Genomic DNA, 57,388 nt, shown 5'->3' with positions numbered 1-57,388 from the left:
CTCAGAAGTGAAACATCGTAGCGCCAATGGTAGTGTGGATTCGTCCATGTGAGAGTAGGTCATCGTCAGCTCTCTATACTTGAAAAGCCCCCAACGTTAATTCGTTGGGGGTTTTGTTTGTCTGTCTTTTTTATTCCTAATATAGTCATTTCATTAGCTAATGCTACCTAATCACTTTCTCTATCCATATTTCGTGTCATTGTGTCTCTTGTTTTTTAAGTTTGTTCTTTACCTAGTTTTAATTATTTATTATTAAATAATTATCAGACTACATTCTACTTTTATATTTAGATTGTTGCTCAGTCATATTAGTGTTAAATTTACTCAACAATAAGTGGTTATTTAAAAGAGTAAAAAGATGAGTACTGACAAACTCCCTCCCAATGTTAGTGTTTTAGATAAAGTCATTCTTTTCGATGGTGTCTGTAAGCTATGTAAGCTATGTAAGCTATGTAACGTATGGAGTAATTTTATCCTCAAGTATGATAGTAAGCAGCTCTTCAAATTGTGTAGTGTGCAGTGTGCAGTCAGAGGAAGGCCAAGAAATACTGCTTTATTTTGGGCTACCTACCGACTCTTATGAAACAATGCTTTATGTAGGAGGTAACCAGTCCTTCCAAAAAAGTGATGCTTTTTTCCAAGTAATGGCAAAATTAGGCTACCCATGGAAAGGAGTTTGTATTTTCAAGATTATTCCAACACCTGTACGAGATTGGATATATGACCGTATCGCATTAAATCGTTATCGTCTATTCGGTAAATATGACTACTGTGCTCTACCATTACCAGGGAATGAGGCGTGTTTTTTAGATGCAAAAAGATAAGCTCACTCATGTTTCGTTGATTAGTAGGGTGCTATTGGGATTTTTGTTTATATACCATGGTTTGGTGCCCAAAATATTGTGGTTGAGTGCGGTCGAAGTACATTTGGTCTCTACTAGTGGTCTTGGTGTGCCTGCTAAGATAGCCTCACCCTTAGTGGGTATTGTTGAAATAGTTTTGGGTTGCGCAATCATATTTCTCAATAAGTCTAATATTCCTGTCTATATAGCCGTAGCCATTCTACTTTTACTATTACTCTCTGTAGCTGTAGCAAGTCCAATGTATTCGATAGGTGCATTCAATCCTATTACGACCAATATTCTAGGTCTGGGTTTTTGCTATCTGATTCTATTTGTAGATAAAGCATGAATGGTAACCAAAATAGGTGAAAATTTATTCGAAATTTCATACGTTGAAAAGACATGTCAATATACAGCACACGTTGTATCCTATAATTCAGTCTAATTGAAGTAATACTATAAAAAGAGAATGAAATGAATATCGAGCAAGAATTTTCAGAGAAAGTTCAAGAACATCTACAAGCACTCACTGCTAGTATGAAGCCAGTTTTAAAAGAATTAATCGGATATGATTATCCAAAAGAAGTGGTCAGTCTAGAGTTTGAAATATTTGCCGATGGATTCACACAAGGGTTCCCAGTTAGAGCTTTTTTTATGGATTCAAATGATTCTGAGTACTTTGTTTATATCAATGGTGAAGCTCAATATCCGTCGCCTGTTGAGCCAGAATTGTTAAAGATAGAGTATGTCTACCCTTATGAGCTTGAAGAGAAATATACTAATCAGGATGAAGATTTTGACCCATGGAGTATCGCCATTAATGAGCTTATTCAGTGGTTTTCGGAGTGCTGGAGAGAGATGGGTGGAGAGTCGTTTCAGTTAAAGGCAAACATTGCTCCTCATGATAATGATCAGGCGTATAACCTTGTAGACAGTAAGTGGGAAGAAAGATAGAAGTATAAGAGGGTATTCTATCAGGCAGAAGGTTACGAACGCTAATGTTGATGCTATAGTAAATACGGCCAAACTCTCATTGACAAGCGGTAGCGGTGTTGATGGTGCTATACATAAAGCTGCTGGGTCGAGTGTGCTCAAAGAGTTTTCAGCTTTGACAGACGTTTAAGGGTTAGCGAAGATTTGTTTAAAAATTATATACTTGAAAAATTGTATATAAATGAATTATGTAATCATACCTTAGGAGTAATAATGTCCATATTAAAAGAGTATAAAGAACCTAAGGATATGTTAGAGAAGTTATTACGTGAAGGTGAAAGAACGTGGAAATCTGAAGATCTACAGGAAAAATCCGATCACTTTTTTAATTTTTGCGTAACCTCTGTATCTCTTCGAGATTGGTGTATTGCATACTTGAATTTAGATAGTGTTGAACAGTCAAAGTTTTATAAGATGCATTCTAAAAATGAGTGGCTGAATTATTGTGCTTCGATTGCAAACTTGTCAAAGCATTTTAAATTACGTGAAGGACGCAAGTCATCTGTTTTATCAGTTAATTCTAAAGTGTCAACGTTAGTAGCATTAGGTGCTGATGGTAAGATAATTGAAGGATTGAAAAAAAAGAGAGTCTCCTTTGATGTTCAAAATTCAAATAGTGATATAAAAGACTTAATGCTAGTACTGATTAACTGTCTATCCCAATGGGAAAAAATATTTTCCGACTACAGGATACCTGCACCTAATTCGGACTTGAAAATTCGAGCATTTCTTGAAGAATATTATCCTGAAAATACTGAGTAACTATTATTTAATTTAGAAGATTATTAAAGATATAAGCTATATTTTAACAACCATTAAAGAGAACCCCATGACCACATCAAAAGTAACCTACCAAGGCAATTTACGCACCACAGCCATTCATTTGCAATCAAACAATGAAATAATTACCGATGCGCCTATCGATAATCAGGGTAAGGGTGAAGCCTTTTCACCGACTGATTTATTGGCGACCAGCTTAGCCAGTTGTATGTTGACCATTATCGGTATCAAAGCTCGTGATATGGATATCGATATTTCAGGTACTACCGCTGACGTAACTAAAGTAATGGCTGCCAAACCAAGGCGGGTGAGTGAAATACACGTTGTGGTCAATTTTTCGAAGGCATTGGATGAGAGTACCTTAAAGCGATTTTATAAAACAGCGTTGACATGCCCAGTAGGCAATAGCTTAGATCCTGCTATTACTCAAAATCTAGTATTTAACAATGGCACAGAAGCCTGATATGTCTACTAAGACCTTACTCATCGTGGCTCATGCGCCATCGCCCAATACTCAGAAATTAGCGCAGGCAGCCTATGACGGTGCCAATCATCCTGATATAGATATCACTGTCATTTTGAAATCTCCGCAGGATACGCAGCCTGAAGACGTGCTGGCTGCTGATGCATTACTGCTAGGCACAACGGAAAATCTAGCGTATATGGCAGGGCTGACCAAGGATTTCTTTGATCGCTGCTACTATCCTGTGTTAGAAGAGAAGCAGGGCATGCCATTTGCGGTATATATACGGGCAGGGCATGATGGTACAGGTACCAAGCTTGCGCTCAAAACGATTACAACGGGTCTACGTTGGTCATGGATTCAAGAGGCGCTGATACTACAAGGCGATTGGCAAGACAGCTTTGCTGAGCAAGTAGAAGAGCTTGCTATGACGCTTGCTGCTGGGGTAGAGGCAGGTATCTACTAGTAGTCAGTTGTTTGGTAGTCAGGTAGTATTAGACAGCGCTTGTTAATCTACTGCTATCAATACTGAGAGCATAATAGACGGTTTGGGAGGATAGTGATGCATGACGATAATTTGGAGAGTGATAATCCAAATAATAAAGTAGATATTTCTGCATTGCCGTTTTCTCAAGCGTGTGAGAATAATAAACAGCCTATTTTAGAATTACTTCAAACAGAGCTACAAGGCTTTAATCATGTATTAGAGATTGGTTCTGGGACAGGTCAGCATAGTGTCTACTTTGCGCCTCATTTGTCACATTTAAAATGGCAAACTAGTGATGTCACTGGTAATCATCGCCATATAATCTCTTGGCACAATGCGTATCCTGCACCCAATCTATATTCGCCATTAGCGTTTGATTTGGCGCATGACTCAGTACCTGTTAGTAGTCATTTAGATAACAGTCATTTAAATAGCAGTCATGTAGACAAACCTTATGATGTGATATTTACAGCCAATACTTTGCATATCATTAGCTGGGCTTTGGTGGAGCGGTTATTTACATTGGTTAGTGATGCGCTACCTGTTGACGGTAAGCTGATTATATATGGCCCATTTAACGAAGATGGCAAATATACTAGTGAGGGGAATCAGCGATTTGATGCGATGTTGAGAGCAGGTAATCCTGATAGCGGCATTTGCGATAAAGAAGATGTCGTTAGTTTAGCAAATGCTCATCATTTACAACTTTCTAAAACGTATGCGATGCCTGCTAATAATCAACTATTGGTATTTCAGAAGCGCTAATTTTTTAAAGCGTCAGCAAAAACTAAATAAATAAAAAGACACCTTAATGGATCATTATTAGATCTTAATTGAGGTGTCTTTTTGTTTGGGCTTGCTTATATTATTACTTATTCAACTTGTGCTGCTAGGTTATTTATATTCTTCTGCTAAAAAATCTAAGTAACGTTTCCAAGAGCGCTCATCGGCGCGGGCGTCATATCTATCGCTGCCAAATACGCTAAAGGCATGTGGTGCGCCGCTATAGGTAACCATCTCATGAGGTACTTTGGCTGCTTCTAAGGTTTTGCCCAAAGTCGCAAAGCTCTCTAGCGAGACAGATTGGTCAGCAGAGCCATGGAATACTAGGATTTCTCCCGTAGTTTTGTCATAGCTTTGACCGGTTGGAATGTCAAAGGCACCGTGGAAGGGTACAAAGGCTTTTTGCTCAAAGCCTGAGCGTGCTAGCTCTAATGCGACCGTACCGCCAAAACAATAGCCCATAGTCGTGCCTTTACGCACATCATTGCCTTGTAGTTGTCCAGCTGTTAATGCCCCTGCCAATATGCGTCGCATTTTATTACGATCATCATATAGCTCCCCAGTTAGGCGTTTGTTTTCTTCGATAGAAGTAGGGCGAATGCCTTGTCCAAACATATCGGCTGCCAATACGTTGTAGCCTTCAGCCGCTAACATGTCAGCACGTTTGCGCTCATAGTCAGTTAGACCGTCCCAATCGTGAATTAATAAGATAAAAGGTGCGTTTGGCTTATCTGCTTTGGCGTAATAGCCTTCGTACGCTTTATCATCGACCGTATAAGTTACGTTTTTGGTCGTGATAGCAGCAGCCGTTTGACTGAACGTTAATGCCATTAGACCCATTGACGCGCCTACTAGTAACGAGTGATAAGGTTTTTTAGTCGGGGAGCTTAGAGTTGGTAACATAGTAAGTAGCCTTATAGTTATATAAAAAATAGTCGCATCGTCAAACCCATATAAACCCGCTACATCGTCATCCTCGCTAACCATACTAATGTATAGCTTGCGCTCGGTTTTCTTGTATCGAAATTATCTAAATTCAACGATATAAAAAAGATAAATATAAGGCTAAAACCCTGCCAATTTATTTATCAATAGTCTCTGATACTTCATAAAAAGCATACATTAAAGAATAACTACATTACAAGATTCTATTGTTAACGTTTATGCGCCTTTAAGACCATCTAAAGCAGCTGGTTTATAGCGTCTATAGACCTTAACCAAACATCAACAAGGTTTACTATATACGCAACTATATTTGACTTATTTTTTGGGTAGTATAACTCCTAAGCCTATTATTCCTTTACGAATTTTAGTGCGGTATCAATTTAACGCTCGGCAATGCTGAAAACACAGACAAATAAATGACAGATGAAGTCACCACTATTTCAAAGGATATCAAACCTGTGTAGGCACTCTTTTAGTGATTTAAAAGAGCACTCTCAATCTATTAGCTAGGATTTTTTATGAATAATAATATCGATCATACGGACCCCGCCAAAGACATGAATACTGAACGTGGCAATGGTGGTGAAACCCATCAACGCGCAGGCGATGACACCAAAGTATTGACCACGCAACAAGGTGTGGCTATCGCTGATAATCAAAACTCTCTAAAAGCAGGCTCACGTGGGCCGACGTTATTAGAAGATTTCGTGCTACGTGAAAAAATCAATCATTTTGACCATGAGCGTATCCCTGAGCGTATCGTCCATGCTCGTGGTAGCGCAGCACACGGTTATTTTGAGCTGACAGAGTCACTAGAAGAATATACGACTGCGAAAGTGTTGACCGAAACAGGCAAGCAAACACCATTATTTACGCGTTTCTCAACGGTAGCAGGTAACAAAGGCTCAAAAGATACGCCACGTGATGTGCGCGGCTTTGCTGTGAAAATGTATACAGAAGAAGGTAACTGGGACATCGTTGGTAACAACATGCCAATCTTCTTTATTCAGGACGCGATGAAGTTTCCAGATTTGATTCACGCTGTAAAACCAGAACCAGATCGTGGCTTCCCGCAAGCGGCGTCTGCTCATGATACCTTTTGGGATTTTGTCTCACTAAGTCCTGAAACCATGCACAACCTAATCTGGCTGATGAGTGACCGTGGTCTGCCACGTAGCCTACGCATGATGGAAGGTTTTGGTATTCATAGCTATCGCTTGATTAATAAAGATGGCAAAAGTACCTTTGTACGTTTCCATTGGAAACCAGTACTGGGCGTACAGTCGACCACATGGGATGAAGCCGTGAAAATCTCAGGCGCTGATCCTGATTATCATCGCCGCGATTTGTTTGAATCAATCAACAACGGCGATTATCCTGAGTGGGAGTTTGGCGTACAGTTATTTACTGAAGAAGAAGCCAACGAATTCCCATTTGATCATCTCGATGCGACCAAACTGATTCCAGAAGAATTGGTGCCAGTAAAAGTCGTGGGTAAGATGGTATTGAACCGCTATCCAGATAACTTCTTTGCAGAAACTGAGCAAGTAGCGTTCTGCCCATCGCATCTGCCACCGGGTGTTGATTTTAGTAATGACCCATTATTACAAGGTCGTTTGTTCAGTTACTTAGACACGCAGCTATCGCGTCTCGGGTCACCGAACTTTGCACAGATTCCTATTAATGCGCCAAAATGTCCGTTTGCTAACAATCAGCAAGATGGTCATATGCAGATGCAAGTGCCTAAGACGCGTGTACTCTATGAGCCACAAAGCCTAGATCCAACTCGTCCGCGTGAAAGCGCTAAACGTGGCTTTAATTCGTTCCATGAGCAGTTAGATGATGGTGTAAAAGGTCGCGTACGTGATGAGAGCTTCGCTGATCATTACAGCCAGCCACGTATGTTCTACCGTAGTCAGACGGCTATTGAGCAAGCGCATATTGCTTCTGCTTATGCGTTTGAGCTGGGCAAAGTAGATACGGCGCATGTACGCACTCGTATGCTGAGTCATTTGATTCATATCGATGAAGATTTGGCCAATCGTGTAGCAACGGCGCTGGGTATGGAATTGCCAGAGCCTGCTGATGCCGCTGCACCTGTACAGGATATGGGAACGTCTAAAGCGGTACAAACGATTGGTCTAACGCCTGATACGCTAAAAGGTCGTATGATCGGTATTTTAGTTGCAGAAGGTTCTAACAGCAGTGAAGTCAAAAAATTCGAAGATGCTGCTAAAGCGCAGGGTGCTAGCGTCAAAATCGTAGCGCCTAATAAAGAAGTCGTATTGGATGATGGTACACGCATACAAGCTGACGAGCGCCTCGCTGGTGGTCCGTCAGTGATGTTTGATGCCGTGGTTAGTATCATTATGCCAGAGCAGGCTAAGAAGCTAGCAAAAGACAGTGCAGCGCTAGATTGGTTCAATGATGCTTATGCTCATTGCAAAGCCATTGCTTATTGCGGTGCGACCGATGAATTTATCTTAAGCAAGCTGCCGATTGAGAAAGATGAATTTGTGACGCCATTGGCTGAATTAGATACCTTTATTACCAATGCCAAGTCTCGTCTATGGGAACGTGAGCCAAAGGTTCGTGACCTTGCATAATCAATAGGTAGGTAATCTAGACTACGATTTCTCTTAAATACCAAATGTTTCCTTAAACCCAGCCTAAGCGCTGGGTTTTTGCTTTTTGATAATAAAGTGAGAGTGACCATGGATAAAACTATGCATGCAGTTGTTAACCGTTATTTATTAATCGTTATTAACTGCATTGTCTCTGTATACTGCATTGCTTTTGTATATAGTCACGAGCGTTCACTCAAAGTCGTTTTTTTTGGACTGACGGACGTTATACTAAAGATTGTCTATAAAATTGAATAAAAGCCTCACAATAGTAACGATGAATGAGGTAGGGAATACCAATGAGTTTATGTGAAATCGTACGTTTAGAAGGCTATATCCAGAGTACCTACCTTGCGGTATATCCGGATAAAATCATGCTGCTAGATGGTGGCTGCCGTACTGATGTGACGATGGTGCTTGATTATATTAAAACGACGCTAAAGCGACCGATCACTGATCTAAAAGTAGTGGTGGTCACACACATGCACCCTGATCATGCAGGCGGGGCAAATAAATTTCGACAAGAGACCGGCTGTCTGATTGTCTCAGCGGACAAGAAAGATCAGTGGTATAGCGGTATTGGCGGGCGAGCGATGCACTTCGTAGATATAAACCTAGGATATTATGTGGCCAGACGTCAAGGTCGACCATTTAAAAACCTGTATTATTCTGCAAGCTTGAAACCAGATATTACGGTAAAAGATGGTGAGCTTGTGCCAAAGTTTGATGAATGGCAAGTTTTAGAAACGCCGGGACATACGGATCGTGATTTGTCTTTATTTCACCTGCCTAGCCGTCAAGTATACACAGCTGATTTGATTATCAAGCTACGCCATAAATTCGTTGCACCCTTTCCTGTCTATGACCCTAAAACATACATCCAGTCTTTACACAAGATAAGAGATTTGAAACCCTCAATGGTGATGATGGCGCATGGCCGAGAGCTGGCTATGGACACAGCAGATTTTGATCATTTTATTGCCCAAGCGCCTAAGCATCCACGTACGATTAAGGATACGATCAAGCATAAATTGCTATGGAGAAAAGGAGGTAGCTTTAGACGCTTCAAGCGTAGGCGTGATTGATATAGTCAGAGCACTTTTAAACCGCTACGGTGTTATCCGTCCTAGATGTACTCAGTGTACTATCTGCGGTCGGTTGCCTTGTAGCGATTCTAAAATTCCTTGACTATAGCTATCAACGCTCATAAAAAGACAGTCGAAAAAAAGCCCAATCACAAAATGACTGGGCTTTCTAAATATGGTGGGCTGTCCGCGACTCGAACGCGGGACCAATTGATTAAAAGTCAACTGCTCTACCAACTGAGCTAACAACCCTGAAGAGTGTATAAAAAGCATTTGCTTTTTAACTCTGCAAAAGAAAATCCTATGTAACGAACTTTCTAAAAACTAAACATCTTAACGATGTCTTTTAAACTTATCTTTATTGGTCTACTACCGGATAGGGCAGAACGATTAATAAAGAGCAAACTAAATATGGTGGGCTGTCCGCGACTCGAACGCGGGACCAATTGATTAAAAGTCAACTGCTCTACCAACTGAGCTAACAACCCTAACGTTTAAAGTGTTTGTATCCCTAAACGTGAGAGCACATTATATATATAATTAAGACAATTACAACCCCGTATTAGGAAAAAAGTGTAAATCTCTCGTAAAACTACATATTTCTTTGATTTTTTATCATCATTTCGATATTTCGTACTGAATATTTGGCCAAGACGCTCAGGTGTCTAGGTATTAATCCCGAGACAGTGCCTCTACAGGATCCAATTTGGCTGCATTGCGCGCGGGCAAGAAACCGAAAATAACACCAATCAGCGTCGAGCAGACAAAAGCGGCAATGATAGAGGTCGGTGAGTAAATGACTTTAAAGTTATCACCGCCAACACGATTGATCAGCTCACCAATAGCAAATGCTAAGCCAATGCCTAGCAAACCACCTAAAATACAAACCAAGATAGCTTCAATCAAAAACTGCTGCATGATGTCGTTTTGACGTGCTCCTACAGCCATACGTACACCAATCTCATTGGTGCGCTCGGTGACAGACACCAGCATGATGTTCATGACCCCAATACCGCCAACTATCAGTGAAATGACAGCAACAGATGATATCAATAGCGTCAAAGCACCAGTTGTCGATTCGATCGTTTGACGAATAGAGTCTGAATTACGTAACTCAAAGTCATCTTTGCCATGGCGACTCTCTATCAAGTCAGAAATGGCAGTCTCTGCGGCACTAGAGGAGATACTATCATCTAACAACGCCACAAAGCGGTCAATATTGGTGCTACCAGTAACACGCGACATCACTGTTGTATAAGGCATATAGATAGTAGGCGTCGTCACACTGGGACCAAAGCCGCCATCGCTCTCTTCGAGTACGCCAATCACACGTCCGGGCACGCTGCCAACCAATATTACTTCACCAATGGGGTTATCAATATCTGCAAAAAAGGTCTGTTTGGCATTGTCATCGATGATGATATCTTGACTACGTAATGTGATACTTTTTGCATCAAACCCTTGACCCAATACCAATGTCTCACCAGTGACGGTTAGATAGTCTTCACCAACGCCATTGACCGTGGCATCCTCTTGTATACTTCGATAACGGACACTAGAGTTGGCATTCACTTGAGGGCTAACGCTGATAATATATGGCTGATTGCCGACCGCTTCTGCGTCTTCTGGGGTCAGGTTGTCATCGTTGTAACGGCGTCTAGGGTCGCCTCTAGGGTAGCCATCATTGACAGTGATGGTATTAGTACCTAACGAGCTGATATTAGCCAAAATCTGCTGCTGAGAGCCTTGACCTAAGCCTACGATAGACACGACAGCAGCGATACCAATAATGATACCCAACATGGTCAACAAGGTACGCATTTTATGCGCACGCATAGCAAGCAATGACATCTTAAACGCTTCAAGCAGTCGATCAACAAAGCTACCAAAGGCACTTTTTCGATGTTCACCAAGGATAGACTCTGGTTTTTTGTCTGTGTGCTTGTAATGCTCAGTTTGATAGTCAGCGATGACATGGCCATCTTTTAGCTCAATCACACGCTCCGCTTGTGCCGCTAGCTTTGGATCATGAGTAACCATGATAATGGTATGACCTTGTGCGCTGAGGTCATGTAATATCGCCATGACATCTTCGCCAGACTTACTGTCTAGGGCACCAGTTGGCTCATCTGCCAAGATCACGTCACCACCATTCATCAGTGCACGAGCAACAGAAACACGCTGCTGCTGTCCACCTGAGAGCTGGTTAGGGCGGTTATTGACCTTATTGCCAAGGCCGAGGTCAGTTAGTAATTTCTCAGCACGATTGGTGCGTGCCTCGGTATCCATGCCAGCATATACGGCAGGAACTGCTACATTGTCTTTGGCGCTAATGTCACCAAGCAGATGATAACGCTGAAAAATAAAACCAAAGTGTTCACGGCGTAGTTCAGCGAGCTCGTCAGCATCAAGCTTGCGTGCTGACTTACCATATATTTTATAGTCGCCAGCCGTCGCCTGATCGAGACAGCCCAAGATATTCATCAAGGTGGACTTACCAGAGCCAGACTGCCCAATGATTGCCACCATTTCGCCTTGATTGATAGTTAGATTGATATCATGCAAGACGCGAATGGTTTGCTCACCAGCAGGGAACTCTCTGATAATTCCAGACAGCTCCATAATAGGCTTGCCTGATGCAGAGTGGTTAGCGGTCTTAGTTTTTGCCAAGTTATCTAAGTTATTTGAAGGGTTAGCAGTAGTGTGTGACTCTAAGTTTTGAGCCGTATTATTTTCAGAGTTATCTTCAGTCGGCGGTTTAGGAGATTGAGATATAGTCATAGCAGTGTCTTTAATAAAGGCTAATAAGCGTTATAGTGTTGTTATGAAAGGGCTACGATATTTGACAAGCCCTTTTTTATTCAACATAGTCAAAGAACAAGTTACATTCGAGGTCCACCAGGGATACGGCCGCTACCTGATTTCTTACCGCTTTCTTCACTGATGATGACTTCTTCCCCTTCTTTCAAACCACTTAGAATTTGCGCATTTACCCGGTTATCAATACCGACTTCTACAGTACGCTCTTCTACGGTTCCGTCATCTTTTAATACACGTACAAACTTGCCCGTGGCTGCTTTGCCTTTTTCTTTACCTTTAGCGCGCTTCTCTTGTATCACTGTTGACGGTACTAATAGCGCATTTTTGGCTTCATTGACGATGATATAAATCTGCGCCGTCATATCAATTCGAAACAAGCGGTCAGGGTTTGGTACTTCTACGTAGCCGACATAATAGATAGCAGCGTCTGTCGAGCTGGTACTACTGATTTGCTCTGGGGCAGGTTCGATAGCGGTTAATGTCGCATCATACTGCTTATCTGGATTACCAATGATATTGAAATAAGCGGGCATACCAGCATTGACGTTAATGACATCAGCTTCTGAGATTTGTGCATTGATACGTACGGTCGATAAATCTGCTAGCGTCACCAATGTTGGCGCCGTTTGGTTGGCATTCACGGTGGTGCCTTGTTCAGTCGTAATAGAAACGACAGTACCTGATATCGGCGCACGAATCGTGGTATAGCTCAGGTCTTCTTCAGCAGTACTCACATTGGTTCGTGATTTGCGTAACGCTGCTTGCTGACTATTGATATTGGCTTCAGTAGTCGCAATGGCTGCTTTTGCCGTATCAATAGCTGCAGCTGCATTAGCAACGGCTGCTTTTGCTGTCTCAACGCTGGTCGCTTGGGTGTCGTATTCTTGCTGCGAGATAGCGTCGATCGCGACTAAATTCTGCAAACGCGCAAAATCAGACTGGGCTTGTTTGAGCTCAGACTGACGGCTGGCAAGATCGGCATAGGCACTTTTTAGACTGGCTTGTTTGCTCAACGATTCCGCTTGGGCACTTTGTAGCGCCGCTTCGCTTTGCTCAAGGGTGGCTTGTTCATTACTCAGGCTATTCTTCTGAGTCACTTGATCAATCTGCGCAATCAAATCGCCTTGCTTCACTTCATCGCCGACTTCAACGTACAGGCGTTTTACTTCACCAGATACCTGTGCCCCTACATCGACGGTATTTAACGCTTTCACTTTACCCGATGCCATGACATTGTTTTCAATATCACCGACCTCAACGGTTGCGGTTAAGTAGTTAGGTGTGGTTTCTTCTGGTTTTAAAAAAGTATAGGCCAAAGCCCCTAATGCTACGATAATTAAGGTAATGACACCCCATTTGATAGCAGCCTTTTTGCTTATTTTGCGCATGACAACAATCCAATCACAATTAAATCAAGTGTAGATATAGTAGAGACTTCATCTATAAAAGGGAATGTTAATTAGTTTACGAAAGGTTAAGGTAGCTAAGCATAGAGATAGGTACAGAAAATAAACGCTTACTAAAAACAATAAGGCGAAAATTATAGGAGAACAAGATAGGGTAGTAAAATCTGGACTTATAGTGTTCAAACCTATAAGTCAGTAAGAGAGGAGATGGTTAACTGGTTAATAAGCGAAACAATAGAAGGTGGTGACAGACTAATTTTAGCGCATCGCAAATAAACGCTTACCTGCTAGCTCTAATGCTGCTTGTAGTAATAGCTCCCATGCGGGCTGGCGAATAAGCCCCTTAATCGCTTGATCACAACGATACAGCAGCGCAGGCCATTCAGCCGTTTGCACTTTTGCTTGGCGGCGGCAGGCTTGTTGATATAATCCTTGCTTGCTACGCCAAATACCCAGTGCTTGCGGATCTTGGCCATCCATTAATTGTATGATTTGGCGCATGTCTTTGCTGATTGCCCACAGTACCAAGGTCGTCGGCTCATCAGTGGCTTTCAGCTGAAAAATGATTTTTGCCACTTGTGCGCTATTGCCTGTCAGCATCGCATCGGACAGATCAAAGACACTGAATTGGGCGTCGCTGACCAAGGCGGCTTGAAGATCCTTGATATCCAATGCTACGTTTGGCGCGGTCGTTGTAGACTGATTACTGCCTTCGTGAGTTGAGTCATGACTACTAGCATCCAACTGCGGCGCAAATAAATAAGACAGCCGCCATAAGGTTTGATAGGCGCTTAACAGGTGATGCTCGGTGTGTGACATGAGCAATTGCCACGCTTCTTGCGACAGCCTGAGTCCAAACTGCTGGGCTTGAATCTGCAACAGCTGCTGGCGTTGCTGTTCATTGTATAAATTGCAATCAATGACGTGACCGTACTGGGCAAATGGCGCAAACCACTTGCTGCTTTGCGCTCGTTTGTCTTGTTTGGGCGTCAACCATAATAAACTATGACTGTGCGCCCCTGTTTGTGCCTCAACGGCAAAGCGCTCAAGCTCAGCGATAACCGATTTGTCTGGTTTATGATTGCCGGTCACGATCAGCGCGCTAGCATCATCAAATAGAGATTGACTGCCAAGCTCTGACAGTACTTCTTGCCAGCTCTTAACTGATATCAGTTCTATACGTTTAATCGCGTAATTTTGTGCACGCCAATGCGGACGCAAGGCGTCAATCAGCCACTGACTTAGTAAGGGCTCATCTCCATGTGCCAGCCACAAGCCAGCTACTGCCACGGATGACTGTAGTAGTTTGGGATAGGCTTGTATAAAAGTATCTTGCATAGACTAATGAGAACACAGGTTTATGAGGATGGATGTGCAGAATGCCGTACGCTAAATATTAAGGGTTTGGTGCGTTTGGTACGATAACTGCCGTAGATGCTGACCCTATTTGTGATGGTGTATTGGCGCTGGTAGGGGCGACTCTAGGCAGAGCAATGGCGACATACTGATCAGTGATACGGCGTGCCAAGCTGTCATAGAGCCAGTCACGAACTTGGTCGCCTTGCTGGTCATCGGTACTGACCGATGCTTCATTATACTGGTAGCTGCGCTCAACTTGGATGGGGTTGGTCAGCGTCACAACTTTGCCGTTTTGTAAGGCTTGGTAGCTGACATCTGCTGATATTACCAAGCGAATTTCTGTCAAAACGCCGACCAATTCATAACGCTTAAAGCGTATATTATTGACGCTAATCGCGGCAATGGGTTCCGCTGTAGCGTTTTTATTGTTATTGGTGACATCAGCCGAGGTCATATTATCAGTCACCTCGACACCCAAGGCCTCTAGGCGTCGTGTCAATGGTAACTTTAGTGGGAAGGAGGTACGATTGTCTTCGATAATGACTGCTGTTTTAGCAACATCAAATAGCATCGGCGTGTCATAACCTCGTAGCTGAAAGCCACAGCCGCTAAGCGCTGCTGTCGATCCAAGCACAGCAAACAGTGGCAAGCTTGTGAGTAATGCTGTCGCTAGCTTCTGTCCACTAGACTTTTTTGCCATATTGCATTGCCCACTTGGCTTACTTAATTTTGTTTGAGATGACTGCACAGCTCGATGCTTATACGACATAATCGCTATCCTTATGTTGATAAAAAGGCTTAAAACACTAAGTTTAAAAAGGTCTAGCCTGCAACCACGATATTGACCAGTTTATTCGGTACGACGATTTCTTTTTTGATTTCACCGGTCAAGAATTTTGCCACACTGTCCATCGCGCGTGCTTGCGCTTTTAGTTGTTCAGGGTCGCTGTTCGGCGCGACATCCATCTTACCGCGCATTTTACCATTGACCTGTACCACCATCGTGATCATATCCTGTACTAGCGCACTTTCATCCACGGTTGGGTAGTTTAGGGTTAATGTATCGAGCCCTAGCTGCTCAAGTAAATGCTCGCCTGCATGCGGCGCATAGACTGATAGCATAATGAGCAAATCAATCAGCGCTTCGTGCTGGACTTGTAGATTTTGTTCACTATCGGCTTTAAAGCTCGAAAGTTCGTTGGCAAGTTCCATGAGGCTTGATACGGGGGTGTTTAGCGCCAGACGATCGCCTAAATCACTATCAATCTTGGCAATAGTTTCATGGGTCTTACGGCGTAAGTTTTTCGCTTCTTTACTTAAGCCATCCGTATTAAAGGCGGCATTGTTTAGCGTCTCAAAGCTTAGGTTTGCTTCGGTGAGCGCTTGCATATGCTCAGTAGCAATGCGCCATACTTTTTTAACGAAATTATAAGGGCCTTTTAGCGCGTCATCTGACCATTCTAGCGTTTGATCGGCAGGCGCAGTAAATAGGGTATAAAGGCGAACCGTATCAGCGCCATACTTATCAATGGTGATTTGTGGGTCAACACCATTGTTCTTTGACTTAGACATTTTTTCAATTTTGCCAATGGTCACTGGCTGACCATCTAATTTTAAAATGGCTTTAATCGGTTGACCACGTTCGTTGTAGTCAATATCAATATCTTCTGCAAAATAATAGGTCGTGCTGCCATCGGCATTAACACGGTAAAAAGTACCGGCAAGCACCATGCCTTGAGTCATAAGGTTGGCAAATGGCTCATCGCCTGACACCAGTGACTCATCGCGCATGAGCTTATGGAAGAAACGTGCATATAGTAAATGCATGACCGCGTGCTCTACACCGCCAACATATTGATCGACCGGCAGCCATTTATTAGCAGCAGACTTGTTGACCATGTTTTGTGCATCATTCGGACTGGCAAAACGCGCATAGTACCAGCTTGACTCCACAAAGGTATCAAAGGTATCGGTTTCGCGCTCAGCAGGGTTGCCACATTTCGGGCAAGTGGTATTCACAAATTCTGGAATGTTTTTGAGTGGGTTACCGCGCCCATCAGGGACGACGTCAGTCGGCAATACTACTGGCAAATCTTGCTCTTCGACTGGTACGGTGCCGCAATGTTCACAGTTGACCATTGGAATAGGACAACCCCAATAGCGCTGGCGAGAGACGCCCCAATCGCGGAGACGATATTGGATCTTTTTCTTCGCAAGTTCCTGTGGTTCAAGTTTGGCTAGTATCGCTTCAAACGCTTGCTCAAAGTTCAAGCCGTCAAATTCACCTGAATTGATCAAAATATTGCGCTCAGTATAGGCAAGATTTGGCTCAGAACCATCTGTTTTGGCTTCGGCGACAACAGACTCAGTATGACCAACAGGAGACTGGATAACTTGTTTGATAGGCAAGTCATATTTAACGGCAAACTCATAATCGCGTTCGTCATGTGCCGGTACTGCCATGACTGCGCCAGAGCCGTAGCTCATCAGCACATAGTTGGCAACCCAAACAGGCACTTCTTCGCCAGTCAGTGGATGCGTCACGGTGAGACCAGTGTCCATACCGATTTTTTCTGCTTTGGCTAGGTCTGCTTCCGCGACTGAACCCTTTTTGCAAAGCGCACAAAACGCAGCAATCGTTTCATCGTGCTCAGCCGCATACTGCGCCAATGGGTGCTCTGCGGCAACCGCTACATAAGTGACGCCCATCAAAGTATCGGGACGGGTAGTAAAGACGTCTAAGCTATTGGCTTGGCCGGCAAGCTCATAAGGGAAGTGTACTTCCATACCCGCACTACGACCAATCCAGTTGCGCTGCATGGTCAGTACTTCTGATGGCCAGTGACCTTCTAATTGATCCAAATCATCAAGCAATTCATCAGCATAATCGGTGATATTAAAGTAATACATCGGGATGTCGCGTTTTTCGACCGCAGCGCCACTACGCCAGCCTTTACCATCGATGACTTGCTCGTTGGCTAAAACTGTATTATCAATCGGATCCCAATTGACCGTCGCCAGCTTCTTATAGACCAAGCCTTTTTTGTATAACTGTAAAAACAACCACTGCTCCCATTGATAATACTCAGGGCTACAAGTGGCAAATTCACGCGACCAGTCAATAGACAAGCCAAGCAATTTTAGCTGCGCGCGCATGCTATCAATATTAGCGAACGTCCATTTTGCAGGCGGCGTCTGATTGGCAATCGCGGCATTTTCAGCGGGCAAGCCAAAACCGTCCCAGCCCATTGGCTGCATGACTTCATAGCCTTTGAGGCGATAGTAACGGCTCAGCACATCTGAGATGGTATAGTTACGCACGTGACCCATGTGCAGCTTGCCGCTTGGGTAAGGGAACATCGACAGCATATAGCGACTTGGCTTATCGCTAGGCTCGTTGCCCACTTCATAACGCTTATCCGTTGCCCATTTGGCTTGTTGCGCGGCTTCAATTAGCTGCGGCTGATAGTAGGTGCTGTCATTGGTATGATTAGTATTAGAAGGTTCTGCTGTCACGGCGTTGCTCATAGTCGGCTCGAAATTGATTAATACGAATAAATTGGGTGAAATTTCACAATGCCATAGCATAGCGTAATTTGGCAAAAATTGCGACGATATGATGGTGCGCTTGCTCGATATGTTTGATGTTTTAAAAACTAACGATGGCTAAGTTTCCGCTCTCATGCTCGGTAGTGTTCGGTATAATAAAGACAATAATGATAATTGACTTGGAGCTTATATGACCATCACCATTTACGGTATCAAATCTTGTAGCACGATGAAAAAAGCTTTTACTAAGCTTGATGAGCTGAATGTAGGTTATGATTTTCATGATTATAAAAAACAAGGCATCGATAGAGAGAGCGTCCAGCGTTGGGTAAAAGAGTTAGGTATTGATAAAGTGCTCAACAAGCGCGGCACCACATGGCGCAAACTAACCGATGAGCAAAAGCAAGCTGCTGATGATAATGTAAATAATGCTATTGATTTACTTGTCGAAAATACCAGTATGATTAAACGTCCAATTGTAGAAGGTCAGATCGACGATAAAAATCAAGCTCAGCAAATACTATTATGCGGCTTTGATGCCACTGAATTTGAGGCAAATTTTCAATAAAAAGCTATCACTTTGGTGAATTATAAACTATGCTACTTATTAGTAGAATTAAGTTTGTTCGTTTGTAATAATCAAGGATAAGATTATGAAAAATTTATTGTTAATGGCAGCGTTGGCGGTGAGCCCTTTAATGGTTACAAGTGTGCAAGCAGCTGACTCGTCTACCAAAATTACCTTTGCAGATAATAGCTATTGCGGCAGTTTTACCGGTAATATTAAAAATGGTAAAGTGTTTCGCTTGTGGCTCATGCCAGATCAAAATCTGGTCATTCACAATGTGGGTGACGATCGTATCAATGTTGCTTATGTCACAGGGCCAAATGGTCGCCTCGATGGTGACCGTTACGAAGATAGCACTTCTTATTTTACCGAGCGTAAAGGCAATCACCATATGAAAGTATACGGGAATAGTAGTTATAGTTCCGTAGAGTTCTGCGCTTATTAGGGTCCGTTTAGCAATCAGCAGTCCTAATATTTGAATGTTCAACAGACCCGAAAATTATTTGGCTATGATTTGATTTCATAGCATTCAATCAATAAAGCCCGAACTTAGCATTGTCTAGGTTCGGGCTTCGTTTTTCATATATCTGATTTGGTTAGTTGCTTGTTAGATCACCGTAGAATCTATCTCACGACTAATCAGCGTGCCGACACCTTCGTTGGTGAAAATCTCTAACAGCGTCGCATGAGGCACACGACCATCAACGATAACCGCACTTTTTACGCCACTGCGCACTGCATTTAGCGCACATTGAATTTTCGGAATCATACCACCTGAGATAGTGCCGTCTTCAATCAAACTGTCCACTTTCTTTGGCGTTAGTCCGGTGACGACCTCGCCGTCACGACCCAATACCCCTTTGATATTGGTCAATAGCATGAGCTTTTCTGCTTGCAAAAATTCAGCAACTTTACCCGCGACCAAATCGGCATTGATATTATAGGTATTGCCTTCGCTGTCGACCCCAAGTGGCGCAATCACAGGAATGAAATCAGACGCAATTAGCATATTAATCACATCTTTATTGACGCTGACCACATCACCGACAAACCCTAAATCGACAGGCACAGCGATACCATCTGCACCAATTTTTTCCATCATTAGTTTTTTGGCTAAGATTAAGTTGGCATCTTTACCCGTCAGACCAATCGCGCGGCCACCGTGCTTATTGATTAAGCTGACGATAGATTTATTGACGCTACCGCCCAATACCATCTCGACGATATCCATCGTGCTCTTGTCCGTAACGCGCATCCCATCGATACGGTTGGACTGGCGACCGAGCTCTTTTAGTAGATTGTCTACCTGTGGGCCACCGCCATGTACGACGACAGGGTGTATACCGACGGTTTTTAGCAAAACGATATCACGAGCAAATGAGCTCTCAAGCTCAGGGTCGGTCATGGCGTTACCACCGTATTTGACCACAATGAGCTTATCCACAAAGCGCTGGATATAAGGCAGTGCTGTGGTTAATACTTCAGCGGTATTTTTGGCTTCATCCAAATTAAGCGTCATGACAAGCTCCTAAAATTTAGTTCTAAAAGAGATGGGTTTAAAAAGTTGGTTTATTACGGCTGACTATCGTTAGACAGGCTTATCTTAGGGCGTGTTGAACATTCACAAATAGGCACTGCTGATTGCGAAAACTGTTCTAGACAAGGCGTAAAACGACGGTAATGCTCATGCCTTAACTAGGTTTACAACGCAGCATAGGGCAGTTTTCGCATCAGCTCGAAGAGATAGGTCTATTTTTTGCCATTTCATGGTTAAAAATAGACGCTTAGAATGACTAAACTTACTGTTTTAACGTCGAACTGTCTAAAAAATAGTCTCTGTCAGTGCCATGGTCGAATGTTCAACACGCCCTAATTATTCTCAGATATGCTTGTCTTTATAATGATAAAAAACAATTTATACAAGGATTGGTAGCGAGATTTTATGTCAGCGGCTAGGCAATGATGATAATGAAACAAGTTAATTCAATCAAAGTCAGCTTGAAGAGCTATTCAGAGAGAAGTGCTGCAATCTGCTCTGCCAAGTGTTTATCAAATGGGCGACATAGCGCGACGAAGCGGGCTTGTATGTCTTTCAAATCTGTAAGGCTGTCACCAGCAAAGCGCACGGTCAAATGATGACTGGTGTTTGATTGGCGTAATACACCAAAACCATGAGCAAAATCTAAGCGCACGCCATCAATACAGGTCAGCTGCGTGCCGCTCGGTAATAACTGCTTTGCTTGTGCTAAGGTTGTGTGCTTGACGCTCGACGATACACAAGCGCATTGTGATGAGACATAAGCCGCAGTCAAGGCGCTGTCGAGGTCATCAGAAGACGCGGCAACCAAACACTGCAAATAACAACAAAATTCTGCCAATTGTTGCACGACTGGGCACTGCAAAGGCGCTCTACTGGGTAAAGGTAAATAATGATCTGCTGTACTGACCAACATCGGTAATTGATGGGTAATATCAGTCAAGCGAATAGGGCGTGACTGCTCAATCGGCTCACCCCATAAACCAACAGCAGCCGATGATTTGTCACGATGCATCGCTGTATAGGCCAACCAATGTAGTAGGCGCAAGCCCGCGTACATCGCATCATCATGAGCAGTAAAATAACCATCGTTAAAAATAAAGTGCCCAGACAATTCGCCTGCGAATAAGATTTGGCTGTCATCGGCCTGTAGCTGTTGACGCATTAAACTACTGCCAGTTTTACTCAGGATTGGAGTCGCTCCCAAATCGCTTAAGAGAATAGGCAGATGGTGTGAGCATTTAATATCGAACAGCACTTGCGGGGATGCAGTATGAGTTTGCCACGTCTCTGGACGCTCGCTCATGGCGACTGAGGCGAGCAAATACAGCAGATGATCGGGCATGACTATTTTACCACTGTTATCGACGATCATCAGTCTATCGCCATCACCGTCGAATGCTAGACCAATATCAGCAGTATTAACGATGACATTTTGTTGCAACTCTGCCAATCGATTCGGCTCAGTAGGGTCAGGGTTACCCATGGGGAAATTACCATCAGGGGTGTCATTGATGATGATGACGCGCTGGCAAAAAGTGGTAAATAAGGGCAGGGCAATCCTGCTAGTGGCCCCATGCATACAATCAATAACGATGGTGAGATCAAGCTTTTTAAAGGTTCGTTTGTTACTAGCCGATAGGTTTTGCTCGGGATAAATACTGACAAATACCTCGGCAATGGCATCAATATAAGGCGTTGCCACAGTGTCAGTCGGCAAGCCAATGACCGATAGCATTGAAGTTGCCTGTTTGTCATTACTTTGGCTAGCACTTGGAAGCTTAAGGCTGTCACTATTACTGTCGATCTGATTGTGGTGTTGGTTGCTATCAAACGCTATCAAATCTTGATAAAGCATCTGAATATCTTTAGCACTAGGAGAAGTATTACCGACCAGCCATTTGAGACCTAAGATGCCTTTTGCAGAATGACTGGCGGTGACCATGATGCCATGTCCAGCGTATTGCTCGGTCCAAAATGCCATCATCGGTGTCGTAATCAACCCTAAGTTAATTACTTGGAGGCCTTGCTTTTGTAGGATCGATGCCAACGACTGAGCCATACTGTCACTACCACAGCGCACATCATAGCCGATGATGACCGTGGTTTCTTTCGGCTTATGATGGGGTTTAACGTTGCTGTTAGCAATGGGGCTGTTAGCAATGGGGCTGTTAGAAATATGGCTATTAGTAATGGGGCTATTAGTAATGGGGCTATTAGCAATAGGTTTGCTACGTTGTTTCGCATTATGGTTTTTATAAAGTCGCACAAATGCGGCGCCCAAAGCCTGTATAAAATCCGGAGTAAAGTACTGCTCGTCGCCGCGAATATCGTAAGCACGAAATAAGGATTGCTGCGTCGCAAAAAACGGCATGGCTTTACTCTCCTTATCGTCGTGGTTGATATTGTCGTGATACATGCAAAATGGCTAGCCAATGATTATCTATACAGTGACTATCTATACAGATTAATCGTCTTAGTGACGACCCGAATGTCCAAACCCGCCAGCACCGCGTACGCTTTCGTCACTGAATTCTGCGACAACTTCAAACTCAGGACGGGCGACAGGCACTACGATATATTGCGCCATACGTTCTGCTGGACTGAGTACAAAGTCTTCATTGCTACGATTCCAGATACTAACCATCAGCTCACCTTGGTAGTCCGCATCAATTAATCCGACCAAGTTACCCAAGACGATACCGTGCTTATGCCCAAGCCCTGAGCGCGGCAAAATCATACCGGCATAGTTGGGGTCTTGAATATACACAGCGAGACCAGTACCGATCAAATGCGTTGTGCCTGCTTTAATGGTCAAAGGCTCGTCAATACAAGCACGTAAGTCGATACCAGCACTGCCATCGGTGGCACGAGTCGGTAAGGAAAACGCTTTATCTTCAACGATTTTAGGATTTAACACTTTTACTTGTACAGCTTGCATAACGCACTCACTTAACGATTTGATGGTTTTTAAATTGTGATTTTGAACAAAAGTTATTCAAGATTTCTATGTAACAAGACCTCTATGTAAATAGCAGTTCTATATGTTGACTGGGTAATTATTGATTCAGTCACTTAATATTCAATTAAAGTATCAGCACACTCGCCAAACCTAAGAATGACATAAAGCCGACGATATCGGTTACTGTGGTCAAAATAACGGAAGCAGATAGCGCAGGGTCGATATTCATCCGCTTTAGCATCAGCGGTATACTAATACCTGAAACGTTAGCGGCGGTCATGTTAATTGCAATCGCAAAGCCAATCACGGCGCTGATTTTGATATCATCAAACCATAATTGAGCAATAAATGCCATGATTATCGCCCAAATGATACCGTTTATCGCACCAACCCACAGTTCTTTGTTTAGGAGCCAGACACGGTTAGAACCACCAATTTGACCCATTGCCATACCACGGATGACAACCGTAAGTGTCTGCGAGCCAGCGATACCGCCCATACTGGCGACTACTGGCATGAGGATTGCCAGTGCTACCACCTTTGCCAATACTTCCTCAAACTGTCCAATCACCGCTGCCGCTAAAAGCGCGGTACACAAGTTGATGCCCAGCCAAATACTACGGCTTTTGGCACTGGTTAGGATGGGTGCAAACAACTCTTCATCTTGACTGACACCAGCGAGGTTTTTCATGGTGCTATCGACATCATCTTGGATAATTTCCATGATATCTTCGCCATTTAACTGACCGACCAATTCGCCATAACTGTTAATCACAGGCGCGAAACGAATGTCTTCTGAACGAAAAATCGCGGCGGCATCTTGAATGTCTAAACGATCATTGATCGTGATGGCTGTATCAATCAGCGCTGACACCAACGTGTTTTGCTCATGCTTAATCAAATCGACCAGACTCAGCAGTCCAAGTAATTGCTGGCTTTGATCGACGACCAGTAGCTCTTGGCTTTGGTCATCAAGCAAGTCGTCGTTTTCGCGTAGCCAATGCTGTACATCAGAAAGGTGGATGTCATCTCTTATCTGGATAATGTCAGGATCCATGTAACTACCCACTTCCCAGTCGGCATAAGTATCCAGTTTATTAACTTGAACACGAGTCTCTTCATCCAGCGTTGCCATGACTGAGGTACGCACGCTCTCAGTAACGGTGTCCAAAATTTCTGAGATGTCTTGAGCGTCAAGGTCTTGGGTAAATAACGATATTTCTTGAGAAGAGATATTCTCCATCAACGGCTGGCGCGTATCGTACTCTAGTTCTGCAAGCACTTCACCTTTGATGTTTTCTGGTACTTGCTCCCAGATTAGTAGACGGTTTTGGGTGGGAAAAGACTCGAGTAGGTTGGCAATTTCATATTCCGACTGCTTTTCTAAAAACTCAGTAATCGCCTCATAAGCTTTATCAGCAACCAAACCCTGCAAGTACAGCAGTTTATATTCGGCGCTATATTCTGCCGGATTATAATCTCCTGATAGCATAGAGGGGCGTTCCTGATTGGGCGTCTGGGTAGGCATAAGGGTTCCAATGTTTTTAGAAGATAGAAATGATATCGTCAAAGTATGTGTAAATAATTACAGCGTTAACTTTGTTTAATGTGCTAATTGATGACACGCCCGAATATTGCTTTGCAGCCATCAATAGTGCTAATGCTGCGATTAGCGCTTACCCAGTAACGCTCGAATATTGGCCAAATATTCGTCAGCGACGGCTTCTGGATCTTTAGTGGCTTTTTTCTTTTTCGCCTTAGCTGGCCAGTCGATATGATCCTCAGGCAGCTCATCCAAAAATCTTGATTCTGAGGTGACGCGCATCTGTCCGCCAGCACGGCGCTGGGTCGCGAGCGTCAGTGTCAGCTCACGGCGTGCACGGGTAATGCCTACGTACATCAGACGGCGCTCTTCTTCGACCGTCTCGCTCATGATAGAGTTGCGATGCGGTAGCATTTCTTCCTCAAGCCCCATGATGTAAACAAAATCAAACTCCAGACCTTTTGCCGCATGCAAGGTCATCAAGTTAACTTTATTAGTGTTTTCTTCTTCTTGCTGCTGCTCAAGCATATCGAGCAACACTAGCTTACGGATAATAGTATCAATCGTCCGATCTTCATCTTCTTCAGCACGATTGATTAACGACTGAATACTGGTATAAAGCATGTCGATATTATCGATACGGTTCTTTTCTTGTTGTGGCGTTTTGGCATCGCTACGCACAAAGTCAATATAACCGGTCTCATCAATCATCTGGCGCACGATTGGCACGGGGTCAGGATGTTGATCCAACTCGCGGGTATAATGCTCGATGAATTCACCAAACTCTTTTATCGTGCCATAAGCCTTCGATGGCAATACGTGAGCAAGACCAGCGTGCGTGCAAGAGGCCAATAATGAGATGCTATGCTCTTGCGAAAACAAACCAAGCTTTTCGAGGGTTGCAGGTCCCATGCCGCGCTTGGGCGTATTGATAATCCGTAAAAACGCGCTGTCGTCTTCGGGGTTCAAAATCAGACGCAGATAGCCCATGATGTCTTTGATTTCACTACGCGCAAAGAAGGACTGACCGCCGGACAACTTATAAGGCACTTGCAGCTGACGCAATTGCGCTTCCAACATGCGTGCCTGAAAATTACTGCGGTAGAGGACAGCGTACTGTTCCCACTCATTGCCAAAGCGTAATTTGTGAGTGACGATCTCTTTTGCCACGCGCTCGGACTCGTCGTCATCATTACGACAGTTGATAATGCGGATTTTTTCGCCTTGACCTTTATCTGACCAGAGTTTCTTTTCGAATAAATGCTCGTTATTCATAATCACGGCGTTAGCAGAGGTCAAAATACGCGTGGTCGAGCGATAATTTTGCTCAAGCATGACGATTTTTAGCTTAGGAAAATCTTCTTTGAGCAGCGCCATATTTTCAGGCTTAGCACCACGCCATGCATAGATAGATTGGTCATCATCACCCACGACGGTAAAGCGCCCTTGCGGTCCGACCAGATATTTAATCATTTCATACTGCGCAGTATTGGTGTCTTGATACTCATCGACCAATAGATAGCGAATGCGGTTTTGCCATTTGTCACGCAGCTCTCTGTTTTCACGCAGGATTTTGGTGGGCAGTACAATCAAATCATCGAAATCGACCGCATTATAAGCGCGCAAATTACGCTCATAAAGCGCATACAAGGTCGCAAAAATCATATCTTCTGGATCGTCTAAGGTTTCCATCGCCTTGTCAGGTTCAATCAGATCATTTTTCCAATCAGAAATCATTTTAATGGCTTTACCAACCAGCTCGCGACTTTCAGCCCCGCTTAAGTTATCGCGCATCATCAGCTCCATCAGCAAACGCTTACTATCGTCACTGTCCATGATGGAGAAGTTGCCTTTTAGCGGCGTATGAATCAGCTCGTAGCGCAAAAACTGCAAGCCAAACTGGTGAAAAGTTGACACGGTCAGTCCGCGCATTTTTTCACTTGGTAGCAGCTTGCTTACCCGCGCTTTCATCTCACGTGCCGCTTTATTGGTAAAGGTCACCGCCGTGATGCGCTCAGCTGGCATGTTGCATTCTTCGATCAGGTAGGCAATCTTACGCGTAATCACCGAGGTCTTACCGGATCCGGCACCTGCTAGTACGAGTAATGGACCAGATACGTAGAGCATCGCTTCTTGTTGTTTGGGATTAAGTTGACTCATAACGTGACCTGTAAGACAAAAGCAAAAAAGAGGGTAGAGCTGATAGTATCGTGGCTAAACGAACGCGGCGTGTATGATTAAAGTCGATATCGTGGCGATATTTTTAATCAAATTAATCAGGCAATTAAAGTAATAGAGTGTGCTGTTTATTGAAAATGTGCCATTAAAATTGGCTGGGCTATTATAAAGCAAAAACCATAACTTTGGGTAAGGAGTTGGCTGATGACAATGGCATGATAAAGCATGCAATATTTAGCAGCAACGCTACTGATGACGGTTGGTAATAAAAAGTAAGGATTTGGTGTTAATATAAGGTAACGTCTATATCATAATTTATAGATAAAAAAATATGTTTTTTTCGCTTATAAAGTGACCGTCCAATGCAGTTAAAAACTAGCTTTTGAACCATGATATGCGTATAGTACGTAAATAATTTATGCCAGTTGTCACGTCACTATTGACCACGTGTAATGAGCTATTAAATCAATTAAATAAAACATCAAATATGATATTGATTTAATACGTTGATCTTACGTTGTTAGAAGATGCGTTAGGCGACCAGCTTTCTCCGCGCGCGTATCGGGATTCTATAGTTGGGCACGTCTGACACCGTCGTCAATAAGCTTGATAATTGGTTATTACCAGCACAGTACCTATAATCATCATCGAATTACTGATAAAAAGTGACTCGATGACAGTTACTTTGTGTTTTCGTCTGCGTTACGCCTGTCGCAAAATTGCCTTAATGGGTGTATCTGCGCTGCGCTTGACACTCGATTGGGTGAGGAGCACGTATTATCATGTCTGCTTTTAATTGGTCAGCAGTTGCGTTTATTTTAGCCGCTATCGGGCTAGTTGTTTTTATGCTGGTCGTTCCGCGCTTGCTTGGCGGTCGCTCTCAGGGCTCACAAAAAGAAGAAGTATTTGAAGCGGGTGTTGTCGGATCTGGCAACGCCCGTATTCGTTTGTCTGCCAAATTCTACTTGGTCGCCATCTTCTTCGTCATCTTTGACTTAGAGGCGTTGTACTTATACGCCTATGCGGTCTCCGTTCGTGAAACCGGCTGGGCTGGGTTTATTGCGGCGGCAACCTTCATCATTGATTTGTTAATCGGTCTGGTATACGCTTTAAGTTTAGGGGCGCTAAACTGGGCGCCTGCTGACAAACTGCGTAAAAAAGCACGTCTCTATGCTGCGCCTGCGCCCTTTAATTGGGCGGACATCACCAAGTTTGATGGTGTCGATGAGCTGATGGTCGACCCGACGGGTAAGATACCAGCGCAGTCTTCAGGACAGATTAACGTCTCTAACAATATTGAGACCAATCGCCGTCATTTACAGAACATCGATCATATTAATACCACGGGTAACGTTACTTCTGTGGACTTTGCGACGTCTGCACAGCCAGACAAAGCGGGGCGTTAATGCCAGCTGTTGATCTTAGCTTATAGCGTTCGTAAAAAAGATAAGCAGCCAGATATAAAAACGTTTGTTTATATTGATGATCGTTGATGATTAGCCACTTATTAATAACAGAAGTTATGGCGCTAGTGCTGGCAAGATGATTGCCCTGCTGAGCCTAATATAAAGGTTGTATGTTATGAAATACACATTAACAAAAGCCAACCCTGATGCAGATGTCTATCCTGCACAGACCAGTCAAACGGTCAACGATCCTATCGAAGACGAAGTCAATAAAAACGTCTTTATGGGTCGCCTAGAAGACCTCGTTCACTCGACTGCAAACTGGGGGCGCAAGCACTCACTGTGGCCATTTAACTTTGGTACCTCTTGCTGTTATGTCGAATATGCCACTACTCTGACGGCGGTTCATGATTTGTCACGCTTTGGGGCAGAGGTTATTCGCGCCTCACCGCGTCAGGCAGACGTGATGATCGTCGCTGGTACTTGCTTTGTCAAAATGGCACCCGTTATTCAGCGTCTTTATGAGCAAATGCTTGAGCCAAAATGGGTTATCTCGATGGGCGCTTGTGCCAACTCAGGTGGCATGTATGATATCTATTCGGTCGTGCAAGGCGTGGATAAAATCATTCCTGTCGATGTCTATGTACCGGGTTGCCCGCCGCGTCCAGAAGCGCTGATTCAAGGCTTGATGCTGCTACAAGAGTCTATTACCAAAGAGCGTCGTCCGCTGGGCATTCACGTCAATGAACAGGGTATCTACAAGCCACAAATGACCCCTGAGCGTGACCGTAAGCAAGCCGACCGTATTGCGGTCAAAAACTTGCGTAGCCCAGACAGTATCTAGATTCTAGATAGTATTTAGATTCACAGCAACAATCTCAACGTCTTATGCGCTCATCATAGTTCGGTTATGATTAACATAGCTTAGTTATGGTTGACATAGTTCAGTTATGATTAATGAAGGAATACATCATTCATGGTCACGGTAGTCGAAAACATAGATCCTAAGATTAAGCCTGTTCCAGCCGTTATCAAAGAGCTGGAGCATAAATATGCCGGTAAGTTTGTGGTACAGCACACTGTTGATGAGATTCCAACGGTTTGGGTAGCGCGTGCTGATTTGCTGGATATTCTCTTATTCCTACGTAAATTGCCTAAGCCTTACGTCATGCTATTTGACTTGTCAGCGATAGATGAGCGCTTGCGCCAACATCGCCAAGGCATGCCTGACAGTGACTTTACGGTGTTTTATCACTTGATGTCGTTTGAGCGTAACAGTGATGTCCGTATCAAGGTCGCGTTGAGCGAAGACGACGTCAATGTACCGAGCGCTACGCAGATTTGGCCAAATGCCAACTGGTACGAGCGTGAAGTTTGGGACATGTTCGGTATTGTCTTTACGGGACATCCGCATTTGACCCGTATTTTATTACCGAAATACTGGGAAGGTCACCCACTGCGCAAAGAGTATCATGCGCGAGCGACTGAATTTACCCCATACTTCTTGAATACGGCTAAGCAGCAATACGAGCAAGAAAACCTGCGTTTTGTTCCAGAAGAGTGGGGCATGAAGCGTTCAGGTCGTGATGAAGACTTTATGTTCTTGAACATCGGTCCTAACCATCCCTCTGCTCACGGTGCCTTCCGTTTAGTACTACAGCTGGATGGTGAAGAAGTCGTTGATTGTATCCCTGATATCGGCTATCACCATCGCGGTGCAGAAAAGATGGCGGAGCGTCAAACGTGGCACTCATACATTCCTTATACCGACCGTATCGATTATCTCGGCGGTGTGATGAACGAGCTACCGTACATTATGTCGGTCGAAAAGCTTGCTGGGATTACCATTCCACCGCGCGCTGAAACCATCCGCGTGATGATGAGTGAGTTTTTCCGTATTACCAACAACTTACTATTCGTCGGTACTTTCATTCAGGATGCGGGTGGTATGACCCCTGTATTCTATATGTTTACCGATCGCCAAAAAGCCTATGACGTGATCGAAGCCGTGACTGGCTATCGTATGCATCCCGCTTGGTTCCGTATCGGCGGTACAGCTGCTGACCTGCCACGTGGTTGGCAGCGTCTGGTTCGTGAGTTCTTAGATTGGATGCCAAAACGCTTGGACGAATATGTCAAAGCGGCATTACAAAACAGTGTGCTCAAAGGTCGTACCCAAGGCGTCGCGCAATATAATGCCAAGCAAGCACTTGCTTGGGGCGTCACTGGCGCTGGTCTACGTGCCACTGGTGTGGATTTTGATCTACGCAAAGCACGTCCCTATATGGGCTATGAAAACTACGACTTTGAGATACCAGTTGGCTACAACGGCGATGCTTATGATCGCTGTATGGTAAAAGTTGAAGAGATGCGCCAGTCATTACGTATCATCCGTCAGTGTATGGATAACATGCCACAAGGTCCATACAAGGCAGACCACCCATTAGCCGTGCCACCACCAAAAGACCGTACGCTAAACGATATTGAGACCTTGATTAATCACTTTATCTCCGTATCTTGGGGTCCTGTGATGCCAGCTGGCGAATGTACGACGATTGTAGAAGCGACTAAAGGTCTGAATAGTTATTACATTACCTCAGATAAGGCGACGATGAGCTATCGCACCCGTATTCGTACACCGACATTTGCGCATTTGCAGCAGATGCCATCAGTCATTAATGGTTCGCTCGTCTCTGATGCCATTATGTACTTGGCATCGATTGATATTGTGATGGCGGATTGTGATCGCTAGTGCTTTAATCTAAACAGTGCTTTAATCTAAGAATAGTGCTTTGCTCAAAGAATAGTGCTTTGCTCAAAGAATTATAGTTTTGAAAAAAGATAAGTTAATCAATATATTACTGCCAAATGGCACACCAAAATGCTGTAATATTTCAGTGCAATGATAGTCAGTGTTTAGACCGTCAATGTAGTGTGATAAAGCGTGATGAGTGAGGAAAGATAGAAGATTATGAAAATTGTTTCCGACAAAATGCCAAAAGTAGATGTGGCAAGTATCCTTACTGCTGAGGAAATTGCTGCCATTCATGAGTTTATGCATCATTACCCACAGGCGCGTGCCGCCTCGCTAGATGCGCTGAAAATTGTGCAAAAGCGCAACGGCTGGGTCGATGATGCGCAAGTGAATGCTATCGCTAATATCTTAGATATTCCGATGTCAGATATGGACGGCGTTGCCACGTTTTTCAACCGTATCTATCGTCAGCCTGTCGGTCGCCACGTGATTCTTATTTGTGATTCAGTGGCTTGTTATTTGACAGGTTATGAGGTGTTATCGGCTGAAATCAGATCGCAACTAAACATTGAGTATGGTCAGACGACCACTGATGGTCGTTTTACGCTATTACCGATTTGCTGCTTAGGTAACTGTGATAAAGGGCCTGCGGTGCTGATAGACGAAGACACTTATGGCCCTGTCCAGCCCTCCGAGGTCGCGCAATTATTGGAGCTATACGCATGAGTTTAACGATTTCAGAGCAAATTGCTCGTCGCGGTCAAGGCCAAGCGCCAAGCCAGCTAAATGCACAGCGTGTTCCAATCTATGGTGATAAAGCCACAGCGACTAGCGAAACCAAGCCGTTAACATGGCGTCTAGCACATCATGATGCCGTACTCGATCTTGCCACTTATGAATCGTTGCAAGGTTTCACTGGTTTAAAAGAAGCCTTATCTAAATCGCCCAAAGCAGTCGGTGATATGATTAAAGCTGCCAACGTCAGAGGTCGCGGCGGTGCGGGCTTTAACGCTGGTTTGAAGTGGACATTTATGTCGCCACCAGACGGTTTGCCGCGCTATCTCATCTGTAATGCTGATGAAATGGAGCCGGGCACCTTTAAAGACCGTCTACTGATGGAACGTCTGCCATTTCAGCTTATCGAAGGTATGTTGATTACTGCGCATGCTATCGGTGCAACTGACGGTTATATCTTTATCCGCGGTGAGTACATTTTAGCTGCTCAGCGCTTGGTTACTGCTATCGAAGAATGCTTGGCCAATAATCTAATGGGCGATAACATTCTCGGCTCAGATTTTAGCTTTAATCTGCATGTACATACTGGCGCTGGGCGCTATATATGTGGTGAAGAGACAGCATTGATTAACTGCTTGGAAGGTCGCCGTGCTAACCCGCGCACCAAACCACCTTTTCCGCAAATCTCTGGTGCATGGGGCAGACCAACGGTTGTCAACAACGTTGAGACTTTATGTAATATGCCAGCCATCCTAAATCATGGCGTCGAATGGTATCAGTCGTTGTCTGACGTTAAAGGCAAAAGTAAAACGCCAGGCACGAAACTGTTTGGTTGTTCAGGCTTGGTCAATGACCCCGGTTTGTGGGAGCTACCATTTGGTTATACCGCTCGTGAAATCATCGAAGATTTGGCTGGTGGTATGAAAGACGGCAAAAAGCTTAAAGCATGGTTGCCGGGCGGCGCATCGACTGACTTTTTGACCGCTGATCATTTAGATGTGGTCGTAGACTTTGACACCATTCAAGAAGCGGGTAGCCGTATGGGTACGGGGCTAATTATGGTCGTCGACGAAGCGCAAGATATGGTGCCACTATTACGTAATCTCGAGATTTTCTTTCAGCGCGAATCCTGCGGTTGGTGTACACCATGCCGTGATGGCCTACCGTGGGGCGTTAAACTGCTTACCGCTATCAATGATGGTGAAGGGCAAGTGGGCGATGTCGAAAAACTAGAAGGCCTTACGCGTGACTTATGGATTGGTAAAACATTCTGTGCGCATGCACCGGGCGCGATGGAACCACTGATGAGTGCGATTAAATATTTCCGTCCTGAATTTGATCAAAAAATCGCGCAGGCGGTTGGTGTCGATGTCATTGATGCGGCAGCCAATCAACAGCCAGAAGTGAAATAAGGAGAGCGGCATGGCAGTCATACATATTGATGGAACCACTGTCGAAGTAGATAGCGCAGATAACTTGCTACAAGCCTGCTTATCACTCGGCATTGATGTGCCGTATTTTTGTTATCATCCAGCCCTTGGCTCAGTGGGCTCGTGCCGTCAGTGCGCGGTCAAGCAATTCCAAAATAAAGAAGACATGGAAGCAGGTCGCGGTCGTCTCGTGATGTCATGTATGGTCGCTCCTGGCGATGACATGTACATCTCAGTCACTGACGACGAAGCCAAAGCATTTCGCAAGTCGATGGTTGAGCTACTGATGACTAACCATCCACATGATTGTCCAACTTGTGAAGAGGGCGGCCATTGCCATTTGCAAGACATGACTTATATGTCAGGTCATAGTCGTCGTCGTTATCGCTTTACCAAACGCACGCATCACAACCAAGAGCTTGGTCCATTCATCGCGCATGAGATGAACCGTTGTATCGCTTGCTATCGCTGTGTACGATTTTATAAAGACTACGCAGGCGGCGAAGATTTGGGCGTTTATGGCTCAAACAATCGCGTCTATTTTGGCCGTGATAAAGATGGTCAGTTCGAAAGCGAATTCTCAGGCAACTTAACGGAAGTATGCCCAACCGGTGTATTTACTGACAAAACACATTCAGAGCGTTATAACCGTAAATGGGACATGCAGTATGCGCCAAGCATCTGTCATGGCTGCTCGGCTGGCTGTAATATCTCACCAGGTGAGCGTTATGGTGAATTGCGCCGTATCGAAAACCGCTATAACGGTGAAGTAAACCGCTATTTCTTGTGTGACCGTGGTCGCTTTGGTTATGGCTATGTCAATCGTGAAGATCGTCCAACGCAAGCGCTTGAACGTATCAATGATAAGCATGTCAAAATCAATATTGACTACGCACTCGATGAAACCATTAAGCGTATCAAAGATAAAAAAGTCATCGGTATTGGCTCACCACGTGCCAGTTTAGAGACCAACTTTGCGCTAAAAAATCTCGTTGGCTTTGATAACTTCTCAACAGGTTTGAACCATCAGCAGCAAGCACTGGTCAATAAATGTATCGAAGTGCTCAGCACTGAAGGCATCTATAACCCAAGTATGACAGACATTGAAAGCCATGATGCGGTATTAGTATTGGGTGAAGATATCACGCAAACTTCATCACGTGTTGCGCTGTCAGTACGTCAAGCTGCAAAAAATGAAGGCCTGAAAATGGCAGCGGCGTTGCAAACGCAACCTTGGCTTGCTGAACCAGTCAAGCGTATTGCTCAAGATGCGTTAAGCCCAGTCTATGTCATCGATGTAACGCAAACTAAGCTAGAAGACATCAGTAAAGTAAGCGTAGTGGCGACCCCTGAAGACATCACTAAACTTGGCTTTAAAGTCGCTGATGAGATTGCTAGTTTCGCTGATGATTTAGCAGAAATAGCAGATCCACAAGCGGCTGAACAAGATGCCAATATTGATACCAGTACTGAGACTGACGGTATGCAAGCGTTAGCGAAGCAAATCGCTTATGACTTGATTCAAGCAGACAAGCCACTGGTCATCTCAGGTAGTAGTTTGTCTTCTACCGCATTGATAGAGGCAGCTGCACAGATTACTCAGGCATTAACGAAAAAACGCGCGGCAATCAAAGCGACTGAACAGCATCAAGTTGAAACGCATAACGCCAAAGTAAATGCGGCAACGCAACAAGCACAAACCGATCAGCCTGAAGAAGACCAAGAGCTATCAGCCAAACCAAATAAGCCTGAAACGGGTGTGAATACAGAAGTGCAGGACGATATAGAGCGTGAGCCTGCTGAAAAACTTGAGCTGAAAGAAGTAAACAATAAGTATCAGGCACAAGCAGGTATCTACTTAACGGTTACCGATGCTAATAGCATGGGTGTGTGCATGCTCGGCGGACAATCAGTCGAAGAGCTGTTAGCGACTGATTTCGATGTGGTTATTGTCGCTGAAAATCAGCTGACTGATGCCATCGATGCCAATAAACTGACGCAGTTACTATCTGATAAAACCGTCATTGCACTCGATCATCAGTTGCTTGATTGGCATAAAGATGTCGATATCGTATTGCCAGCTGCTAGCTTTGCAGAAGCAGACGGCACATTGATATCTGCTGAAGGCCGTGCGCAGCGCTTCTTCCAAGTCTATGATAACGAATATTATCATCCGATGAGCAGTATCAAAGAAGGCTGGCGCTGGTTGCATGCAGTGCATAGCAGCATCGAAGGTCGTGATGTCGATTGGACGCAGCTAGATGATGTTATCAATGCGTTGATTGCCACGCATCCTAAGCTTGCTGGTATCAAAGGCGCTGCGCCTGATGCTGACTATCGTATGACGGGTCTTAAAATTGCTCGTCAGCCACGTCGTTACTCAGGTCGTACTGCTATGCGTGCGCCGATTTCAGTGCACGAGCCAATGCAGCCAAAAGATTTGGATACGGGCTTAACCTTCTCAATGGAAGGCTATAGCGGTAAAGAAACGCCAAGCTCGATGATTCCTTTTGCCAATGCGGCAGGCTGGAACTCACCGCAAGCGTGGAACAAATACCAAGACAAAGTCGGCGGTCATCTGAAAAATGGCGATCCAGGTGTACGCTTATTTGATCAGCTAGCACGTTTAGAAACACGTCAATATGTTGCGCCAGAAGCGATGTCTGCGACGACGACTGATATGCAGCAAGGCCAAGCCAAATTAGTGCCTATCTATAATATCTACGCCAGTTCAATGATGGCCTCACGTAGTCCAATCGTCGCAGAGCAACTGCCTGTTGCCGCATGGCGTATCGGTATGGATGATGCCAATGACTGGAATATTGCTGCTGGTGATTATTTGGCAATTGAGATTGATAAACAACAAATCACCTTGCCAGTACAAATAGTCGGTTATTTAGCAGAAGGTTGTATCGGTTACCCAGTCGGGCAGGTGAGTATCATTCACCCATCGATGCCAGCGTCGGTACGTAAAGTTGATGCGCCAGTGACCATGATGGGTAGTATGGCTGACGATAGGTCTTTGATAAATAATGATGCTGGAAACGGCATGAACGATAATAATGCCGCGCAAATGAATACAGCGCCGACCATCACACAGGAGGTGTAATATGCAAGTTACCCGTATTATCCCTGATGTGCCAAGCTTTTTGGCGAGTAGCATGAGCTTTGATGCTTGGTCTATTCTTTTTTTGGTCAGCCAATCGCTGGTCATCTTTTTAGTAGTGGTCATCGTTGCCGCTATGATGATTGTCTATGAGCGCCGCATGCTGGCCTTATGGCAAGACCGTTACGGTCCAAACCGAGTTGGGCCTTTTGGCTCATTGCAGCTGGTCGCAGATATGCTCAAAATCTTCTTTAAGGAAGATTGGACACCAAATTTCACCGATAAGTTTATGTTTACCTTGGCACCTGCGGTCGCAATGTTTACCGCATTGGCTTCATTTGCCATTATTCCTATCTCACCAACACTTGGTGTGGCTGATTGGGATATTGGTATTCTGTTCTTCTTTGCCATGGCCGGTATTGCTGTCTATGCAGTGATGTTCGGTGGTTGGGCATCTGCTAACAAGTTCTCGTTATTGGGTGGCTTACGTTCAGCGGCGCAAACCATCAGCTATGAAGTCTTCTTAGGTTTGTCGTTGATGGGCGTCGTCGCCTTGACCGGTTCTTTTAATTTACGTGAGATTGTCGAGTCACAAATTGACGGCTGGTATATCATTCCGCAGTTTTTTGGATTTTTGACCTTTGTGGTCGCTGGTGTGGCTGTTACGCATAGGCATCCATTTGATCAACCAGAAGCAGAGCAAGAGCTTGCCGAGGGCTATCATGTCGAATATTCTGGCATGAAGTTCGGGATGTTCTTTATTGGGGAATATGTCAACGTCGTATTGATTTCAGCATTGATGACTTGTCTGTTCTTTGGTGGTTGGCTTGCGCCTTTTAATTTAGATATTCCATTTATTCCACCAGCTTTTTGGTTCATGATTAAGACGCTGTTCTTTATGACCATGTTTATTTTGGCTCGAGGCTCACTCATGCGTCCGCGCTATGATCAGGTGATGAACTTTGGCTGGAAAGTCTGCCTGCCAGTAACGTTGATTAATTTATTAGTTACTGCCGCAGTCATTTTGATCTTTTCGCCAACGTTGTAATCATTACTAGCCATCATTGATGAACTAGGGTAAAGCTGATAAGGATAATAATCCCATGTTTACTAGCATAAAAAAGATCGTCATTGGCCTATTTACCATTGTCCGCAGCATGTGGATGGTCAATAGCCATGCGATTAGACCGCGTGACACCATTCTTTATCCTGAAGAGCCGGTACCTGTACCACCGCGCTTTCGTGGACGTATCATATTGTCTCGCGACCCTGATGGTGATGAGCGCTGCGTTGCTTGTAACTTATGCGCCGTGGCATGCCCGGTCGGCTGTATCTCATTACAGAAAGCGGAACGTGAAGACGGTCGTTGGTATCCGGAGTTTTTCCGAATTAACTTCTCGCGCTGTATCTTTTGCGGCCTATGTGAAGAAGCCTGTCCGACAACAGCGATTCAAATGACGCCCGATTTTGAGCTGGGTGAATATAAGCGCCAAGATTTGGTCTATGAAAAAGAGCATTTGCTGATTTCAGGACCAGGTAAGTATCCCGATTATAACTATTATCGTGTGACGGGTATGGCAGTCGCGGACAAACCGAAAGGCGCGGCACAAAACGAAGCTGCACCGATTGATCTAAGGAGCTTGCTGCCATGATGAATATTTTGAATAGTCCTGAATTGGCAGGATTTTATGCACTTGCTGCCGTGGCTATCTTTGCCAGTCTACGAGTAGTCACCCATGCCAATCCGGTACATGCAATTTTGTCGATGATTGTATCTTTACTAGCAGTCGCTGGCATATTTTTCGTACTCGGTGCGCCATTTGCTGGTGCGCTAGAGATTGTCGTATACGCTGGGGCAATTTTGGTGCTTTTCGTTTTTGTCATCATGATGCTCAATTTGGGCATGCGTAATGATGAGCGTGAAGAGCGCTGGCTCGATGCGGGCACTTGGGCCGTACCGACAGGATTGACCATTATTATCGCGGTTGTGCTCTATGCGATGATTGGTCTCAATCACGACGAAGCTGCTGTTATTGGCGGGGTCAGTGTTTCCTCTAAAGCGGTAGGTACTGCATTATTTAGCAAATATATTATGTTGGTAGAAATCGCTGCTTTACTATTACTAGCGGCGCTAGTGGCTGCTTATCATGTGGGTAAAGAGTCATCTGATGATGAAATTGTCGGTAATGACAGTCAAGACTTTAAGCCTAGTGTGGGCAGTATCAAGCAATACGATAACGAAAGCACTCATACAGAATATGATGCGGTAAAAATGGCTAAACCCTACGAATATAAAGATGTCGATCCGCATGACTACGTTGGTAAGAAGGTAAGTATGCAAGTGGGTATGAAGAAAGTCACGCGCAAGGAGTCAGACTGATGGTACTAGCAGCAAGCGTGGCACAAGATGTGTCGAACGTGCCGTTTGCCCATGAGGTAGCAGGCTTAGTACAGCCCGCTGCCGCGGCGCAAAATGTACTGGGTATGATACCCATGAGCCATGGACTGATTTTGGCGGGTATTTTATTCGCCATTGGTCTGTGCGGTGTCATGGTACGGCGTAACTTTTTATTTATGCTAATGAGCCTTGAGATCATGATGAATGCGGCAGCATTAGCATTTGTGGTTGCAGGCAGTCGCTGGGTCGATCCAGATGGACAAATTATGTTTATCTTTATTTTGACGTTGGCCGCCGCTGAAGCCTCTATTGGTCTGGCAATATTATTGCGTTTTTATCATCAGCGTGGGCATCTCGATGTCGATAGCGCCAATGAGATGAAAGGATGATGTCATGAGTTTATTACCATTAACCTTTATATTCCCGCTCGTTGGCTTTTTAATTTTAGCCTTTATGCGTGACAAATTATCAGAGCAAGTGGCCGCGATGGTCGGTGTTGGCAGTATGCTGCTATCAGCACTATGCACATTGGTGGTCAGCTATACCTTTTTAACCAGCAATCCAGCAGGTACGGTCATTGAGATTCCGCTATGGACGTGGTTCCAAGTGGGAGACTTTGCACCAAAATTTGGCTTGAGCTTTGACGGTTTGGCATTGACGATGACGGGTGTTATTACCGGCATTGGTTTTTTAATCCATCTGTTTGCCGCTTGGTATATGAAAGGCGACACTGGCTTTGCCCGTTTCTTTAGCTATATGAACTTGTTCGTCGCCAGCATGCTATTGCTGGTATTGGCGGACAATTTATTTTTGCTTTATCTCGGTTGGGAAGGCGTCGGTATCTGTTCTTACCTTTTGATTGGCTTTTATTATCATGATAGAGCCAATGGTCGCGCAGCGATGAAAGCCTTTACGGTCACGCGTGTTGGCGATGTGTTTTTAGCGTTTGGTTTGTTTTTATTGTTCCGTGAATTTGGCACGCTTAATATTCAAGACATTATTACGCGCGCGCCAGAAGTCTTTGACATCAATAATCCAACGATGATGCTAACCACCATGATGTTGGTCGGCGGTGCAATGGGTAAGTCAGCACAGTTGCCATTACATACTTGGCTTGCTGATGCGATGGCAGGTCCGACACCGGTATCAGCGCTGATTCATGCGGCAACGATGGTAACAGCAGGCGTTTATTTGATCGCCCGCCTACATCCATTGTTTGAGCTGACGCCTGGTATCTTATTGTATTGGGTTGGCGGTGTAGGGGCATTGACGTTAGTCGTTGCTGGATTCTGTGCGCTGGCGCAAACTGATATTAAACGTATCCTTGCCTATTCAACCATGAGCCAAATTGGCTATATGTTCCTAGCGCTCGGCGTGGGTGCTTGGCAAGGTGCGATCTTCCATTTGATGACGCATGCTTTCTTTAAAGCCTTGTTATTCTTGTCATCAGGTGCGGTCATTCTTGCAGTACACCATGAGCAAAACATCTTTAAGATGGGTGGCTTACGTAAAAAGATACCATTGGTGTTTTGGTGTTATATCGTTGGTGGCGGTGCACTTGCAGCGATACCTTGGGTCACCGTTGGTTTTTATTCTAAAGAAGCAATTCTTTGGGAGACCTATGCAACCGGTCACATGGTCTTATTTTATATGGGTGTATTCGGTGCTTTCTTAACGGCACTTTATACGTTCCGTATGATTTGGATCATATTCTTTGGCGAAGAAAAAACGCCTGCGCACAAGTTGTCAGGGATATCTTATTGGTTGCCGCTGACTGTATTGCTGGTGCTATCAACTGCGGTTGGCGCATTGATTACGCCACCATTGCAAGGGGTGCTGCCAGAGAGCGTTGGTCATTTATTAGAAGTTGCTGGTCAAGCGCATGCCAAGCACACCGCAGAGTATATCGCGATGGGTGCAATGGCGGCAGGTTTGATATTGGCGGCACTATTATATGTCGTGGATAAAGGTCGTCTGCTTACCAGCTTTAAGCGCTCACGTATTGGTGGGGCGCTATATCACTGGTGCTATCACGGTCTAGGCTTTGACGCGCTATACGATATAATTTTTGTAAAACCCTTTTTGTTCATCGGCCGCTTATTTAAAGCCGATCCTGTTGATAAAACGTGGCTTTTATTACCTAAGCTGGCTTCAGCAGGTAATAAGATATTGTCTGCGACGCAAACAGGGTCACTTCGAGGCTACGCTACAAGCTTTGGCTTGGGTATTGCTGTATTGCTGGTGCTGGTAATGATGACGGTGGTATAAGATGATAGAGTTACAACAAACGTGGATGCTACCAGCATTGATTGCGATTCCGTTTATTGCGGGATTGCTATGTTGGTTGGTAGAGCGAGTTAATAAACGTCTGCCGCGCTGGATTGCTTTAATCGGTATGACGTTGACCTTTGTATTGTCACTGGTACTGTGGCAATACGGTGATTTTGGCGGTATGAGCAAGCAGGTAATTGCACCAGATTCGGCTGTGCCTTGGGTCGCTGAATTTAGTGTGCCGTGGATACCGACTTTTGGTATTAGCTTTCATTTAGCCTTAGATGGCTTGTCGCTCATGATGGTGGCCTTAACCGGTCTACTGGGTATTGCAGCGGTTGCCTGTTCATGGAATGAGATCCAACGTCGTGTTGGTTTCTTCCATCTGAACTTGCTATGGAGCTTGGGCGGTGTCATCGGTGTTTTCTTGGCCATTGATCTGTTTTTGTTCTTCTTCTTCTGGGAGATGATGCTGGTTCCTATCTACTTCTTGATCGCCATTTGGGGTCATGATGTGGTCGGTGGCAAGACCAAAGAATACGCGGCAACCAAGTTCTTTATCTATACTCAAGCGTCTGGGCTTATCATGCTCATTGGCATATTGGTATTGGTCATTATCAGCTACGCGCAAAAAGGCGTGGTCAGCTTTAATTACAATGATTTGCTCGGTACGTCGCTCGGCGGTTGGGAATACCCCATCATGCTATGCTTCTTTATTGGCTTTGCGGTCAAGCTGCCGATTGTTCCTTTTCACGGCTGGCTACCTGACGCGCATGCGCAGGCACCAACGGCTGGTTCGGTTGATTTGGCAGGGGTACTGATTAAGACAGCTGCTTATGGTTTGATTCGTTTTGTCTTACCGTTATTCCCAGCAGCATCACAAGATTTTGCGCCGATTGCGATGACTTTAGGTACGATTGGCATCTTCTATGGTGCTTGGTTGGCCTTTATGCAAACCGATATGAAGCGTTTGCTGGCTTATACCAGTATCTCGCACATGGGTTTTGTGGTCTTGGCAATCTATGCTGGCAGCTTACTCAGCTTGCAAGGTTTGATGATTCAGATGTTAGCGCACGGCTTAAGTTCGGCAGCATTGTTCATCATGGCAGGGCAGTTATACGAGCGTCTACATACTCGTGATTTAACCTTGATGGGCGGCATGTGGGGACAATTCCGCTACTATGCACCCATATTGATGTTCTTCTGTGCCGCCTTATTGGGTATCCCAGGTACAGGGAACTTCATCGGTGAGTTCATGATTTTATTAGGCGCATTTGCCCAGTATCCTGTGTTTGTGGTATTAGCCACTTTCAGCTTGGTATTGGCAGGATTGTACTCGCTGATCTTGATCCATCGTGCATTATTTGGTACCAATAATATTGAAGCATTGGCCATGCGCGAGACCAAATCACACGGTTTGCCGAACCGCAAATTAAAAGATTTAGGCAAACGTGAGCTGTCGTTATTACTGATGTTGGCCGCTGGTTTGGTCTGGCTCGGACTGTATCCGCAGCCATTCCTTGATACCTCAAGCCACGCTATGCAATGGATCAACAATGCCTATATATATAGTCAAGTGACACAAGTAGATGCATCGCAGCTGCTTGATGCAATGGAGGCACGTTAAGTCATGAATGAATTTACGATGAATGATTTGATGGGACTGATGCCTTATGCACCGATCATTGCCGTCGTCATTACGGTATTGCTGGTAATGATCGCCATCACCATTAAACGCTCACATATTGTGACGGGTACTATTACGGTCGTCGGCCTAAACATTGCTCTGTTCACTTTAATTGGGCAAATGGCAGGCATAATCACCAGTGGCTCGGAGTTACCAATCGCTGAACAGCTTTTTGTGATTGATAACTTCGCGCAGTTCAATATGGTGGTAATACTGATCTGTGCGCTGGCTTGTTGTACTTTATCTTACGCCTATTTGGCCGATTTTAAAGACAATAAAGACGAGTTGTACTTGCTGATGCTGCTATCGACCACGGGCGCGCTGCTCATGGTGTGTGCTCAGCATATGGCATCGTTCTTTATGAGCTTAGAGCTGCTCTCAGTACCATTGTACGGTCTGCTGTCTTATACTTACATGCGCAACCGCTCGCTGGAGTCAGGACTTAAATATCTGGTACTGTCAGCGACGGCATCGGCCACCTTGCTGATGGGCATGGCCTTTATCTATGCACAAGTTGGCTCATTGGCTTTCAAGCCGATTAGCATCATGCTGGTCGATGTATTTGAGTCGCCATTATTAATACTTGGCGCGGCAATGATGATGTTCGGTATTGCCTTTAAACTGTCGGCAGCACCGTTTCATATGTGGACGCCCGATGTTTACGAAGGCGCACCTGCACCTATCGCGACTTTCTTAGCCTCAGTATCCAAAGTTGCTATGATGGCGCTGGCGGTACGATTCTTAATCGATACCTCTTTATTGGCGTTGCCGTCGGTACAAATGCTATTGATGGTCATGGCGACCTTATCTATTTTGGCAGGTAACTTGTTGGCGGTTCGTCAAACCAGCCTCAAACGTCTATTGGGTTATTCTTCAATTGCGCATATGGGTTATGTGCTGATCGTGATCGTCAGTATTGGTTCAGCCGCAGATAGTATCTCTAGCATGTATATGGCGGTTTATGCCTTTACCTCTATCGGTGCCTTTGGTGTCGTGACCTTGATGTCGAGCCCGTATCGCTTGGCTGGTGAAGCGGATGAGCTGACCCACTATCAAGGACTGTTTTGGCGTCGTCCAGTGTTGACTGCTGTCATGACCATTATGATGTTGTCATTGGCTGGCATTCCACTAACGGCAGGCTTTATCACTAAGTTATTTGCCATACTAGCTGCTGTACAAGGAGCCAATTGGTTCTTAGCAGCGATGATTATCTTAGGTAGTGCGATTGGCTTATTCTATTACTTACGTGTCTTACTTACACTGTTCAAACGTCCTAAGCAATTCATTGAGTTTGATGTTTCTGGGCAATGGGGCATTCGCACTGGTGGTATTATGGTGATAGCGGTGACTGCGATGATAGTCTTCTTTGGTATCTTGCCGAACACGCTGATTGAATGGGCAAGTTTGGCACGTATTTGGTAATACCATTATAGATGTAAGGTAAGTCGCCGCATTTGTATGGTGCTGCTTATCTGCTGTTACGCTTAGAAAACCCAGGTGCGCCAGCTTTATGATAAGCTTGGCGCATCTTTTTTTATTGTTTAAATTCTTATAAAAATAAATTTAATAAAGTATAAGTGACGAATGATTATGAGTGACAATATCCAAACCGTAACTGTTCTGAGTAAGACTACTTGGACACCAAATCTGTTTAGCTTTACGGTCAGCCGTCCTGACAGCTTTAAATTTACAGCGGGGCAATTTGTACGTTTGGGCGTCAACCCGAGTCAATTACAGTATTATCAGCAGCAAGATGAGGCCTCTAGCGATGTATCTGATGCTGCATTAAATGAAGATGTTTTTCGTGCTTATTCGATTATTTCTTCTCCCTTTGACGAGGTGTTAGAGTTTTTCTCTATCGTCATTCCTGATGGTGCGTTTACTTCGCAGCTGCAACATTTACAAGTGGGCGATGAGCTATTGCTCAATACGATGCCGTTTGGTTTTTTAACCTTAGCGCGTTATCAAAAACCATTGCCCAAAGATTTATGGCTGCTCGCAACAGGTACTGGCCTTGCACCATTTTTATCCATGCTACAAGACTTGCAAACGTGGCAGGACTACGAGCACATTGTATTAGCCTATAGTGCGCGGTCGATAGAAGAGCTGGCTTATGTGGATAAGATAGAAAGTCTACAAGAAGACTTTGGCACGTTAGTAGATAATCCAGCCAAATTAATCTTCATTCCTATTGTTACTCGTGAGCCAGTTGAGGGCGCACTGACAGAGCGTCTACCAAAACTGCTATTAGACGGCACGCTACAAGAGCGAGCGGGCATAGCGTTAGACACTGATAGCACGCATGTCATGCTGTGCGGCAATCCAGACATGGTAGAGGATACCAAAGAGACGCTAAAGTCATTAGGGTTGGTGATGAATCGTCGCGGTGAGGGCAATATTGCGGTCGAAAACTACTGGTAGTCGTCTTATCTCTTTATGCTAATGAAAATTGGCTCGATAAAAACAAAAACGCTGACTCTTAAAAGACCATAGTCTCCAAGAGTCAGCGTTTTTTGTGAGCTAAAAGTATAGTCAGTGAAAAGTAATATCGATACATCATGCACTGCTGATGTCAATTTTTCTTTCTTTCTTGCTTGCTTGCTGTGCCTGTGCAGACAGAGGCTACAAAAAATTGATATCAGCAATACCGTCGCGTTTTTAGGATATTTTGACTATAGTGGTTTCTAAACTTGACTCGGTTCGGTTGCATCATCAATCGGGTTGATTGGACCTTGCATAAGTTCAGGCTCATCATCGTCGCCAATGATATCTTCGTTGCTGCTTGCTGCCAATAGATCGCGATAATTGATTTGCGTTTTCAAAATCATTTGCTCTTCTTCAATTTCGCCATAATTCACTTGTACCTTATGCAAAGCACTCATGATTTTTTTGTTCTTTTTTAGCCAGCGATTGATATCAAGATAAATAACTTCATCTTTTGCGCGCGCAATATTGATATAAGACAAAATAAAACCCAAAGGATCTTTTTTTAGGATGCGATGGTAAAACCAAATGAACAGCTTGACGCCTTGACGTTTGATAAATGACTCGCAGCGTAAGTTGAGCACATCGGTATAAGTTTGTTGCCCAAACACAAAGCGCTGTACATTGCGATCAAGTTGCACATGAACCAAGCTAAAATTACTGGCGATTTCTACATAAATACCGGCTACGTTGATGGTGCAGTACAAGCGAAACCAATCATCATGCATCTCAACACGCAGCTCTAAAATAGCTTTGACATTGTCGGTCACAAACTTTTGCAGAGCATCATTGACATAGCTCTGAGCGACTGGCAGAGACAGCTCATCTTCAAGTTTATCAGTCGTTCTATCGTATAGGTTCTTGATGGTTTGGGTTATGCGATCCCAACCATCGCTGAATGACTCGTCAAAACGATAGCCGATACTATCGAAAAAGTCATCAAAACTGTCTGAATTATTCACGTTATCAAAATCACTCAAACTTATTATCCTTATAAATATAGGGCAGCAACATCAAGGGCGACGCAAAGAATCGTTTATGAAGTATGGATGGTCAATGATGGTTTTTTAGTTGTCAGGCATACTAATAGTAATCAAAAAACACGACGCCATGGAACTTGCTTAGTTACACCATTTCTTACCAAGCTCGCCGAGTGCTAGGTATTGCCTTAGCAAACACAAATGAAAAAGTCATGCTTGATAGGGTAATACCTAATAGTTGATAATGTTGTCATTAGAAACAGTATATAACAAAATAGAAGCATGCAAAATGAACACATGCGTTTTGTCGGTATTCATTTGATAAGCATACTTAATATCAATGAACCAATCACATAATCTTGTGGGGTTATTTTTGCTATGCGACTAGGGTAGGGTGTGTTGATAACTTTATTACCGCAAAATGATGCGTAGGTGGCATAAGGTTGGTCAGCCACGGTTATGCTAGCGACATAATTATATGTCATGTTATGATAGCGCCGACATGTGCCACAGATAACGCGCCTCAATTTTATTCAGCGTATTGTCTGCTACCTTTATACTTATAAGCTCATATCCAGAAGCTGAGACCAATTGTGGCCTATATCAAAGACTCACAAAGCTACCACTTTTCAGCGCAAGCACCCAAGCGTGATATCAGTTTGCCTGTTGCTATTGCCATCGCAGTAGCCATCCATGCGTTAATTATTTTTGGTATCAGCTTCTCTATGGGCAAAGATCCTGCAGCGATGATGCAAGACGTGGCTAAGGCGCTAGCCGATAATATGCAGCCAAATGAAGATGCCCATTTTATTGCCAATGCCTCTCAAGAGGGTGGTGGTACGGTACGTGAGCTTTTGAGGCAAGAGACCGATCAGAGCAGTCCATTGTCTGCTGAGCAAATGAGCGAAACCCAAGACGTGATCAGTTTGCAGCGTCAAGTTCGTCAGCAACGCTATCAAGAGAGCTATCTGCGTACCACGCTAAGCTGGCGGCAGGCTACGGTAGAGTCTGATAATGACAGTAAGCAAGTAAAAGATGATCTCATGGCGCAAGAAGAGCGACTGCGTAAGCAAATTGCCACCCTAGAGGCGCAACTGTCTCAGCGTCAGCAGCTCTATGCAACCAAGTCGAAAGTAGTGACGGTCGATAGTAATTCAACGACGCGTGGTGCAGCCGCTGACTATATCAATACTTTTCGTGAACACGTCGAGCGCGTTGGTAATTTACAATATCCTGCTCAAGCGCGTGCGCAAGGTATCACGGGTGAAGTGCGCCTCATGGTCATTATTAGTCATGACGGTAATATCAAAGCTATTCGCCTGCTTGAAAGCTCAGATTCTACGATATTGGACGAAGCTGCTAAGCAGTCAGTACGGCAAGCAGCGCCCTTTGGTAAGTTCACTAAAGACATGCATGATATAGTCGAGTTGCGTTTGATACGTACCTACCGTTATAGTGACAAAGTAGATGTGACTTATTAGGATAACAAGTTGAGATAACAAGAATCAGTTCGAATCCCTAATAGCAGACACCCAAATTCATAAAATACAGCGATAGAATAAAGAGTCATTATGGAATTTTTAGGTTTTACAATAGATGTGGCCACGCTAACCAGCACTGCAATAGAGTTAGTCATCAAAGTGGCTTTGGCAATACTCATATTTATCATCGGACGCTGGCTGGCCAAAAAGGCGGTCGCTTTCTCTAATCGTCTTATGATGCGTAGCCATCTAGACGAGACAGTCGCTGGATTTTTGAGCCGTCTGTTGTATGGCGTGTTACTGGTCGTGATTACCTTGGCTGCGCTAAGCAAAGTGGGTGTGCAAACCACCTCGGTTGTCGCTATCTTGGGTGGTGCCGCCGTTGCCATTGGTCTGTCACTAAAGGATCAGCTGTCGAACTTTGCCGCTGGTATTATGATTGTGACTTTTCGCCCGTTTGTACGCGGTGACTATGTCCAGATCAGCAGTTATACCGGCACGGTGACTGAGATTAGCTTGGTTAATACCCATTTAACGACCATTAATAATCACGATATCATCATTCCTAATAGCGATATCACCACGTCAGCCGTTGTCAACTATACCGCGCTACCCAATCGCCGCGTCGATATTACAGTTGGTATTGGCTACGATGCCGATATAAAAACGGCTAAAGAGGTGATGCTAAGCCTCGCAAGAAACAATGCATTGGCGTTTACTGATCCTGAGCCTATCGTGCGAGTGACCAATTTGGGTGATAACTCAGTGGATTTAACCCTAAACGTTTGGACAACCAATGCTGACTGGTGGTCGATGCAATGCGAGCTACTAGAGCAGTTCAAACATGCGCTCGATGATGAAAAAATTGAGATTCCATTCCCGCAGCGCAGTGTCCATGTTAAAGGCTTAGATCACATGATTAATCAGATGGGGCAAGCGCAGAAACTGCCATTGGCTAAAGACTAGTCCATAAAGCTGTAGTGAGTAAAAGCGCAAACATCTAAATATAGGGATTTGGTAGGTTCAAGCCTGCCAAAATCTCAATCTCAAAGCTTTCCATCTCATCTTGCTCGGCTTGCCCAAGCTCATGATCAAACCCTACTAAGTGAAGTACACCATGTATCAATAGGTGACTAATATGCTGCGCGACGGTTTTGTCTTGCTCGGCGGCCTCACGTACCATGACCTCATGACAAATAATTAACTCACCCAGTGGCAGCGTTGGCATCAGCTCAATGATGGCAGCTGGCATATCGCTCGGGTAGGATAAAATATTAGTCGCATAATCTTTGCCACGCGCTTCCAGATTCAACTCACGTCCTTCTGTCTCATCCGTAATATATATATCGAGTGCTTTTGGCTTCTCTTGCCATTGCTCAGAGTCAATATCTGAAAAGTAGGGCAGAGTCATACCAGTGTTAATACGTTCATCGATATAATTCAGCGTTGCCATTATGACTGGTAACAGATTATCTGCACTATAAAAGCGATCAATCAAATTATCATCAATACTGTCAATCGCGCTGACATTGAGATCTGCGCTGGTCAGATTATTTGCACCTGTTTCAGTCATATTATTATCATTAGCTTGGTTCATTTTTCTATCCTTTAAGAAACAACACGCCCTAATAAAAAACCGAACTACTGTCTTTAGTAATCCGGTTTTGATTATTTTGAAAGCTAATATTTTGAAACCTAATGTTTTAAAGCTAAAGGTTCTAATGTTCAACGTTTCATTATGGCTACAATTTATCAGCTATAGCTTCTCACTTATAACTTAGCAGTCGCGTTGCTGATCGCTTGTCTACGCTCTTGCTCAGCTAAGCGTTCTTGTTTGCGCTTTTCTTCTAGGATCAACTGCTCAGTGTCAAATACTTCATAAGCTTCAACGATTTGTTGTACCAATTGATGGCGTACCACATCTTTTGAATCGAATTTAGTGATATGAATCTCTTCGATACCGCTTAAAATTTCGAGCGCTTGCGTCAGTCCTGACTTGGTACCGCGTGGTAAATCGACCTGAGTAATGTCACCTGTGATGACTGCACGTGAGCCAAAGCCTAAGCGTGTCAAAAACATTTTCATCTGCTCAGGTGTGGTGTTCTGTGCTTCATCCAAAATAACAAACGAATTGTTCAAGGTACGACCACGCATATAAGCAAGTGGTGCAACTTCAATGATTTGCTTTTCAATCATTTTGCCGACTTTTTCAAAGCCAAGCATCTCGTATAACGCATCGTATAACGGGCGTAAGTAGGGATCGATTTTTTGTGACAAGTCACCCGGTAAAAATCCTAGCTTTTCGCCTGCTTCTACCGCAGGGCGTACCAATAAAATACGCTCAATCTCATTACGCTCTATCATATCGACCGCACAGGCAACAGCAAGATACGTCTTACCCGTACCCGCAGGCCCAATACCAAACGAGACATCAGAACTCAAAACGTTTTTCACATAACTTTGTTGATTGCCACCGCGCGGAATGATTTTACCTTTGCGCGTGCGCAAGCTGATCGGGGTGAACTCACTAGCGGTTTCTAAATTGTTCTCATTTTCTTCAGCAGTAGCTTGCTCATCTTCCTCGTTATCTTGATCGCGCGAGATGCTTGACTGGATAATGAGGTGCAGCTCTTCTGCGCTAATATCTTTTGAGTTTTGAGCTTCATCGACCATTTTGTAAATGATGCGTTCGCCACGCTCAACGCCAGTTATATCACCACTCAGGCAAAAGTCCCCTTGGCGTTGGCTGATTTTGATATCGAGGCGTTCTTGGATATATTTCATGTGGTTGTTATATTCACCAAGCACGGTTTTGAGCTGTGCTGGGGTCAATGATTCGAACTTTATACGGCGGCTCATGGAATCAGTCAATCGATTATCCTTATATTGGTAGCCCGATGCTATTCCTATTTATTGATAGAAGCATGGGTGTAATAGATAAAATAGTCAGTAATACTTTTAGAGAGTAGAGACAACAATGACGGTAAAATTATTATGTAATTTATCGATAGTAACAAGTGAATGGCCTTCCTTTATTATGGTAGATAGATTTTAAAATTCAAGCCATAGATGGCATGGACAGCCTTGTTTTTGTATGGCGATTGCAACCGCTGTACCAAGATTTTGGAAGCACTGCCGTTTAAGCTGATTAACTTTGTGCCTCAAGTAAGCTGGCGCTGTTATTTTAGATAGTCGATGCTTTTTGTACACGCTGTCTATACCGTCAAGAGCACAGAATGACGGACAATTTGTGGTAATCTATCAGCCATATCATCACTATTTACATCGCTGTCTAAATAGCAAACTTAATACTGAGCTTCACCTCTTAATAGAACGATGGCGTTTTTATATAAAGTAATATAACTTCTATAATAATAAAGTTTTTGCTGATGACTGATAGCCAGCCAGCATACCAAATAGATCACAATAGGAATAATCATGATGCAAAATACGGATTCAAATTTATCGAATGCCAAAAACAAATTTGGCAATTCAAGGGCAGTCACTGATCAGAATGTTCTTATCGTTGGCGGTGGGCACGTGGGTTTGTCTTTTGCGTTGCTACTAGCGCATCATGGTATCGCCAGTACTTTGCTCGAAAAGATGGGCTATCCAACCATCAGTCCAAATGATGACAGTAATCGAAGCCATTATTTAGACAGCCGCAATACGGCACTATCACGGCGTACGGTACAGATTTACCAAGAGATTGGTCTATGGGATGAGCTGCAAAGTCATGCTTGTCGCATTGATGCAGTTCAAATCAGTGAACAAGGTAGTTTTGGACGCGCGCAGCTGAATAAAGACGAAGAAAAAGTAGAGTCATTTGGTCAAGTCATGGAAAATGCTTGGCTGGGACGTAAGCTATTGCTTGCCGCTCAGCAAGAGCCGCTCATTGCCTTAATTGATCATGCGAATGTCACGGCAGTTGCGCAGCAAAACGACATGGTGACGTTGAGCTTTAGCTACTATGGTAAAGAGGAGCATGAGCAGCAGTTGCAAGCTAGCGTCTTGGTCGCTTGTGATGGTCGCGACTCTACGGTGCGTCAGCTATTGAATATCGGCACGACGACTTATGATTATCAGCAAACCGCTATCGTCGGTGTGGTAGAGACTGACAAACCACACGGGCATGTCGCGATTGAGCGTTTTAGCCCAGCAGGGCCACTGGCGGTATTACCATTGACAGATCCAGACGGCGATGGCAATGATGAGTATCAAACAGGTTATAGACGCTCGGTGGTTTGGGTATGTCCAACGGGTGAAGAAAATAAATATTTAGAAGACGATGCGCATTTTTTAGCAACTTTGCAGAAAGCCTTTGGTGAGCGTGCTGGCACGTTTGTCACAGCTGGTCGTCGCGGTGCTTATCCACTAACACGAGTATTGGCAGACAAACAAGTCGATGGTCGCTGTGTGGTTATGGGCAATGCGGCGCATACCTTACATCCTGTCGCCGGTCAGGGCTTTAACCTCTGTATGCGTGATGCTCATGTGCTGGCGCAGATGATGAGTACGCAAGTGCTAAAAGGCGCAGACATTGGCGATACGCAATTATTAAAACGCTATGAGAAGGCACGTCAAACCGATCAAAAACGCGTCATTCGCTTCTGTGATGCCGTGGTACATGGCTTTACGCATCCTAACCCCGCCATTAAGCTGGCACGGAATGTGGCCTTGGTTGCCTTTGATAAACTGCCAAATATTAAGCCACTAATCGCCAATTATGCGATGGGACTAAAGTCGTAGTTTGTCACATTACGTTATATCAACGGTCTATACCAATGTTCTATACGATGGCATTTAAAAGTAGGAATAACTTATGAAAAATAATCATACGCTGATTATCGGTAGCGGTATTGTTGGGGCGACATTGGCGTTAAAACTGGCGCAAGCAAAAATGCCCGTGACGTTAATTGATGCACGCCCTGAACGTGATGAGTCAGAGTGGCAAGACATATTGAAGCAACGCGACGCTCGCGTTTATGCACTGAGCGTGGCCAGTATTAACTTGCTCAACGATGTCGGCGCATGGCAAAAAATTGCTACCTCTGAGCGTAAAGCGGACTACTCGCAAATGCAGGTATGGCAACTCAACGGCATGGGCGAGTTATTATTTGGCGACAGTGGTAATAACCATTCTGATACTACGCTACCGAAAATGCTTGGCAGCATGGTTGAGCCCGCCGTCGTTGAACATGCGCTATGGCAGCGTTTATCTGAGGATGATGTCAGTGACTATCTAACCGTTATCGCCGGACATAAAGTTATCAATATGGATTGGCTGGGTACGCAGCAAGGCTACCGTGTGACTTTAGACGATCATACTAATATCGATGCAATGCTGCTGGTCGGTGCTGATGGTCGCGGTTCATTTGTGCGCCAGCAAGCAGCCATTGGACTCGATACACTCGATTATAATCAAACTGCGATTTGCTGTGCGATTCACACTGAAAAACCACATCAAGCAACCGCACGCCAAGCGATGCTGCCCACAGGTACACTGGCACTATTGCCGTTAGCGGATATCACTGATGCAGATAAAGCCAATCCGCAACACTGGCAGTCGATCGTGTGGACACTACCACGCAATCAAGCATTGGCATTGATAGAGGAAGATGCGCACTTTGTCGCTGATAAATTGGCTGCTGCCAGTAACTATGAGCTAGGTGCTATCACTCAGATTGAGTCCATCGCCAGTTTTCCATTGACTGCGCAACAAGCGAAAAGTTATGTCGCAGATAATTTGGTCTTAATCGGTGATGCGGCGCATGGTGTCCATCCGCTAGCAGGTCAAGGGTTGAATTTAGGCATGCTCGATGTGCAGACTTTAAGCGAGCAATTGGCACACGACTTTGCCCGTAGCGGTGGAACCAGTTGGGGCGGTAATCAAACATTGCGTAGCTACGAGCGTTTGCGTCGTTCACATAACAGTTTAATGATGCACAGCTTTTCCGCGCTTAACTGGCTATTCGCAGGGTCGCTTGCACAGATGCGTCCTATTCAACAAATACGTAGCGAAGGTATGTATCGAGTGGGCAAAATTAAGCCATTGATGAGACTGTTTGCTAAGCAGGCGAGCGGGGTTTAAGGTTTTGACTTAGAGATATTGAGCACTTATCCATTATCTATCTTAAATGACTTATCCAAAGGCAAACCCCATGCTAATCCCTAAATACTGGGCGCAATACAAACAGCGCTTTGAGTTATCAGGAACGGCTGATAACACGTCTGATACTTTTAATTCTAAACAAGCCACTATTAAACGTTATGGTTGGTCAGATGTCAGTCAAGCAGAAGCGCTAAGCCATGCTAAATCTCGCGTGAGAGAGACGCATAACCGCTGGCTGGCAGGTGAAGATATCTTACGTCGTGAGCGCAGGGAAGAATATAACGCAAGCAACGGTATTCCCATTCGTGAAGAGATTATTTCTGAGCATGATTTTCCAGAAAATGAATTATCCAATAATAGTGCAGCAGTGACGAAGCTTATCGTTACGCGTAATAGTTACGGCGCACAAGTCGCTAACGTCGATAACATCGCAATCATTGATGTCGATAATAAAGATCTACTAGGTCATTTATATCCCGAACATTACAGCTCTAATGGTTTTATGCCTGCTATACCCACTTATCAAAGTAAACCATCAAGCAAATTAAAAATTTGGGTTTTTATCCTTGTGTTTATTCTTATCGCCAGTGTCATCGCTTGGCTAGGGTTATCATGGTTGTGGCTATTAGCAGTTATGTTTGGCGTGACTGCTTATTTATGGCAACAGGCCAGCCAAAGAGACAAAGCACACGCACAAAAATATACCGATGATATCGCCTCATTACTGCCTTACATGACGGATGTAATCAAAAAACGTGTTGCCAATCATCCTACCGAACGCTTTCGTTTGTATCAAACGCCAGCAGGATTTCGCATTATTGCCACACACGATACTATCGCGCCAAGTGATGAGTTGGTCGCGGAGTGGTTTGAGTATTTCCATGCGGATGCCAATTATGTGCGTCTGAGTCAAATACAGCAGTGCTTTCGAGCGCGGCTCACTGCTAAGCCGTGGCGTATGGGTGAGGTTGAGGGTAAAAAACTGACTAAAGATATCCCTGCTAAAAACTTTTGGTTTGGCTCTAATAATATCGATGTAGATAGTAGCATTGAGCAACGTCAAGATGAGTTAAAAGCGCGTAAACAGTGGATTGTTGACTATGATCGTTTTGCCCAAGGCTATCGTACTTGTCATTATGTTGAGAGTTTTGCTGGCAAGGAAGCCAGTCATCAATTAGAGTCTGTAGCGATAAAGGCTTTTGTCGATTGGCATGATAGGGCTTGTCGAGTGGATAAAGCGTTACCGATGGCTTGATAATGAAAGGACTCTCACCCTATTTGAATCAAAATTTTTGCTATCATCCCAACGCCGAAAATACCACCATCAACACAGGCGAGACAATATTAATAATAAAGCCAAAACTAATCGCTAATGGCACAACTTTTAGACCGCCAGATTGTTGAATGATCGGTAAGGTAAAGTCCAAGCTCGTCGCGCCGCCAAGTCCTACCGCTGCTGATGGATATTTACGCATAAAGACGGGGATAAATATCAGCGCAAAAAACTCACGTACCAAGTCGTTAAAGAGTGCCACACTGCCCCAAACCGCGCCATAAGCATCGGTCATGACGATTGCAGATAGCGAGTACCAACCAAACCCTGATGCCAATGCCAAGCCCTTCGTCCACGATACCTCACTGAACATCAGCGCAAATAGTAAGCCACCAACCAATACCGCTAGCGTGAAAATAATGCTCATCTCAACGCCGCGTTTATTCAGCAGCACTTCTTTTAAAGTAATACCTGAGCCTTTCAATCCAATACCGACCAGCAAAATTAATATCATTAACATCACCGTCATGGTGTTTTCGGGTGGCATATAATTGTCTGGTAGGAAGTATCCAATCACCATACCAATGACTACACAAATCACCTGAGCGAGGCTGCCACGAATACTGACGCGATGTTCTTTAGATTTTACGCTGGGTTTTTTGGCGTGCCATGGGCGCAAATGATCGAACAACATCAGGGAAAATAAGCCCGTACCAATCGTCAGTATCGACAATATAGTGACATACAGCGCAATCTCACCTATCTGACTGCCAAGCCCTTCCACTTGTGACAGCTCAATACCAATCAGCGCCAAGATGATAAATACCAGATAAGACAAGCCTTTATCCGCAAGCTTGGTCATTGTAGGATTAGAAGGAATGGCAAAACCAATAAACATTGGCATTAATACCAGAACAAGGGTAATCAGGCTTTGCATGGTGGCAGGCTCGTAGCATTTTTGAAGGTGTTTTTGAGAAGGTATTTCTAAGAAGCTGAGGATTGTAGCATATCAAGCGATTAATACTGACATGAGCGACTAAGATTCCTTGTGAAAACTGACTGTTTAACCATTAAATGTTGGCTTATAAGGTAAGCACCTTTGTAGCGAGACGGTAGGATAGGGTTTTATGCATGATAATACAGCTAACAGCAATACTTAAGTATTTACCTAACCAACTTTTGTTGCTACATTAAAGAACTGAATATATTTGGCTCGCCTTATGTCGCTCTATCAGCTCAAATCTCAGTTTCAAGATCAATTGCGCCCAATTAGCGATGCATTGGTCGAGCAAAAGGTTACCGCTAACCAAGTGACGGTATCAGCCATCTTATTGAGCCTCGGTACGGCTTATGTGATTGCCAAGCCTGCAACTGAGAAGCAGGAATTATGGCTTTTATTGCCTTCATCATTGTTTGTACGCATGGCGCTCAATGCTATCGATGGCATGATGGCGCGCGAGCACGGGCAAGCATCAAGGCTTGGTGAAGTGCTCAATGAAGTGGGTGATATCGTGGCTGATACGGCGCTTATCGCAAGTCTTGCTACGCATGTTGCTAATGGTAATTTGCAAGCGTCGGCAGTCAATTTTCCCAACAATATATCAATCCATCAGCAACATATTGTCGGTCTAATCGTGCTCAGTATCGGCACTGAATTGCTAGCGATAATTAGTAATAAAAGCTTAAATGTTCGGGCGAATCAAGGGCCTTTGGGCAAAAGTGATCGTGCTTTTGTGCTCGGTGTGCTTGGCACTTTTATGGCAAGTAAAGTACCGCCCGCGTTATTTCATATCAGAGTAGGGCAATTATTTATACTCACAGAGGCGCTGCTACTAAAAACTTGTCTCAATCGACTGCGTTATATGGCAGACTTATATTTGATGCGTAAACCACCTGTGCTACGCTCAAACCGTTTAGACAGTCTTGAGTCAATACCAGACACATCGTATCAATCTGTATTATCTATCGATTGCCAAGCGATTATTGATCAACCTGATACGCTATCTCCCAATACCTTTTCATCAAATTTCCCTTCATTAAATACCCTTTTATCAAATTCTGCTGCTAAAACGTCCCTTTTGGAGTCCCAGACAATGCCCGCTATTTCTAAAAATCCCCAGTCTACCAATGCTAAAGCTGCCCCAAACAAGGTTAGCGATGACCTTAATTTATTATCGTCCGAAGTTGTTAGCGGTGAAAGTTGCTACAACGCGTATGATGGCACGGCAATCTATTATCGCTATTGGTTGACGATGCCTTTAGAGGGTATAAAAAAAGCCGGTCAGCGACACACACAACAGCGCCAAGTCATTCTGTTACATCGTGGTCACGAACATTCTGGACGCT

Annotated in this window: 47 protein-coding genes and 2 tRNA genes (1 of these 49 running past the window's edge); 32 read left to right on the top strand and 17 right to left on the bottom strand. The window is 44.4% G+C overall.

Annotated elements, in window-relative coordinates:
- Positions 1-416: 416 nt before the first annotated feature.
- The 8 genes from IOD06_RS07905 (at position 417) to IOD06_RS07870 (ending at position 4,330) form a co-directional block, all read left to right on the top strand.
- Positions 417-824 carry a DCC1-like thiol-disulfide oxidoreductase family protein gene (locus IOD06_RS07905; RefSeq protein ID WP_320157427.1) on the top strand — a complete coding sequence of 136 codons (408 nt, stop codon included), beginning with the start codon at positions 417-419 and terminating at the stop codon, positions 822-824.
- A complete protein-coding gene (locus IOD06_RS07900) occupies positions 811-1,191 on the top strand; it encodes a DoxX-like family protein (RefSeq protein WP_194620395.1) in 381 nt (126 codons plus the stop codon). The genes IOD06_RS07905 and IOD06_RS07900 overlap by 14 nt, the downstream gene beginning before the upstream one ends.
- A 125-nt stretch (positions 1,192-1,316) precedes the next feature.
- Entirely contained in the window at positions 1,317-1,796 is a 480-nt protein-coding gene (locus tag IOD06_RS07895; protein ID WP_194620393.1) for a hypothetical protein, read from the top strand.
- Between the two features lie 4 nt (positions 1,797-1,800).
- Positions 1,801-1,965, top strand: coding sequence for a macro domain-containing protein (locus IOD06_RS13795; protein ID WP_194620440.1), 165 nt, complete (start codon positions 1,801-1,803; stop codon positions 1,963-1,965).
- Positions 1,966-2,048: 83 nt separating this feature from the next.
- Positions 2,049-2,597, top strand: a complete 549-nt coding sequence (locus tag IOD06_RS07885) for a hypothetical protein (RefSeq protein ID WP_194620391.1) — start codon at positions 2,049-2,051, stop codon at positions 2,595-2,597.
- A gap of 67 nt (positions 2,598-2,664) precedes the next feature.
- The gene (locus IOD06_RS07880) at positions 2,665-3,078 is read left to right on the top strand and encodes an OsmC family protein (protein WP_194620389.1); all 414 of its coding nucleotides are present in this window, start codon (positions 2,665-2,667) and stop codon (positions 3,076-3,078) included.
- A gap of 1 nt (position 3,079) precedes the next feature.
- Positions 3,080-3,544, top strand: a complete 465-nt coding sequence (locus IOD06_RS07875) for a flavodoxin family protein (protein WP_057758894.1) — start codon at positions 3,080-3,082, stop codon at positions 3,542-3,544.
- A 96-nt stretch (positions 3,545-3,640) separates the two neighbouring features.
- Positions 3,641-4,330 (top strand): DUF938 domain-containing protein, encoded by a 690-nt coding sequence (locus IOD06_RS07870; protein ID WP_194620387.1) that lies wholly within the window; start codon positions 3,641-3,643, stop codon positions 4,328-4,330.
- Positions 4,331-4,459: 129 nt separating this feature from the next.
- Here the strand turns inward: IOD06_RS07870 and IOD06_RS07865 are convergent, their stop codons facing one another.
- The gene (locus tag IOD06_RS07865; RefSeq protein WP_194620385.1) at positions 4,460-5,251 is read right to left on the bottom strand and encodes a dienelactone hydrolase family protein; all 792 of its coding nucleotides are present in this window, start codon (positions 5,249-5,251) and stop codon (positions 4,460-4,462) included.
- Positions 5,252-5,811: 560 nt separating this feature from the next.
- Between IOD06_RS07865 and IOD06_RS07860 the strand changes: the two genes are divergently transcribed.
- Together IOD06_RS07860 and IOD06_RS07855 are read left to right on the top strand one after the other, a co-directional pair.
- Complete coding sequence (locus tag IOD06_RS07860) at positions 5,812-7,899, top strand: catalase (RefSeq protein ID WP_194620383.1); 2,088 nt, start codon at positions 5,812-5,814, stop codon at positions 7,897-7,899.
- Positions 7,900-8,216: 317 nt separating this feature from the next.
- The gene (locus IOD06_RS07855; RefSeq protein ID WP_194620381.1) at positions 8,217-9,002 is read left to right on the top strand and encodes an MBL fold metallo-hydrolase; all 786 of its coding nucleotides are present in this window, start codon (positions 8,217-8,219) and stop codon (positions 9,000-9,002) included.
- Between the two features lie 176 nt (positions 9,003-9,178).
- On the opposite strand, the gene IOD06_RS07850 is transcribed toward IOD06_RS07855, so the two are convergent.
- From IOD06_RS07850 to leuS, 7 genes are all read right to left on the bottom strand, one after another.
- Positions 9,179-9,254: transfer RNA gene (locus IOD06_RS07850), tRNA-Lys, on the bottom strand.
- Between the two features lie 160 nt (positions 9,255-9,414).
- A tRNA-Lys gene (locus IOD06_RS07845) sits at positions 9,415-9,490 on the bottom strand.
- 184 nt (positions 9,491-9,674) lie between these two features.
- Entirely contained in the window at positions 9,675-11,624 is a 1,950-nt protein-coding gene (locus tag IOD06_RS07840) for a MacB family efflux pump subunit (protein WP_227669964.1), read from the bottom strand.
- A 260-nt stretch (positions 11,625-11,884) separates the two neighbouring features.
- Positions 11,885-13,210 (bottom strand): efflux RND transporter periplasmic adaptor subunit, encoded by a 1,326-nt coding sequence (locus IOD06_RS07835; RefSeq protein WP_194620377.1) that lies wholly within the window; start codon positions 13,208-13,210, stop codon positions 11,885-11,887.
- 276 nt (positions 13,211-13,486) lie between these two features.
- Positions 13,487-14,566, bottom strand: coding sequence for a DNA polymerase III subunit delta (gene holA, locus IOD06_RS07830; protein ID WP_194620375.1), 1,080 nt, complete (start codon positions 14,564-14,566; stop codon positions 13,487-13,489).
- 58 nt (positions 14,567-14,624) lie between these two features.
- Positions 14,625-15,287 (bottom strand): hypothetical protein, encoded by a 663-nt coding sequence (locus IOD06_RS07825; RefSeq protein ID WP_194620373.1) that lies wholly within the window; start codon positions 15,285-15,287, stop codon positions 14,625-14,627.
- Positions 15,288-15,409: 122 nt separating this feature from the next.
- Entirely contained in the window at positions 15,410-18,115 is a 2,706-nt protein-coding gene (leuS, locus tag IOD06_RS07820) for a leucine--tRNA ligase (RefSeq protein ID WP_194620372.1), read from the bottom strand.
- A 211-nt stretch (positions 18,116-18,326) separates the two neighbouring features.
- On the opposite strand from leuS, the gene IOD06_RS07815 reads away from it, so the two are divergent.
- Positions 18,327-18,704, top strand: a complete 378-nt coding sequence (locus IOD06_RS07815; protein WP_194620370.1) for an arsenate reductase — start codon at positions 18,327-18,329, stop codon at positions 18,702-18,704.
- An 85-nt stretch (positions 18,705-18,789) separates the two neighbouring features.
- Positions 18,790-19,149: a hypothetical protein gene (locus IOD06_RS07810; protein WP_194620368.1), complete on the top strand. Its 360-nt coding sequence runs from the start codon at positions 18,790-18,792 to the stop codon at positions 19,147-19,149.
- 162 nt (positions 19,150-19,311) lie between these two features.
- Here the strand turns inward: IOD06_RS07810 and argB are convergent, their stop codons facing one another.
- From argB to IOD06_RS07785, 5 genes are all read right to left on the bottom strand, one after another.
- Complete coding sequence (gene argB, locus IOD06_RS07805) at positions 19,312-20,223, bottom strand: acetylglutamate kinase (RefSeq protein WP_010198880.1); 912 nt, start codon at positions 20,221-20,223, stop codon at positions 19,312-19,314.
- A gap of 487 nt (positions 20,224-20,710) precedes the next feature.
- On the bottom strand, positions 20,711-22,615 hold the full coding sequence (locus IOD06_RS07800) for a phosphomannomutase (protein WP_194620366.1): 1,905 nt from the start codon (positions 22,613-22,615) through the stop codon (positions 20,711-20,713).
- A 102-nt stretch (positions 22,616-22,717) separates the two neighbouring features.
- On the bottom strand, positions 22,718-23,182 hold the full coding sequence (gene dut, locus IOD06_RS07795; protein ID WP_194620364.1) for a dUTP diphosphatase: 465 nt from the start codon (positions 23,180-23,182) through the stop codon (positions 22,718-22,720).
- A 145-nt stretch (positions 23,183-23,327) separates the two neighbouring features.
- A complete protein-coding gene (gene mgtE, locus IOD06_RS07790) occupies positions 23,328-24,731 on the bottom strand; it encodes a magnesium transporter (protein WP_026037183.1) in 1,404 nt (467 codons plus the stop codon).
- Positions 24,732-24,872: 141 nt separating this feature from the next.
- Positions 24,873-26,906 (bottom strand): UvrD-helicase domain-containing protein, encoded by a 2,034-nt coding sequence (locus IOD06_RS07785; protein WP_194620361.1) that lies wholly within the window; start codon positions 26,904-26,906, stop codon positions 24,873-24,875.
- A gap of 800 nt (positions 26,907-27,706) precedes the next feature.
- On the opposite strand from IOD06_RS07785, the gene ndhC reads away from it, so the two are divergent.
- The 14 genes from ndhC to IOD06_RS07715 all read left to right on the top strand — a co-directional run bounded on the left by ndhC (position 27,707) and on the right by IOD06_RS07715 (position 45,133).
- A complete protein-coding gene (ndhC, locus tag IOD06_RS07780; protein WP_010198891.1) occupies positions 27,707-28,330 on the top strand; it encodes an NADH-quinone oxidoreductase subunit A in 624 nt (207 codons plus the stop codon).
- A gap of 175 nt (positions 28,331-28,505) precedes the next feature.
- A complete protein-coding gene (locus IOD06_RS07775) occupies positions 28,506-29,174 on the top strand; it encodes an NADH-quinone oxidoreductase subunit B family protein (RefSeq protein ID WP_010198893.1) in 669 nt (222 codons plus the stop codon).
- A gap of 132 nt (positions 29,175-29,306) precedes the next feature.
- Positions 29,307-31,082 carry an NADH-quinone oxidoreductase subunit C/D gene (gene nuoC, locus IOD06_RS07770; protein WP_189586443.1) on the top strand — a complete coding sequence of 592 codons (1,776 nt, stop codon included), beginning with the start codon at positions 29,307-29,309 and terminating at the stop codon, positions 31,080-31,082.
- A gap of 219 nt (positions 31,083-31,301) precedes the next feature.
- Positions 31,302-31,811: an NADH-quinone oxidoreductase subunit NuoE gene (nuoE, locus tag IOD06_RS07765; protein WP_194620359.1), complete on the top strand. Its 510-nt coding sequence runs from the start codon at positions 31,302-31,304 to the stop codon at positions 31,809-31,811.
- Positions 31,808-33,232 carry an NADH-quinone oxidoreductase subunit NuoF gene (gene nuoF, locus IOD06_RS07760; RefSeq protein ID WP_194620357.1) on the top strand — a complete coding sequence of 475 codons (1,425 nt, stop codon included), beginning with the start codon at positions 31,808-31,810 and terminating at the stop codon, positions 33,230-33,232. Before nuoE ends, nuoF begins: the two co-directional genes overlap by 4 nt.
- Positions 33,233-33,242: 10 nt before the next feature.
- A complete protein-coding gene (nuoG, locus tag IOD06_RS07755) occupies positions 33,243-36,359 on the top strand; it encodes an NADH-quinone oxidoreductase subunit NuoG (protein ID WP_194620355.1) in 3,117 nt (1,038 codons plus the stop codon).
- 52 nt (positions 36,360-36,411) lie between these two features.
- On the top strand, positions 36,412-37,404 hold the full coding sequence (gene nuoH, locus IOD06_RS07750; RefSeq protein WP_189586605.1) for an NADH-quinone oxidoreductase subunit NuoH: 993 nt from the start codon (positions 36,412-36,414) through the stop codon (positions 37,402-37,404).
- A 55-nt stretch (positions 37,405-37,459) separates the two neighbouring features.
- Entirely contained in the window at positions 37,460-38,008 is a 549-nt protein-coding gene (gene nuoI / locus IOD06_RS07745) for an NADH-quinone oxidoreductase subunit NuoI (RefSeq protein WP_189586455.1), read from the top strand.
- A complete protein-coding gene (gene nuoJ / locus IOD06_RS07740; protein WP_194620353.1) occupies positions 38,005-38,736 on the top strand; it encodes an NADH-quinone oxidoreductase subunit J in 732 nt (243 codons plus the stop codon). Before nuoI ends, nuoJ begins: the two co-directional genes overlap by 4 nt.
- A 98-nt stretch (positions 38,737-38,834) precedes the next feature.
- Entirely contained in the window at positions 38,835-39,143 is a 309-nt protein-coding gene (gene nuoK, locus IOD06_RS07735; protein WP_025653102.1) for an NADH-quinone oxidoreductase subunit NuoK, read from the top strand.
- Positions 39,144-39,147: 4 nt separating this feature from the next.
- Positions 39,148-41,022 (top strand): NADH-quinone oxidoreductase subunit L, encoded by a 1,875-nt coding sequence (gene nuoL, locus IOD06_RS07730; RefSeq protein WP_194620351.1) that lies wholly within the window; start codon positions 39,148-39,150, stop codon positions 41,020-41,022.
- A 1-nt stretch (position 41,023) separates the two neighbouring features.
- Positions 41,024-42,652 carry an NADH-quinone oxidoreductase subunit M gene (gene nuoM, locus IOD06_RS07725; RefSeq protein WP_010198913.1) on the top strand — a complete coding sequence of 543 codons (1,629 nt, stop codon included), beginning with the start codon at positions 41,024-41,026 and terminating at the stop codon, positions 42,650-42,652.
- Between the two features lie 3 nt (positions 42,653-42,655).
- Positions 42,656-44,134 (top strand): NADH-quinone oxidoreductase subunit N, encoded by a 1,479-nt coding sequence (locus IOD06_RS07720; protein ID WP_010198916.1) that lies wholly within the window; start codon positions 42,656-42,658, stop codon positions 44,132-44,134.
- 168 nt (positions 44,135-44,302) lie between these two features.
- The gene (locus tag IOD06_RS07715) at positions 44,303-45,133 is read left to right on the top strand and encodes a ferredoxin--NADP reductase (RefSeq protein WP_194620349.1); all 831 of its coding nucleotides are present in this window, start codon (positions 44,303-44,305) and stop codon (positions 45,131-45,133) included.
- A 263-nt stretch (positions 45,134-45,396) separates the two neighbouring features.
- On the opposite strand, the gene IOD06_RS07710 is transcribed toward IOD06_RS07715, so the two are convergent.
- On the bottom strand, positions 45,397-46,176 hold the full coding sequence (locus tag IOD06_RS07710; RefSeq protein ID WP_010198924.1) for a hypothetical protein: 780 nt from the start codon (positions 46,174-46,176) through the stop codon (positions 45,397-45,399).
- Between the two features lie 593 nt (positions 46,177-46,769).
- Between IOD06_RS07710 and IOD06_RS13790 the strand changes: the two genes are divergently transcribed.
- Positions 46,770-47,657, top strand: coding sequence for an energy transducer TonB (locus IOD06_RS13790; protein WP_194620347.1), 888 nt, complete (start codon positions 46,770-46,772; stop codon positions 47,655-47,657).
- A 90-nt stretch (positions 47,658-47,747) separates the two neighbouring features.
- Positions 47,748-48,623, top strand: a complete 876-nt coding sequence (locus IOD06_RS07700; protein WP_010198929.1) for a mechanosensitive ion channel family protein — start codon at positions 47,748-47,750, stop codon at positions 48,621-48,623.
- A 34-nt stretch (positions 48,624-48,657) separates the two neighbouring features.
- On the opposite strand, the gene ybeY is transcribed toward IOD06_RS07700, so the two are convergent.
- Together ybeY and IOD06_RS07690 are read right to left on the bottom strand one after the other, a co-directional pair.
- Positions 48,658-49,254 (bottom strand): rRNA maturation RNase YbeY, encoded by a 597-nt coding sequence (ybeY, locus tag IOD06_RS07695; RefSeq protein ID WP_194620345.1) that lies wholly within the window; start codon positions 49,252-49,254, stop codon positions 48,658-48,660.
- 173 nt (positions 49,255-49,427) lie between these two features.
- Positions 49,428-50,516: a PhoH family protein gene (locus tag IOD06_RS07690; protein ID WP_194620334.1), complete on the bottom strand. Its 1,089-nt coding sequence runs from the start codon at positions 50,514-50,516 to the stop codon at positions 49,428-49,430.
- Between the two features lie 579 nt (positions 50,517-51,095).
- Here IOD06_RS07690 and IOD06_RS07685 point away from each other — a divergent pair.
- From IOD06_RS07685 to IOD06_RS07675, 3 genes are all read left to right on the top strand, one after another.
- Positions 51,096-52,406, top strand: coding sequence for a UbiH/UbiF/VisC/COQ6 family ubiquinone biosynthesis hydroxylase (locus tag IOD06_RS07685; protein WP_194620332.1), 1,311 nt, complete (start codon positions 51,096-51,098; stop codon positions 52,404-52,406).
- Positions 52,407-52,479: 73 nt separating this feature from the next.
- Positions 52,480-53,748, top strand: coding sequence for an FAD-dependent monooxygenase (locus IOD06_RS07680; protein ID WP_194620330.1), 1,269 nt, complete (start codon positions 52,480-52,482; stop codon positions 53,746-53,748).
- Positions 53,749-53,818: 70 nt separating this feature from the next.
- The gene (locus IOD06_RS07675; RefSeq protein ID WP_194620328.1) at positions 53,819-55,024 is read left to right on the top strand and encodes a hypothetical protein; all 1,206 of its coding nucleotides are present in this window, start codon (positions 53,819-53,821) and stop codon (positions 55,022-55,024) included.
- A gap of 43 nt (positions 55,025-55,067) precedes the next feature.
- Here IOD06_RS07675 and IOD06_RS07670 read toward each other — a convergent pair whose 3' ends face one another.
- Positions 55,068-55,979: a lysine exporter LysO family protein gene (locus tag IOD06_RS07670; protein WP_194620327.1), complete on the bottom strand. Its 912-nt coding sequence runs from the start codon at positions 55,977-55,979 to the stop codon at positions 55,068-55,070.
- A gap of 283 nt (positions 55,980-56,262) precedes the next feature.
- On the opposite strand from IOD06_RS07670, the gene IOD06_RS07665 reads away from it, so the two are divergent.
- On the top strand, positions 56,263-57,388 hold the 5' portion of the coding sequence (locus tag IOD06_RS07665; protein WP_194620325.1) for an alpha/beta fold hydrolase. 1,685 nt of this gene lie beyond the right edge of the window; the window shows 1,126 of its 2,811 coding nt (coding positions 1-1,126); the start codon lies at positions 56,263-56,265; its stop codon lies beyond the right edge, outside the window.

Origin of the sequence: Psychrobacter sp. N25K4-3-2, assembly GCF_015351755.1 — a bacterium.
GTDB classification, from domain to species: Bacteria; Pseudomonadota; Gammaproteobacteria; order Pseudomonadales; family Moraxellaceae; genus Psychrobacter; species Psychrobacter glaciei.
This window is presented reverse-complemented; position numbering and strand designations above follow the sequence as displayed.

Coding starts and splice junctions, on each gene's coding strand:
- IOD06_RS07855 (WP_194620381.1), top strand. CDS start 8,217: ATGAGTTTATGTGAAATCGTACGTTTAGAAGGCTATATCCAGAGTACC.
- dut (WP_194620364.1), bottom strand. CDS start 23,182: ATGCAAGCTGTACAAGTAAAAGTGTTAAATCCTAAAATCGTTGAAGAT.
- IOD06_RS07885 (WP_194620391.1), top strand. CDS start 2,049: ATGTCCATATTAAAAGAGTATAAAGAACCTAAGGATATGTTAGAGAAG.
- nuoH (WP_189586605.1), top strand. CDS start 36,412: ATGAGCTTTGATGCTTGGTCTATTCTTTTTTTGGTCAGCCAATCGCTG.
- IOD06_RS07680 (WP_194620330.1), top strand. CDS start 52,480: ATGAAAAATAATCATACGCTGATTATCGGTAGCGGTATTGTTGGGGCG.
- IOD06_RS07700 (WP_010198929.1), top strand. CDS start 47,748: ATGGAATTTTTAGGTTTTACAATAGATGTGGCCACGCTAACCAGCACT.
- nuoE (WP_194620359.1), top strand. CDS start 31,302: ATGAAAATTGTTTCCGACAAAATGCCAAAAGTAGATGTGGCAAGTATC.
- IOD06_RS07905 (WP_320157427.1), top strand. CDS start 417: ATGGTGTCTGTAAGCTATGTAAGCTATGTAAGCTATGTAACGTATGGA.
- IOD06_RS07840 (WP_227669964.1), bottom strand. CDS start 11,624: ATGGAGCTGTCTGGAATTATCAGAGAGTTCCCTGCTGGTGAGCAAACC.
- nuoM (WP_010198913.1), top strand. CDS start 41,024: ATGATAGAGTTACAACAAACGTGGATGCTACCAGCATTGATTGCGATT.
- IOD06_RS07900 (WP_194620395.1), top strand. CDS start 811: ATGCAAAAAGATAAGCTCACTCATGTTTCGTTGATTAGTAGGGTGCTA.
- ybeY (WP_194620345.1), bottom strand. CDS start 49,254: ATGAACCAAGCTAATGATAATAATATGACTGAAACAGGTGCAAATAAT.
- IOD06_RS07880 (WP_194620389.1), top strand. CDS start 2,665: ATGACCACATCAAAAGTAACCTACCAAGGCAATTTACGCACCACAGCC.
- IOD06_RS07720 (WP_010198916.1), top strand. CDS start 42,656: ATGAATGAATTTACGATGAATGATTTGATGGGACTGATGCCTTATGCA.
- ndhC (WP_010198891.1), top strand. CDS start 27,707: ATGTCTGCTTTTAATTGGTCAGCAGTTGCGTTTATTTTAGCCGCTATC.
- nuoJ (WP_194620353.1), top strand. CDS start 38,005: ATGATGAATATTTTGAATAGTCCTGAATTGGCAGGATTTTATGCACTT.
- IOD06_RS07860 (WP_194620383.1), top strand. CDS start 5,812: ATGAATAATAATATCGATCATACGGACCCCGCCAAAGACATGAATACT.
- nuoC (WP_189586443.1), top strand. CDS start 29,307: ATGGTCACGGTAGTCGAAAACATAGATCCTAAGATTAAGCCTGTTCCA.
- IOD06_RS07690 (WP_194620334.1), bottom strand. CDS start 50,516: ATGAGCCGCCGTATAAAGTTCGAATCATTGACCCCAGCACAGCTCAAA.
- IOD06_RS07825 (WP_194620373.1), bottom strand. CDS start 15,287: ATGGCAAAAAAGTCTAGTGGACAGAAGCTAGCGACAGCATTACTCACA.
- nuoI (WP_189586455.1), top strand. CDS start 37,460: ATGTTTACTAGCATAAAAAAGATCGTCATTGGCCTATTTACCATTGTC.
- IOD06_RS07875 (WP_057758894.1), top strand. CDS start 3,080: ATGTCTACTAAGACCTTACTCATCGTGGCTCATGCGCCATCGCCCAAT.
- holA (WP_194620375.1), bottom strand. CDS start 14,566: ATGCAAGATACTTTTATACAAGCCTATCCCAAACTACTACAGTCATCC.
- IOD06_RS07715 (WP_194620349.1), top strand. CDS start 44,303: ATGAGTGACAATATCCAAACCGTAACTGTTCTGAGTAAGACTACTTGG.
- IOD06_RS07810 (WP_194620368.1), top strand. CDS start 18,790: ATGAAAAATTTATTGTTAATGGCAGCGTTGGCGGTGAGCCCTTTAATG.
- IOD06_RS07685 (WP_194620332.1), top strand. CDS start 51,096: ATGATGCAAAATACGGATTCAAATTTATCGAATGCCAAAAACAAATTT.
- IOD06_RS07895 (WP_194620393.1), top strand. CDS start 1,317: ATGAATATCGAGCAAGAATTTTCAGAGAAAGTTCAAGAACATCTACAA.
- argB (WP_010198880.1), bottom strand. CDS start 20,223: ATGACGCTTAATTTGGATGAAGCCAAAAATACCGCTGAAGTATTAACC.
- IOD06_RS07865 (WP_194620385.1), bottom strand. CDS start 5,251: ATGTTACCAACTCTAAGCTCCCCGACTAAAAAACCTTATCACTCGTTA.
- IOD06_RS07785 (WP_194620361.1), bottom strand. CDS start 26,906: ATGAGTCAACTTAATCCCAAACAACAAGAAGCGATGCTCTACGTATCT.
- IOD06_RS07835 (WP_194620377.1), bottom strand. CDS start 13,210: ATGCGCAAAATAAGCAAAAAGGCTGCTATCAAATGGGGTGTCATTACC.
- IOD06_RS07815 (WP_194620370.1), top strand. CDS start 18,327: ATGACCATCACCATTTACGGTATCAAATCTTGTAGCACGATGAAAAAA.
- IOD06_RS07670 (WP_194620327.1), bottom strand. CDS start 55,979: ATGCAAAGCCTGATTACCCTTGTTCTGGTATTAATGCCAATGTTTATT.
- nuoF (WP_194620357.1), top strand. CDS start 31,808: ATGAGTTTAACGATTTCAGAGCAAATTGCTCGTCGCGGTCAAGGCCAA.
- nuoL (WP_194620351.1), top strand. CDS start 39,148: ATGAGTTTATTACCATTAACCTTTATATTCCCGCTCGTTGGCTTTTTA.
- IOD06_RS07775 (WP_010198893.1), top strand. CDS start 28,506: ATGAAATACACATTAACAAAAGCCAACCCTGATGCAGATGTCTATCCT.
- nuoG (WP_194620355.1), top strand. CDS start 33,243: ATGGCAGTCATACATATTGATGGAACCACTGTCGAAGTAGATAGCGCA.
- mgtE (WP_026037183.1), bottom strand. CDS start 24,731: ATGCCTACCCAGACGCCCAATCAGGAACGCCCCTCTATGCTATCAGGA.
- leuS (WP_194620372.1), bottom strand. CDS start 18,115: ATGAGCAACGCCGTGACAGCAGAACCTTCTAATACTAATCATACCAAT.
- IOD06_RS07870 (WP_194620387.1), top strand. CDS start 3,641: ATGCATGACGATAATTTGGAGAGTGATAATCCAAATAATAAAGTAGAT.
- IOD06_RS07675 (WP_194620328.1), top strand. CDS start 53,819: ATGCTAATCCCTAAATACTGGGCGCAATACAAACAGCGCTTTGAGTTA.
- IOD06_RS07800 (WP_194620366.1), bottom strand. CDS start 22,615: ATGCCGTTTTTTGCGACGCAGCAATCCTTATTTCGTGCTTACGATATT.